This window comes from Pseudomonas oleovorans subsp. oleovorans (assembly GCF_002197815.1).
Taxonomy (GTDB): Bacteria; Pseudomonadota; Gammaproteobacteria; order Pseudomonadales; family Pseudomonadaceae; genus Aquipseudomonas; species Aquipseudomonas oleovorans.
The window spans coordinates 1-57211 of the sequence record NZ_NIUB01000023.1; the positions used below are offsets into that span (position 1 = coordinate 1).

Genomic DNA, 57211 nt, shown 5'->3' on the forward strand with positions numbered 1-57211 from the left:
CGCTTGGACTGGTGTCAATACTGGATACGATCACTCGGCTTAGCCGTATGGCCTGAACCGCCGTATACGGAACCGTACGTACGGTGGTGTGAGAGGACGGCGGGGGCGACCCCGCCTCCTACTCGATCCTGTGGTTCCTGATAGCCCTTGGGCTTGTGTCTGCGCAGGTCGGTTGGCGTAGCTATTGGTCGCGCATTTTTTTGCGCAACTCGCTCACCTGCGACTTACGTCACATAACACCTCGGTTTAGACTGCGCCGTTGCTGTGGAACTGACTCATCCATCAGCTTTTGGGTGGATGTGGGGACATGGGATTCGGGCATCCTCCGTTCGTCATTCGCCCAGAGGCTCGCATGACCGCTTCAGTTGATTGTGTGGAAGTCCTGATTGCCGAGGCGGATCCCTGGACGGCCAACCTGTTGCAGCAGCTGGTACTCGACGTGTGTGGCGATGCCCGTGTACTGCAGGTCAGCGATGGTCAGGCAGCTCTGGCGCGTTGCAAGCGGCGCTTGCCCGATCTGGTGATCGCCGATGGCGAGCTGCCGGGGCTCGACGGCCTGGAGCTGCTGCGCCAGTTGCGCCGTCACCCGCGTACACCGGCGCTGCCGTTCGTGCTCATCAGTGGTCGCCTTGATGCCAGCAGCGTGCGCGCCGCGCGGCCGCTGGCGCCCAGTGCCTATCTGGCCAAGCCCTTCAATGCCGAGAGTCTGCGTCAGCGTCTGCGCACATTGTTGCCCGCGCCTGCGGCCGCGGTGGCGGTGCGTCAGCCGCTGTTGCTCAGCGAGCTGCGTGACTATCTCGATACGGTGCGCGAAGAGGGGCAGGGCGCGCCGCTGCTCAGCGATGTACGCAATGCCGTGAGTCAGGGGCTGCAGGCCGGCGAGCAGGACCTAGGCGAGCTGGAGGCGGTGTTCGGCAGCGACCCGCAGATCACCGCGCTGCTGATTGCCGCAGCCAGCACCGCCGCGCAGCATCAGGGTGTGCCTTGTCATACCCTGACCCAGGCGCTGCAGCGCCTGGGTGTGGCGCGCACGCTGAATCTGGTGCTGGGCCTGGCGCTGCAGCGTAATGCTCAGTTGCGTGACCCACGCCTGGCAGAATTGGCTACGCATACCTGGCAGCAGGCGCGACGCAGCGCCGAGCTGGCGCGTTGGCTGGCGCTCGAACTGAAGCTGGACGCCGAGCTCTGTTACACCGCCGGTCTGCTGCACAATCTGGGCGAACTGGCCCTGCTGCGCAGCCTGCAGGACTGGCTGGAAGCGGGTGGTGAGCTGAGCAATGAGCAGATCGCCGATGCGATGCTGCGCCGCTCGGCGAGCTTCGGTTCGGCCCTACGTATCCGCTGGCGATTGCCGTTCGGCCTGCGAGAACTGATCGCAGCGCTCTATGGTCTGGGCAGCGGCGTGTTCTCGCGCGAGGCGCTGGTGCTCAACCTCACTGGTCTGTTGCTGGCTCTGCCGAACAACGAGCAGCCAGCCAGCCTGGTCGAAGCGCGCTGCGTGCGCATGTTGCGCTTGGACACGGCGCTGCTCAAGCGCCTGCCGGTGGCGCTCTATCAGGCTTCCTGAGTGTCGTGGCGACGCGCGTCGTCGGCCAGTTGCCGCAAGGGCTGCGGGCGGCCAACGAAGTAGCCTTGGGCGTAGTCGATGCCGAGGCGGCGCAGGCAGTCCAGGCTGGCCTGGGTCTCGACGAATTCGGCGACGGTGAGCAGGCCCAATTGCCCGGCAATCTGTCGCATCGAGCCGACCATGGCCTGGTTGATCGGGTCGTTCTCGATGCCACTGATGAAGCTGCCGTCGATCTTGAGAATATCCAGCGGCAAGTGACGCAGATAAGCGTAGGAGGCGAAGCCGCTGCCAAAGTCATCCAGGGCGACTTTCAGCCCCTTGCTGCGTAGCTCCTCGATCCACTGCGCAGAGACGCCTAGCTCACCCAGAGCGACCATTTCGGTCACTTCGATGCAGAATTTTCCGGGCGGTAGGCCGTGCTGCTGCAGCTCATTCTGCAGCAAACGGTGGAAGTCGGAATCGAGCAGAGAGTTGGCGCTGAGGTTGACGTTGACCTGAGCCAGTTGCGCCAGGTGCCGCGGGTTGGCGGCCAGCCAGGCGCACAGATACTGGACGACCCAGCGGTCGATGGCGCCGAGAAAGTCATAACGCGCCGCTGCATCGAGAAATTGTGCCGGGCTGATCCACTCGCCGCTCTGCGGATCGCGGTAGCGCAGCAGCACTTCGTAGTGCAGGCCGGCGGTGGCACTCTGCAGCGCTTGTACGGGTTGGAAGAACAGCTCGAAATGACCGCGTTCGCAGGCCTCGCGCAGGCGGGTAATCCATTGCAGTTGGCGTTGATGTCGCTGAGCAGCGCGCCGTCTTCCGGGTTGAACTGGCACACGCGGTTGCGGCCCTGGTGCTTGGCCAGTTGGCTGGCGCTGCTGGCCCAGGTCAGTGCGGTCTCCCAGTCGCGCACGCCAGAGCCAAGGGCGAGCAGGCCGATGCTGGTGTGGAGACGGAAGGGGCGCCCCTGCCAGGTGAAAACGAACTGCTCGACGGCGCGGCGCAACTGCTCGGCCTGGCTCAGCGCAGCTTCGTCATCGACTTCACGAAGGAGAATGGCGAACTCGTCACCGCCGACGCGGGCCAGCTCGGCATGTCGCGGCAACTGGTGCGCGAGCTGGGTTGCCAATTGCCTGAGCAACTGGTCACCGGCGGAATGACCACAGAGGTCGTTGACCTGCTTGAAGCGATCCAGCCCCAGTAACAGCAGGTGGCTGAAGCGCCGTTTGGCTGCGCCGCTGAGCGTTTCCGAGAGCAGTCTTTCCAGCTCGCGGCGGTTGAGCAGGCCGGTCAGGGCGTCGTGGGCGGCGAGCTGTTGCAGGCGTTCTTCCAGTGCGCGGCGCTCGCTGAGGTCGACCACTATGCCTTCGATGAATTCCTGATGCGGACGCAGGTGCAGCGACAGGTAGACCCAGCGTGGCCGCTGTTCGAGGTCGTACAGCTGGCACTCGCAGCTGACTGCGCCAGCCTGCACGTCGAGTTGCAACAGCAGCCAGCGCCACTGGGTTTCGCCCACCAGACTCTGCAGTGACAGCTGGCTGAGATCGTCCGGCAGGGTCTCGCTACCGAGCAGACGCGCCAGGCTCGGGTTGGCGTCCAGCAGTTGGCCGTCGCGATGGCAGCGGAAGATGCCTTCGCCGCTGTGGCGAAACAGCGCCTGGTATTGCTCCAGATTATCGATGGCCTGCGCCTGGCTGCTCAGCAGCACGCGGCGTACGCGTTCCAGCTGCTTGTCGAGCAGGGCGCCGAACAGCAGCATGCTCAGCGCCGGCAGGTAGGCATACAGCGCATAGAAGCCAGCAGGTAGCGGAATCAGCCCGGCGCGGCTCAGCGGCACCAGCAGCATCAGCACCAGCGCAGCACTCCAGCACAGCAGATAGCCCGGTGCATAAGGGCGGCGCTGATAGACGCCGAGGATCATCAGCAGCAACTGATACAGCCCGGTGGCCAGCGTCAGCAGGTTGAGGGTCTGGTAGGCGTGGGGATGGTCGATGAAGACGCCGCCGATGCAGACCAGCAAGGTGGCACCGAACAGGGCATCGCGCAGCCAGCGCAGACGTCCCAGCTGCAGGCCCAGGGCGCTGGCGATGAACAGCGAGCTGAAGATCATCATCCCGGCGGTGGGTAGATTGATCAGCAATTTGGGCAGCAGCGTCCACTGCGGCCAGAGCAGGCCGGCAATGTTGTACAGGCTGGTGTTGTACAGCGCTACGCACAACGAGGTGAGGCTGAGGTAGGCCAGCTGCGCCTCGCGCAGGGTGCTGAACTTGACCAGATAGAACAGTGCCAGCGCCAGCAGGGCGCCGATCAGCAGGCCGCTCTGTAGCCAGCTGTAGGCGATCAGTTGTTGGCCCTGTTCGGCGCCGACCACCTGCAGCGGCAGGTTGATCGCCGAATGACTCTGCACGCGCAGCAGCAGGCTGTGCGGGCCATCGCCCAAGCGCGGCAGGTTGAGCAGAAACTGTGGATAGGGCTCGCCACGTTCGGCGAATGGACGTTTTGCGCCGCTGTACAGCGGGCCGAGCGACTGCTCGCCATCGAACAGCCAGACCTCCAGATCATCGAGGAAGGTCTGGCCGATGATCAGTTGCAGGCGTTCGGCTGGCGGTGTCTGCAATTGCACGGCGAGCCACCAGGCGCTGCGTGTATAGCCGATGCGGGCGGTACCCTGAACCTGGCGGCCCTCTTGCGCGATGCGCTGCAGTACCTCGCTGGCGCTCAGCTGGCCGCTGGGGTCTTCCAGCAGCAGGCTGTGCTCGATGCTCAGCGGCGTGGCCAGATCGGCAGCGCTGAGCTTGAGTAACGGCAACGCACTGGTCGCCCAGGCCGGCACGACGCAGGCCAGGCAAAGCAGCAAGATCAGTGAGCGAAGCGGTCGAAGCATCCTGGGCGCCTCATGGCTACTACGAGGGCGCCGAAGTCCGGTGGACGCTGTCAGGTCTGAGGAGCGGTCGCGCGCAGAGCCATTCTAGCCGACTACTGGCGCGATGATTGCGCTGCGAGTCTCATCCGTCTGGATCGCGCGACGAATGACGACTTACAGCACGTCACAAGTTTCTTGCGGTCAACGGTTGCGGTTACGCAGGTGTAACGACACTCTCTTTGCCCGAGTGTGACTTTGCTGAGTCGTGGCAGGCGTCAGAGTCCGCAGAATGGTCTGCCCTGCTGCACGAGCATGAATTGGACTATCGAGCTTTCAAACGCTGTGCCGGCCAAGTGCCGAGCCAGTTCCGCGACGGATGCAATTAACGCATGACCCAGTACGATCTGATTCTGGCCGGGGCCGGCCATGCCCACCTTGGCGTGTTGCGCCGCTGGGCGCTGGTGGAGCGTCCGCCAGGCCGCATTGGTTTGCTCAGCCCTGGCCCGGAAGCCTGGTACGCCGGTATGTTGCCGGGGCTGATCAGCGGCCGTTTCAGCCCGGCAGACTGCCGCGTGGAGCTGCAGCCGCTGTGCCGGGCGGCCAAGGTCGAGCTGATCGAGGGCGAGATCGCGTCGCTCGATGCCGATGCGCGCATCCTGCAGCTCGCAGACGGCCGAAGCCTGCAGAGTGAGTGGCTGTCGCTCAACGTCGGTGCCGGTATGGCCATTCCACCGCAGCAGGGCGAAGGGATGCAGGTGTTGGCCGCCAGGCCCATCGAGCGGATGCTCGAAGGCTGGCAGCAATGGCAGGCCGAGCCACGGCGCATGGCGATTCTCGGTGGCGGGGCTGGTGGTGTGGAGCTGGCCCTGGCGCTGGCCGGCAAGGTACCGGCGCTGGCGCTGTTCTGCGGCGGAACCCTGCTCGACGGGCTGGGGCCGGGGCTGCGGCTGCGCGCACTGGGGCATCTGCGTCAGCGCGGCGTGCAGGTGCGCGAGCATTGCCCGATCGGCCGAATCGAGGATGACTGGCTGCTCAGTGGTGACGAGCCGGTATGGCGCGGGCGGCGCCTGCTACTGGCTAGCGGTGCGCGTCCCTGGCCGTGGCTGACGGCGAGCCAACTGGCCAGCGACGCAGCCGGATTCATCGCCATTCGTCCGACCCTGCAGTGCGAGTCCCATGCGCAAATCTTTGCCGTCGGCGATTGCGCCAGCCTCGACGGCATGCGCCGTAGTGGGCGTTTCGCAGTGCGTCAGGCGCCAGTACTCAGCGCCAATCTGCAGGCCGCGCTGCAGGGGCGCCCGCTGCGCCAGTATCGGGCGCAATGGCAGAGCCTGGCCCTGCTCGCCACCGGTGATGGCGGGGCGCTGTTCGGTTGGCACGACTGGAGCGCCGGCGGGCAGTTGTACGGGCATTGCAAGGACTGGCTGGACCGGCGCTTCGTCAAGCGCCATCGCATGGTGGGGTAGCAGGCCTGAAAACCCGGGCTACGGATGCACGGATGCACGGATGCTCGGATGCAGGAGGCCAGAGCCGAGGTGGTTTTTCAACAGCCTGCTAATGCCACTGAGTTAAGTGTCGATACAGCGAGTGTGTAGGTGCTGCGCCCTGTGCGGATTTTCTGCGAAAGGCAGCTATGGAAGCCTTGTTGAGCCTGATGGGGCACTGCCTAAATTCATGGCAGCTTGCTACCAAAGTTTTATGGTGCTGGCGCGTCCAAGCTGCTCGAATCCCGGTCATCGTGCCCGGCCTGCACACGCTTATTTTTCGTCGGGCCTGTCGTACACGTAGCCTGCTGCCCAGGTTGCGTGGGATATTCAAGGAGAGAACCCGCCGTGACCCCGTCCGTCTACAGCGCCTCGCCGCGCGCCAGAACAAGAACTCTGAGGTCGGTCATGCAAGCTGCCTTTGTCCGTTCACCGATCGCTTTCGTATTGCATGCCGTTGGCCTTGCCGGGCTGATGCTCGTCTACCAGCAGATGCAGTTGCCGCTCTACGTGAGCGTGCCGTCCTATCTGTTGCTGGCGTTATGGCCCTGGCTGGGACCATGGCAGCGTCGCGACGACAGTTCGCCCGCCGCGCAGCAAGTCGCCAGCACTGACTTCGTCGAGCTCAGCCGCGGGCTGTCGCGTCACACCTGCCACAACGCGCTGTCCGCAGCCAAGGTGGCCCATGCGGTCAAGCATCTGGCCGCTCGCCTGCAATCGCAGCTGACGGCGGTGCAGCAGGTCAGCCAGGCTGCTGAGGCCATCACCCACACCGAGCAGGACAGCGCCGCTCGTGCCGAGCAGACCCTGGCCGCGGCCCGCCATGTGCGTGATGCCAGCGCCAACGGTCAGGCCGAACTCAATCAGGCCATCGAACGCATGCAGCAGCTCAGCGCCCAGACCCTGGCCAGTCGCGAGCTGATCGATGGTCTCGGTAGCCGTACCGAACAGATCGAGCAGGTCACCCAGGTGATCCAGTCCATCGCCAGTCAGACCAATCTGCTGGCGCTCAACGCGGCCATCGAGGCTGCCCGCGCCGGCGAGATGGGCCGCGGTTTTGCCGTGGTCGCCGACGAGGTGCGCAACCTTGCCGCGCGTACCGCCAGTGCCACCGAGGAAGTCAGCCAGATGGTCGCTGACATCCGCCAGCAGAGCGCGGCGGTGGTCGCTCATATCCAGCGCCAGAGTGTCGAGCTGGAGCAGGCCGCGCAGCAGATCGAGACGGCCGGCAGCCACCTGCACGGCATCGCCGGCCAGGCCGAGGAAGTCGAGCAGCAGGTGGCGCAGATCAGCGCCGGCACGGCGGACAACCACCAGCGCCTGGCCAGCCTCTCGGCTGCCGCCCTGCAATTGCAGGACGATGTGCAAGGTAGCGAAGGGCAGACGCGGCAACTGGCAGACGCAGCCGAACAACTGGTGGGCCAGGCCGAGACGGTTAGCGAGCAGCTCGCCGAAGTGGGTCTGGATGATTACCACCAGCGTGCCTATGACCTGGCCCGTGAAGGTGCCGCCGCCATCGCGGCCCAGTTCGAGCAGGACCTGCAGGCCGGTCGCATCGGCCTCGACGATCTGTTCGACCGTCGCTACCAACCAATCGCCGGCACCCAACCGCAGAAGTACCGCACCCGCTTTGACCAGTACGCCGACCAGGTGTTGCCGGCGTTGCAGGAGCCCTTGCTCAAGCGCCATGAAGGGCTGGTGTTCGCCATTTCCACCACCCCGGAAGGCTACGTGCCGACCCATAACGCTGCGTTCAACCACCCGCCCAGCGGCGACCCGGCCGTCGATGCCACCCGCAGCCGCGGTAAGCGCCTGTTCAATGACCGCACCGGCATTCGTTGCGGCAGCCACAGGCAGGCGCTGCTGCTGCAGACCTACATGCGCGATACCGGCGAGCTGATGCATGACCTGTCGGTGCCAATCATGGTGCAGGGCAAGCATTGGGGTGGTTTGCGCCTGGGCTATCGGCCGGAGCCGTAGGATGCGTTGTGCGCACTGCTGTCTGTCGTGTGGGTAATGGTGCGCACGGCGCACCCTACGGGTCGATTTGGTTTGCATGGGCGGGATTGTTTAGCCAGCGCATAACCAAACGTATGAAAACCCCGATTTAACGCACGTCAAACCCTGTGCGACGCTGCCAAGCCATGATCTCCCTGGCCTGCCAAGTCCATGTTCCGCTGTACCGCGCGCCTGCGCGGAGGCGCTTGTTGGAGCGGTTAAACCCGCTGCTGACGATCATCCTCGCCTTCTGGGCGCTGTGGCATTGCCGCCACGCTCGCCCGCCGGACGCCGTTACCGCCCGCTGAATACCGATGGCTGCGCCATGCCCGCAGCCGCTGCTATCACCTTGTCTGCCTGTGCAACCTGTTCACGAATCGAACGGGCCGTGCGGACACCGAGCGCCCAACTGGCGCAAGCGAGCGCAACATGACGACTTTCGCCCCCGTGCAGGAAGCTCAGGACTTTCTGACGAGTAACCCCGATATCGAGCTGATCGAGCTATTCATTCTCGACGCCAATGGCGTGCCGCGCGGCAAGCTGTTGCACCGTGAGGAGCTGCTGGCGCTGTACCAGAGCGGCCGGCCGCTGCCGAGCACCATGCTCGGCCTGTCCATCCAGGGCGAGGATGTCGAGGACTCCGGCCTGGTCTGGGAGGTGGGCGATATCGACTGCCGCGCCTATCCGCTGCCCGGCAGCCTGGTGCGCCTGCCCTGGCGGCAGATGCCCACCGCCGCCGTGCAGGTGTCGATGCACCCGACCGAAGGCCTGCCGGCCACGCCGGCCGATCCGCGCCAGCTGCTGATCCGCGTGATCGAGCAGCTCGAAGCCGAGGGCTATTACCCGGTGATGGCCTGCGAGCTGGAGTTCTACCTGCTCGACCAGAAACGTGATGCCGAGGGTCGCCCACAGCCAGCGTTGGACGCCGATGGCGGCCGCCCGCGGCAGACCCAGGTCTACGGCCTGCGCGAACTGGAGCAGATCGAACCCTTCCTGCGTGATCTCTACGCCGCCTGCAAGGCGCAGGGCATTCCGGCGCGTACGGCGATTTCCGAGTACGCCCCCGGCCAGGTGGAAATTACTCTGGAGCACGGCCCGGTGCTGGCGGCGATGGATCAGGCGGTGCGCTACAAGCGCTTGGTCAAGGGGGTGGCGCACCGTCACGGCATGCAGGCCTGCTTCATGGCCAAACCGTTCGACCACCTGGCCGGCACCGGCATGCACATGCACGTCAGCTTGGCCGATGCGCAGGGCAACAACCTCTTTGCCAGCGAGGATCCTGCCGGCACGCCGCTGCTGCGCGAGTCAGTGGGCGGCATGCTAGCCAGCCTGCTCGACTCGCTGCTGCTGTTCTGCCCCAACGCCAACTCCTACCGACGTTTCCAGGCCAACAGCTATGCGCCGCTGGCGCCAACCTGGGGTGTGGATAACCGTACCGTCAGCCTGCGCGTGCCGGGCGGGCCCGCCAATACCCGGCATGTCGAGCATCGTATCTGTGGCGCCGATGCCAACCCTTATCTGGCGGCGGCGGCGATCCTCGCCGGGATTCACCGTGGCATTCGTGACCACCTCAATCCCGGTGCGCCGATCGAAGGTAACGGTTATGCCCAGGCCACGGAGTACCTGCCGACCCAGTGGTCGGCGGCGATCCAGGCGCTGGAGCAGTCCGAGTGGGCACGCGAAGCTTTCGGCGCGGAATTTCTCAAGGTGTATGTGGCCGTCAAGCGCGCCGAGTATCGCCAGTTCATGGGCGAGGTTGGCGAGCAGGATTGGCGTTGGTATCTGAGCAACGCTTGAGGGCATGAATTGAAAAGCTCGCGGCTAAAGCGGAGTGCCGCCCAGCCGTTCCTACGAAGCGTGCACCCCCTGTAGGAGCGGCTTCAGCCGCGAATTCTCCGGATTTACTGGTGCGTACTGCCTAGGCGGCCCCGCGACACCCAACGGCGGTGCCGCCGCTACAAGGATTCTGCAATGAACACGATCAAGCAACCCGTCAAACCCGCCGCCGAGCGCGCGCCGTCCTACTACTCGGCCTCGCTCAACTTCGAGAGCGACTACCCGACGCTGCAAGGCAGCGTGACCGTGGACGTGGCCATCATCGGCGGCGGTTTCACCGGCATCGCCACGGCGGTGGAGCTGGCCGAGCGCGGCCTCAAGGTCGCCGTGGTGGAAACCAACAAGGTCGGCTGGGGCGCCAGCGGGCGCAACGGCGGCCAGGTCACTGGCAGCCTCTCCGGCGACGAGGCCATGCGCAAGCAGATGCGCAACACCCTCGGCGACGAGGTGGACGACTTCATTTGGCACCTGCGCTGGCGCGGCCACGAAATCATCAAGAACCGCGTGGCCAAGTACGGCATCGACTGCGACCTCAAGCACGGCCATCTGCATACGGCGATGAAAGCCAGCCACATGGACGAGCTCAGGGCGACCTTTGAGGAAGCGCTGCGCCGTGGCATGGGCGACGACGTGACGCTACTCGACGCCGCTGGTGTGCGTGCGCAACTGGGCAGCGAGCTGTACTGCGGCGCGCTGAAGAACACCCGCAACATGCACCTGCACCCGCTCAACCTGTGCCTCGGTGAGGCCAAGGCCGCCGAGAGCCTGGGCGCGCTGATCTTCGAGCATTCCGAGGTGCTGGATATCGTCCACGGCCCGCGCCCGGCGGTGGTCACCACGGGCGGACGGATCGAGGCCAAACAGGTGCTGCTGGCCGGCGATGTCTACCACAAGCTGGAGCGGCGCAAGCTCAAGGGCATGATCTTCCCGGCCATGGGTGGCATCGTCACCACCGCGCCGCTGGGCGCCGAGCTGATCGATGCGATCAACCCCTTTGATCTCGCGGTATACGACTGCCGCTTTGTGCTCGACTACTACCGCCTCACTGGCGATGGCCGCCTGCTGTTCGGCGGCGGCGCCAACTACTCCGGACGCGACTCACGCGACATCGCCGGCGAGCTGCGCCCGTGCATCGAGCGCACCTTCCCGCAGCTCAAGGGCGTGCAGATCGACTTCCAGTGGAGCTGCGCCATGGGCATCGTGATGAACCGCATCCCGCAACTGGGCAAGCTGTCGAGCAATGTCTGGTACTGCCAGGGCTACTCCGGCCATGGCGTGGCCACCACCCACATCATGGGCGAGATCATGGCCAAGGCGATCACCGGCGACCTGGAGCAGTTCGACACCTTCGCCGCCTGCAAGCACATCAAGGTGCCGCTCGGCGACCAGCTCGGCAACCCGATGCTGGCCGCCGGCATGTGGTACTACCAGATGCTGGAGAGGCTGCGCTGAGTGCAACAAGCCCTCAGCTGTGATGGGTCGTTTTCCTTAGGGCTGGGCGAAAGGTCGTCGAACTGATTGCTCGGGGCCGCGCGCGAGCCCGTTTTCAACGCAGCATCACCAAGCGCAGGCCCTTTTCGTGCACAGCCTAAGGCGCAGCATTGCGACTGCGAGGCGTAGTGGCGTGGGCCGGCCGCTCTTCGCGTTCGCTGATGAACCTCACCGGCTTCGAACCATCGGCATTGAGCTGCAGGATGCGCTTGGGTCGGCCCTGTTCGTCGAAGAACACCTGGCCGAGGCCGGCGCCGTTCCACAGCCGTTCACCGGAGCGGCTGCGGTCGGGGATCAGCGGGGTGACGCGCATGCGCCGGCGTTTGGTCAGCCAGTTGAGCGGCGACCAGGGCGCGTAGAGCCAGCGATTGAGGCGGTCGAACCAGTCCAGCAGCTTGGCCGGAAATTCGTTCTTGATGCCGCTGCTGGTGATCTGCCAGATGGTCGGGCTGGCACGTTTGTGACGGATGCTCACGCGGTAGACGAAGGAGTAGTGCACGTCGCCGGAGAGAATGACGAAGTCCCCTGGGGTGCGCGAATGGCGGAAGATGTTCAGCATCACGCTGGCCGCGCCGCGATGGGCCATCCAGTTTTCCGCATCGACCATCAGCGGGTGGCCGGCATAGGTGAACAGTTTCTGGATGCCCTCGATCAGCTTCACGCCGAACATCGGCGCGGGCGAGACGATGATGCAACTGGGGTGGTCGAGCAGCGCCTGCTGGAAGTCGCACAGCGCCTCCCAGTCCATCAGCCCCGAGGGTTTCGACAGGTGCCCTTCACTGCGCCAGCGACGCGTGCGCGTGTCCAGCACCAGCAGCGCGGGCGTGGTCGGCAGCACGTAATGCCATTGTTCGAAGTGCAGCAACTGGTCGATCAGCGCGTCCTGCGCTGCGGCCCGCAGATGCTCGTTCTGGCGCTGCTGCAGCAGGTCGGCAAAGGCCTGCAGCGGCTCATCGAATACATCGGGATTGTTGCCCCAGCCCTGGCACAGCAGGTAGGCAAGCAGGGCATTGCCGATGATGCGCTTGGAAAAGGGGTGGCCGTAGGCGGTCTGCTCCCAGCGCGCGGAGAGGTTCCAGTCATCGGTGACGTCGTGGTCGTCGAAGATCATCAGCGTCGGCAGGTGAGCGAACACCCGTGCAGCCTGGCCGAGGCTCTGGCGGAAGGCATCGATGCGCTCGCGCTCACGGGCATAACGCTGCTGCTGTTCTGCGCTCAGCGGCGGCGGCTGTTCGCTGATCAGCGTCCAGGGCACTGGCGACCAGACCAGCAGGTACATGGCGATCATCTCGGCGAAGGTCACCAGATGGTTGTCGGCGCTGCTGCTGGTGAAGACGGGTTTTTCCACACCGCCGAAGAACCTGTCGCGCAGGGTCTGGTTGCTCTTCACCGCCGGCAGCAGGTCGGCGCGCTGGTAATAACCCACCGGGTTGGCGTAGAGCGCCTGGCTGTCTTCGACCACGGCGCCTTGGAGAAACTCGTCGAACAGGCCGAGGCGGGCGATCAATTGGTGGATGGCGCAGAGCAGCGGCCCGGCGACGTCATCGACGTAGACCTGATCGCCACTCATCAGTAGCAGCGCCGGGCGTTGCCTGGCGTCGTGAGGCTCGGCCAGCAGGCGGTCGGCGCAGAGCAGGCCATCAGTCGCGGCGTGGTGCGGTTTGCGGCAGGAACCATGGAGCAGGTGATCGACCCGCGCGCGCAGGACGAAATCAGCGTGCTCAACGCCGTCGTAGAGCAGGTGCGGCGCCCAGTCGCGCATGCCTTTCGCACCTGCGCTGTCGATGATCTGCAGGTCGTAGGCGATGCGTTGGTCTTGTGGCAGTGCCTGTTCGAGCGGCAGGTCGATCAGGTGCAGCACGGCGTGCCGGCCCAGCGGCAGTTGCTGGCAGTGTTCGTCCAGCGCATGCGTCTGCTGCGCCTGGCCCTCGGGTTGCAGCCACAGTTGCAGGCTCAGTTCGCGGCTGGCCACCAGCCACAGCACCAGGCGGCCGGGCTCCAGGCGGCGCAGCAGCGGGCCGGCGAGCACATCGGGCAGCGGAGCGGGGGCATTGTCTGGCATCGATACGGTTCTTTTGGCGAAAAACACGACAGGGCTTGGACAGTGGCAGGAGGCCAGCGGTTCAGGTGGCCAGGCGGCGCAGGTGCGCGAAGTCGAGAATCTCGATCTCGCCATAGGTGAGTTGCACCACGCCCTGCGCCTGCAGTTCCTTAAGAATCTGGTTGGTGGTCTGGCGTGACAGCGAGAGCATCAGCGCCAGCTGCTCCTGGGCCAGGTGCAGCACGCGGCGCGGCTCGCTCTCGCCGTAGTTCTCGGCGATCAACAGCAGACGCCGAGCCAGGCGGGGTGCGGCCGGTAGCAGGCTCATGTCTTCCAGGGCGATAAAGGCCAGACGCAGCTTGTGGCTCATTAGCAGGGCGAAGTCGCGCCAGTGCTGCGGCTCGCGTTCGAGCAGGGCGAGCAGTCCGGCCTGCGGCAACAGCAGCAGGGTGCTGGCGCTGTCGGCGAAGGCATCGTGGGTGCGCGGCAGGCCATCGAACAGGGAAATCTCGCCGAACCAGTAGGGCGGCTCGACCAGTGTCAGCAGCGCTTCCTTGCCGGTTTCGCTGACCGCACCGACGCGCATCGCGCCTTCGACCACCGCATACAGCCCGCTGGGTTTGTCGCCACGGCGAAACAGCCGCTGGCCGGCATCCAGACGCTGCACCTGGGCCATGTCCAGCAAGGTATGACGCAGCGCCTGGGGCAGCGCAGCGAACCAGTGACCCTGGCTCAGTTGGCCAAGGTAGTGACGCGGATCGGGCATTACGACTCCTGTAGGGTGTGGCCGCAGCGGCCATTGTCGGCTAGCCGACAGTACGACGGCGTTGGGCGAGGCGATCATGCTCAGGCCCGTTTCACACCTGAGGACGATAACAATGAAAACCCTCGTCGACCACCTGGCGCAGTATGCCGCCTACCACCGCGACCGGCGCAATATCGCCAGCCATTTCATCGGCATCCCGATGATCGTGCTGGCCGTCGCCGTGCTGCTGTCGCGGCCAGGTTTCCATCTCGCTGGCCTGTGGCTGGCGCCTGCCACGCTGGTGGCGCTGGCGTCGGCATGGTTCTATCTGCGTCTGGATACCCGCTTCGGCCTGCTCATGGCCGTACTGCTGGGGCTGTGCCTGTGGGCCGGTGCCAGCCTGGCGGTCGCTTCCACTGCCCTGTGGTTGACGGCAGGCATTGGTCTGTTCGTGGTCGGCTGGGTCATCCAGTTCGTCGGTCATTACTACGAAGGACGCAAGCCGGCCTTCGTCGATGACGTCATGGGGCTGGTGATCGGGCCGCTGTTCGTGGTCGCTGAACTGGCCTTTCTGCTCGGCCTGCGCAAGGAAGTCGAGCATGCCGTGGTGGAGATCGCCGGGCCGACCTGCATCCGCGAGAAGAAGGCGCTGGCCTGAGCCGGTCAGTTAAACGTAGATACGGAGCGCATGTAGGAGCCAGCTTGCTGGCGATCCGGCGGCGTGATGATCATCATCCCTGCTGACGAAAAGCATCGCCAGCAAGCCGGCTCCTACGATTGCTCTGCACGGTCGCGGGGCTAGAACATTTCCATCCACTGTGCCGTCATCGAGCGTGCATGGCGGTCCACGGTGATGGATGCGAAGGGACGGCCGGAAACGCTCTGCAGGGTGTTGCTCTGGCTGTTCATGTCGGCCAGCGCCGCACGCAGGTAACTCCAGCGTGTCTGTAGCTTGCTCACCTGTGGGTCGGATTGGTCCTTGAGTGCCTGCAGTTCACTGTCGATGGCCGGCAGCAGCAGGCGTTCGTCCTGACCGAGGTAGGTGCCGGGCTGCTCGCGGGCGATCTCGAAGGTGCCCAGGTAGGAGCGGCTGAGGTATTGCACGCTGAGGTACTCGACCTTCGCCGCCAGCTCGCTTTGGCCTTCGGCGCCCGGTAGTGCACGGGCCGTGCTGAGGAAGTCGCGCAGGGCGCGGCTGAGGTCTTCGGGAAAGCGCCAGGGTACGTTCTCGTCACCGGGGCCATAGGAAACACCGTTGCGCAATTGGGTAACGAGGGCCTGATGGGCGCTGGTGAGTTCGGCGCTGCCCTGCGGCAGGCTCTGCATGGCGCCGGCCAGAGCGGCCAGGTCGGCTTCCAGGCGCTGCTGATGAGTCTTCTGGAAACCTTCGCCACGTAACAGCATCAGGCTGCTGGTGGCGCGGCTGGCGTATATCTGAATCTGTTCCTGCGGGCTGACGGCCTCGGCGAAGGCCATTGGCGAGAGCCCGACGAAGAGTCCGAGCGACCAGAAAAAAGCATGGCGCAACAGTGCTTTACAGCGCATCCGGGGTGCTCCTTGTTATTGTTTTGAGCAGGTATGCAGTGGGCAGCGTCAATGACGCAGCGCCAAGACTACTGCGTGACGCGCTGCAGAGCATGACCCGAAAGAGTGATTTCGTCGGAAATCGCTACCGTTCATGGGCTTTTCGTCAGATTGTGCGGGCGCTCGATGCTGTTGGTATCAGCGCTGGGTGGGGCTGCAAAGGGTAGATGCGCTGAAGCGGGGGCGGCGTGCACAGCGAGCGATGCGGCTGCCTGCCAGCCGCTGGTAGCCACACGTGAGGGACGCCCGGAGCGTGTTCGGCTCCGGGCAGCGAGCGATCAGCCGGCCGGATTGCTCACCGGCTTGCCGCCCTTGGGCTTGAAGTACAGCGTGGCGCCACGGCCCAGGTTGTTCAGGCTCAGGTGATCCTTGGCTACCTCGGCCTCGATCAGCTCGTCCTGGCCCTCGACCTTCAGCGTAATGCGGGTGATGGCGCCGAGCGGGCGGATGTCGCGCACCTCACCGGCCTTGTGCTCCGGGCTCGGCTCGCTGGCCAGGTCGACCTCGTGCGGGCGGAACAGCACGTGATGATCGTTGCCCACATACAGGCGATTGGCATCACCGAGGAAGTGGTAGACGAAATCGCTGGCCGGGTTTTCGTAAACCTCGGCCGGCGTGCCGATCTGCTCGATCACGCCCTTGTTCATCACCACGATGCGGTCGGCCACTTCCATGGCTTCTTCCTGGTCGTGGGTGACGAACACGCTGGTCAGGTGCACGTCCTCGTGCAGGCGCGCCAGCCAGCGGCGCAGCTCCTTGCGCACCTTGGCATCCAGCGCGCCGAAGGGTTCGTCGAGCAGCAGTACGCGTGGCTCCACGGCCAGGGCGCGGGCCAGGGCGATACGCTGGCGCTGACCGCCGGAGAGCTGCTCCGGGTAGCGATCGCCGAGCCAGTCGAGCTGCACCAGGTTGAGCAACTCGTGCACCTTCTGCTGGATCACCTCTTCGCTCGGGCGCTCGCGCTTGGGCTTCATGCGCAGGCCGAAGGCGACGTTATCGAACACCGTCATGTGGCGGAACAGCGCGTAGTGCTGGAACACGAAGCCGACGTTGCGATCACGCACGTCATGGTTGGAGACGTCTTCGCCGTGGAACTCGATGGTGCCGCTGTCCGGGGTTTCCAGGCCGGCGATGATGCGCAGCAGGGTGGTCTTGCCGCAGCCGGACGGGCCGAGCAGGGCGACCAGTTCGCCGCTCTGGATGTTCAGGTTGATCTCGTTCAGCGCCTTGAACGCATTGAAGTTCTTGCTGACGTTACGGATTTCGATACTCATGTTTTATTCCTCGCCCGCACTGGCTTTGCGGCGGTTGATACGGGATTCGCTCCACTGCTTGAGCAGCAGGATGAACAGCGCCAGAAGCAGCAGCAGGCTGGCAACGCTGAAGGCGGCGACGTGATTGTATTCGTTGTAGAGAATCTCGACATGCAGCGGCAGCGTATTGGTGTAGCCGCGGATGTGCCCGGAGACCACCGACACCGCGCCGAACTCGCCCATCGCCCGTGCGGTACAAAGCACCACGCCGTAGATCAGGCCCCATTTGATATTGGGCAGGGTGACGTGCCAGAACATCTGCCAGCCGTTGGCACCGAGCAGGCGCGCGGCCTCTTCCTCCTGCGTGCCCTGTTCTTGCATCAGCGGGATCAGCTCGCGGGCGACGAAGGGCACGGTGACGAAGATGGTCGCCAGGACGATGCCGGGCAGGGCGAAGATGATCTGGATGTCGTGCTCGCGCAACCAGGGGCCGAAGAAGCCCTGGGCACCGAACAGCAGCACGTAGATCAGACCGGCGATCACCGGCGACACCGAGAACGGCAGGTCGATCAGGGTCACCAGAATGCTCTTGCCGCGGAACTCGTACTTGCTCACGCACCAGGCGGCGGCCACGCCGAACACCAGGTTGAGCGGCACGGCGATACCCACGGCGAGCAGGGTCAGCTTCAGCGCGCTGATGGCGTCGGGCTCGAGGATCGAAGCGACGAATACGCCGACGCCCTGTTTGAGCGCCTCGGTCGCCACCACGAACAGGGGCAGCAGGAGGAAGAAGGCGAACACCAGCCAGGCCGAAATGATCAGCAGGCGGCGGCCCAGGGCGTTACCGCGGCGCGCGGCATTGTTGGTGGCGCTGGCCGTCAGGGTTGCAGATGACATGCCTGGCTCCTCAAGAACGGCTGATGCGGCGCTGCAGCAGGTTGATCAGCAGCAGCAAGATGAACGACACCACCAGCATCAGCACGCCGATGGCGGTGGCGCCGGCGTAGTTGTACTGGTCCAGCTGCACCATGATCAGCAGCGGCAGGATCTCGGTCTTCATCGGCATGTTGCCGGCGATGAAGATCACCGAGCCGTACTCGCCAACGCCGCGGGCGAAGGCCAGGGCGAAGCCGGTCAGCCAGGCCGGCAGCAGCGCCGGCAGCAGCACGTGGCGCGCCACCTGCAGCGGCTTGGCACCGAGGCAGGCGGCGGCTTCCTCGACCTCGCGCGGGATGTCGGCCAGCACCGGCTGCAGGGTACGCACGACGAAGGGCAGGGTGACGAAGGTCAGCGCCAGGGTGATGCCCAACGGGGTGTAGGCAATCTTGAAACCCAGGGATGTGGCGAACTGGCCGATCAAACCGTTGGGCGCATAGAGCGCGGTCAGGGCGATACCGGCAACGGCTGTGGGCAGGGCGAACGGCAGGTCGATCATCGCTTCGATGATCTTGCGACCGGGAAAGGTGTAGCGCACCAGCACCCAGGCCAGCAGGATACCGATCACGCCGTTGATGATGGCAGCGAGAAAGGCGGTGCCGAAGCTCAGCTTCAGGGCGGCCAGCACGCGCGGTGAGGAAATGATGGCCCAGAACTGATCCCAGGTGAGCTGGGCCGCGTGGACGAACATGGCACCCAGGGGAATAAGCACCAACAGGCTGAGGTACACCAGGGTGTAACCCAGCGTCAGCCCGAAGCCGGGTATGACGGGGGACGTGCGGCGAGACATGCAAGCTCCTTGGTAGGGCGGGTGGAACCCGCCACTGGCTGCGACGATCTTGCGGCTGCACCCGCCCTATATGGGCGGACGCGCCGTGGCAATCACTGGGCTTGGTAGATCTGGTCGAACACGCCGCCGTCGTTGAAGAACTTCGGCTGAGCGGTTTTCCAGCCATCGAAGTCAGCGTCGATGGTTACCAGCTTGAGCTGCGGGAACTGCTTGGCGAACTCGGCCGCCACCGCCTGGTTGCGTGGGCGGTAGAAGTGCTTGGCGGCGATGCGCTGGCCTTCCTCGCTGTACAGGTAGTTGAGGTAGGCCTCGGCGACTTTGCGGGTGCCTTTCTTGTCGACGTTCTGATCGACCATGCTTACCGGCGGTTCGGCGAGGATCGACAGCGACGGCGCGACGATCTCGAAGTTTTCCCCGCCTTCTTCCTTGAGCGCCAGGAAGGCTTCGTTTTCCCAGGCCAGCAGCACGTCGCCGATACCGTTGTTGACGAAGGTGATGGTCGAGCCGCGGGCGCCGGTATCGAGCACCGGGACGTTCTTGTAGAGCTTCTCGGTGAAGGCCTTGGCCTCGGCTTCGCTGCCGTACTTCTGCTCGGCGTAGGCCCAGGCGGCGAGGAAGTTCCAGCGTGCGCCACCGGAGGTTTTCGGGTTCGGGGTGATCACTTCCACGCCCGGTTTGACCAGGTCATCCCAATCCTTCAGGCCTTTCGGGTTGCCCTTGCGCACCAGGAATACGATGGTCGAGGTGTAGGGCGTGCTGGCGTCCGGCAGACGCTCCTGCCAGTTTTCCGGGATCAGCTTGCCGAGCTTGTACAGCTCGTCGATGTCGCCGGCCAGGGCCAGGGTCACCACGTCGGCGCGCAGGCCGTCGATCACTGCGCGGGCCTGTTTGCCCGAGCCACCGTGGGATTGCTGGATGGTCACCGCTTCGTTGCCCTGGGCCTGCCAGTGCGTGTTGAAGGCGGCGTTGAATTCGGTGTAGAGCTCACGGGTCGGGTCGTAGGACACGTTGAGCAGGGTTTGCGCGGCGGCCACCGGGCCGGCGACCCCTGTAATAACTAGTGCGCTGGCCAGCGCGGCCAGGGCAAAACGGCGAATGGACATGGTGCAGCTCCTAACTGTGAAATTCTTGTGTTGGCGTATGGGGTGTCAGGCGGGGCGATTTTTCTCGAGCCCTCTGGTGGTCCAGTCGGGCCGCATCATGTGTCAGCTGTTCTTGGTACTCGGTTGTTGCAGGCGGATCTTTTCCTTGCGCTCGATCTGCACGACCTGGCCGTTGTGCACGGTGATTTCCACCGAGCCAAACTTCAGGCCGTGCAGGGCGGTCTGGATCTCGCGCAGGATGCTGGCTTCATCCTGGCCTTCGAGGTTTCTCAGCGTCGCGGTCATTTCCAGGCTCCTTGTGAATAGGTCGCCAAGGCGGCGGTATGGAGTACCGACGCTGGCGTGGAGCGGATAGTAGAGAGATGGAAATATCCCTAAAAATATTGTTTAAGAACATTTATATGCTTTTTAGAAATATAAGAAGTGGTCGCCGGAAGCACATTTATGGAATAAGCAAATAAATTCTTATTCTTTTTGTAATCAGTTCATGCTGCCTAGACTGACGCCATTCGATTCAGGGAGGCGCCGTTGTGGCCAGCGAAGCAATCCGTTATCTGATCCTGCCGGGCTGGCAGGGCTCGTCCGCAGAACACTGGCAAAGCCATTGGCAGCGCAGCCTGCCCAACAGCGCGCGGGTCGAGCAGCAGGACTGGCTCAACCCGCAACGCGCGGATTGGGTGGCCGCGCTGAACCAGGCGATTGCCGACGATCCACGCCCGCTTATCCTCATCGCCCACAGCCTGGGTTGCGTGACGGTGGCGCACTGGGCGGCGCAGGCGCCGCTCGAACTGCTGCGCCGTGTACGTGGCGCACTGCTGGTGGCGCCGGCTGATGTGGAACGCCCGGGTTGCCCCGAGCCGCTGCGCAATTTCGCACCGATGCCGCGCGATCTGCTGCCCTTTCCCAGCCTGCTGGTGGGTTCCGACAACGACGCAGCGGCCAGCGCCCTGCGCGCGATGGAGCTGGCGCGGGCCTGGGGTAGCGAGGCGGCGATTCTGAGTGGTGCCGGGCATATCAACGTGAAGTCCGGGCACCGTTACTGGGAGCAGGGCTTCGGCTATCTGTATCGCCTGCAGAGCCGCATTGAGCAGCAGGCGCGGCTGCGCGCCTGATTTTGCACAACTAGGTAGGAGCCAGCTTGCTGGCGATGCTTTTCGTCAGCGGACGCCGGATCGCCGGCAAGCCGGCTCCTACGGTTATGCCATTGCGCTTTCTTCCAGGGTGTCACTCGTGCCGAACACGTCATCTCCACTGACCTTCACCGACGCCGACAAAAGTCCACTGAGCATCCGCGCCAAGGCGCTGGTATTCGTCGATGCGCGTTCGCGCCAGTTGCGCGAGCGTGCCGAAGCCTTGGCGGGCAATGGCCAGCCGTTGCTGATCCTCGGTGAAACCGGCACCGGCAAGGAATTGCTGGCGCGCTATATCCATCGCCACAGTGAGCGCGGCGGCCTGTTCGTGGCAGTGAGCTGCGCGGCGCTCAGCCCACAATGGGGCGAGGCCGAGCTGTTCGGCCATGTTGCAGGCGCCCATGTCGGCGCCGCCAGCAGCCGCGCCGGATGGTTCGGTTCGGCCAATGGCGGCACGCTCTACCTGGATGAGATCGCCGACCTCTCGCGGCCTCTGCAGAGCAAGCTGCTGGCCGCGCTGGAAACCCGCGAGGTGTATCGCGTCGGCGCCAGTCAGGCGCTGCCGGTGGATGTGCGTCTGCTGGCGGCGAGCAGCATCGACCTGGCCCGCGCCGTGGCGGCCGGCACTTTCGACGAGCGCCTGTATGCCTATCTGTACGATGGCCAGTTGCTGTTCCCGGCGCTGCGTCAGCGCGTCGGCGATATTCTGCCGCTGGCCGAATACTTCCTCGGCAAACATGCCTTGCGCCTGGGCCTGACCATTCCGTCGATCAGCCCGGCGGCGCAGGCCGTGCTGGAGGCGCACCGCTGGCCGGGCAATACCCGCGAGCTGGAGAACGTCATCCACTTCGCCCTGCTGCTGGCCGGTAACGCCGAAATTGGGCCGGAGCATCTGGAGCTTCCGGGCGTCTCCTAACCGCCCCGGATTGCATCGGGCTACGAACCTGCGGTATCTGGCTACGAACCTGCGGTATCTGCGTGTGATCGGTGCACGCCCTACGGCGCGAGCAGCGACACCGACTTGATCTGCGCCCACAGCGCCTGGCCGGCGTGAATGCCTAACTGATCGAAGGAGTAACGGGTGATTCGCGCCAGCAGGCGCTGATCGCCGATGCGCAGGGTCAACAGCATCTGCGCGTCCAGCGCCTGCCAGCCATCGACCCGCACCGGCAGCAGGTTGAGCAGGCTGCTGCCTTCGGCACGTTGCAGGCTGAGGCTGACGTCGCGCGCCTTGATCTTCACCCGCACCGGATGGCCGTCGGGCAACGCCGCGTGAGGCAGGCGCAGGCGCGCTTTGCTGCCGGGCAGCTGAAGCTCCAGCAGATCGTAGGCGGTATCGTGACCGCAGACCTGGCCGTCGATCACCGCTTCGGCATCGTCCTCGCTGGCGAAGGGCAGGTCGGGCCGCAGCAGGATGTCCTTGAGCGGGCCGCTGGCGCGTACCTGGCCTTCGTCGAGCAGCACCAGGTGATCGGCCAGGCGCGCCACTTCATCCGGCGCATGGCTGACGTAGAGCACGGGGATGTCCAGCTCCTCGTGCAGGCGCTGCAGGTAGGGCAGCACTTCCTGCTTGCGCTTGAGATCGAGCGAGGCCAGCGGCTCGTCCATCAGCAGCAGGCGCGGGCTGGTCACCAGTGCACGGGCGATGCCGACGCGCTGGCGTTCGCCGCCGGATAGCGCCGAGGGCATGCGCTCGAGCAAATGACCGATACCCAGAAGTTCCAATGCCTGATCCAGCGCCACCCTGCGCTGCGCGGCCGGGATGCGTTTCTGCCCGTATTCCAGATTGCCGCGCACGCTCAGGTGCGGGAACAGGTTGGCGTCCTGGAACACGTAGCCGATGGCGCGCTTGTGCGCCGGCAGAAAAAAACCACACGCACTGTCCTGCCAGCGCTCGCCAGCCACCTGCAGATAGCCCTGCTGCGGGCGATCCAGCCCGGCGAAGCAGCGCAGGCAACTGGTCTTGCCCGAGCCGGAATGGCCGAACAGCGCAGTGACGCCACGCCCGGGCAGGTCGAGGTCGACATCCAGGGTGAAGCCCGGATGCCTGACCAGAAAGCGCGCGCGAATGCGTCCATCGTCTTGGACGGCGGGTGGCGAGGCCTTGCCGAAACCGAACATCACAGCGCCCTCATCCGCGCATTGCGCCCGCCGTACAACGCCAGCAGAACGATGAAGGAGAACGCCACCATGCCGCCGGCCAGCCAGTGCGCCTGGGCGTAGTTCATGGTTTCCACGTGGTTGTAGATCTGCACCGACACCACCTGGGTCTTGCCGGGGATATTGCCGCCGATCATCAGCACCACGCCGAACTCACCGATGGTATGGGCGAAGCTGAGAATGGCGGCGGTGATGAAGCCGGGGCGGGCCAGCGGCAGCACCACGCTGAAGAAGCTGTCCCAGGGATTGGCGCGCAGGGTCGCGGCGGCCTCCAGCGGGCCGCGACCAATGGCCTCGAAGGCGTTCTGCAGCGGCTGCACGACGAAGGGCAGGGAGTAGAAGATCGAACCGATCACCAGACCGGTAAAGGTGAAAGTGAAGGTGCCGAGACCGAGGCTCTGCGTCAGCTGACCGAAGAAACCATTGGGCCCCATACTCACCAGCAGGTAGAAACCGATCACCGTCGGTGGCAGCACCAGCGGCAGCGCCACCACCGCGCCGACCGGGCGCTTGAGCCAGGAGTCGGTGCGCGCCAGCCACAGGGCAATCGGCGTGCCGATAATCAGCAGCAGCACGGTGGTCAGTGAGGCCAACTCCAGGGTCAGGAGGATGGCGTCGAGGTCACTCTTCGACAGCGGCATGCAGGAATTCCGGAAGTGGAAAGCGTGGCCCGAATGCGATCCGGGCCACGGCTATTACAGCTTATAACCGAACGACTTGATCACCTTGGCCGCTTCCGGGCCTTTCAGATACTCAACCAGTGCCGCCGCTGCCGGGTTGTTCGCGCCCTGCTTGAGAATCACCGCGTCCTGTTTGATCGGGTCGTACATATCGTCCGGGACGATCCAGGCCGAGCCGCTACTGACCTGGCCGTCCTTATACACCTGCGATAGCGCGACGAAACCCAGCTCGGCATTACCGGTGGAGACGAACTGATGCGCCTGGGTGATGTTCTGGCCCTCGACCAGCTTGGCTTTCACCGCCTCGCTCAGGCCCAGCTTGTCCAGCACCTGCATCGCGGCCAGCCCATAGGGGGCGGCCTTGGGGTTGGCGATCGACAGGTGCCTGAACTGGCCGGCCTTCAGCGCCGCGTCCGTGCCGTCGAGGTAGCTGGCATCGGCTGACCACAGCACCAGGCTGCCGATGGCATAGGTGAAGCGCGAGCCGGGCACGCTCGCGCCCTCGCGCTCCAGCCTGGCCGGCGTTAAGTCGTCGGCGCTGAGGAATACATCGAAGGGCGCGCCGTTATTGATTTGCGCATAGAACTGCCCGGTGGCGCCGAATGAGGCGACCAGCTTGTGCCCGGTGGCTTTCTCGAACGCGGGCGCGATGGCCTGCATCGGTGCGGTGAAGTTGGCGGCTACGGCGACCTTGACCTCATCGGCCGCCACGCCGCCGGTGAACAGCAGGGCGAGGCCGAGCAGGCTGCGTTGCACTGTCTTGATCATGGGAATGTCGCGTACCTGCATCTCGTTGCTCCGGTCTGTGGGGCCGTTGATGAATCACGCAGCCATACTACTTCGTTATATTTGTTTGTATATAGCGACAGGCGCGATGTACGCCGGTGACTGGCCAAGCCATCATGGCGGGACTCAGGCCGGGGGTAGATGGCGTTGTGCGTGCTGCATCAGGCCAAACCTGACCTATAAGTCAATCCGGCTGAGATCGGCTGCGTCGCCAAACACTGGCCAGCCAGGGTTGCTGGTCGCGTGGCAGGCCGGCGGGGCGGTAGTAGTGCTCCAGCTCGACGAAACCGGCCGCCGTGAGCCGCGTGCGCCAGCGTTCCAGGTCGTGGTAGCTGCCGTAGCGCGGGCCGTTCCAGCCTTCCTGATTCTCGCCGCGTGGGTTGGAGCTGAACAACACGCCGCCCGGTTTGAGCGCCGTGTGCAGTTGGCCGAGTACGCGCGGCAGTTCCTGATCCGGCACATGGAACAGGCTGGCGTTGGCGAAGATGCCGTCGAAATGCCCGGCCGGCAGCTCCAGTTCGAGGAAGCTCTGCTGCCACACCTCGCAGCCGCTGTCGGCACGCGCCATGGCGACGAACTCGGCGCAGCCATCCAGGCCGATGGCTTCGTGGCCGAGGCCGCTGAAGGTGCGTAGGTCGCGCCCCGGCCCGCAGCCGAAATCGAGGATGCGCCAGGGCTTCTCGCCCTCGATATGGCGCAGCAGCGCGGCGATGTTCTGGCTCACGTCATGGTCGCGCGTGCCCTCGCGAAAGTCCTCGGCGCTGCTTTGGTAGTGGGCCAGGGTGAGAGCGCTGATCTGCGCGAGTTCATCGGGGCTCAGGGGCATGGTGAGGTTCCGGTAAAAGAGCGCATTAAAACCCTTTGGCGGGGCACACGGCCAGGCCCTTGTTTGGTGGTCAATGAACCTGCGTGCCGCTTGCACAGCCCCATTTCCTGAGGGGTGTAGACCGGCTGTCTGCAGCCGGGCGCCCACAATCAAGGAGATAACGCGATGGTTACGCACTACAAAGTCTCTGGCCATCTCGCTTGTGGCTCTCATGGTGAAAAGCTGCCCGCCACCACCGAGCTGGACAAGGTCAAATACCGCAATTGCCGCAAGACCGAAGTGTTCACCGAAGCTTGACGTAACTCACGCAATGCCGCGCGCCGTGCCGTCCGCCGCGAGAAGGCCGCGCGCGCCGTCAACGACTGGCGCACTTCCTGGGAGGCTCGATTGGCTGCCTTGCCAGGCCCGCAGTGTCTGCCGCGTGGTTTCGGCGACCAGGCATTCGTCTAGTGGATATTGGCGGGAGGAATGACCTCCCGTATCCGCCCGCGCTGTCAACACCTGTAGGAGCCGCGCCCCGCGGCGAATGGAGCCGGCAGCTCACTATTGCGATACGGCCACATCCGTCTTCGCACCGGCGCGGCGCTCCTACAGTGACCGAACCAGCAGTGGCCGAACCAGGCGCGGCACCCGGCGTTGTCCAGTAAGGCGCTGGTGTGTGTCTGACGCCTGCGCGCTGACCAGGGCGCGATCTGCGCAACAGCCTGTTCCCGGGTTTGCCCCGTGGCGGAGCATTCCCGTAGATTGGCCGGCTTACCTCGTCCGGCACTGGCCGGTTCTGCCTCGAGATTTTCGCCGTGTCCGCTGCTGTTCCCGCTTCCGTCTATCGCCTGCCCGGTTTCCTGGCGTTTCTCATCGCTCGCATCGTCGTGGTCTTCGCCGTACAGATCCAGGCCGTTGTGGTGGCCTGGCAGGTCTATGACCTGACCCGCGACCCGCTGTCGCTGGCCTATGTTGGCCTGGCCCAGTTCATCCCCATGCTGGTGCTGCTGATGCCGGCCGGCGACCTGATCGACCGCTACGACCGCAAGCTGATCCTGATGCTCAGCTGGCTGGTCGAGGGGGTGTGCGCGGCAGCGCTGCTGTGGCTGTCGCTGAGCGAGGCGGCGGTCAGTTGGTACTACGCGGTGCTGGTGCTCTACGGCTGTGGCCGCGCCTTCACCGGGCCGGCGTTGTCCAGTCTGCTGCCGCAGATCGTGCCGCGTGAGCGCCTGGCCGCGGCCATCGCCGCCAACAGCATGATCATGCGCGGCGCGACCATTTCCGGCCCGGTGATCGGCGGTGGCCTGTATGCCATTGGCGGTGGCGGGCTGATCTACTCGGTGTGCCTGGCCTGCTTCCTCGCCGGCTGCGTGTTGCTGCTGCGGGTGCCGGTACGCTATGCCGAGAAAATGCAGGCACTGGAAGCCACTGCCTGGGCGCGCTTCACCGCCGGTATCCACTTTATCCGTACGCGCCCGATCATCCTCGGCACCATCTCGCTGGATCTGTTCGCCGTGCTGCTCGGCGGCGTGATCGCACTGCTGCCCATCTATGCCCAGGAAGTGCTGGAAGTCGGCCCGACCGGCCTCGGCCTGCTGCGCAGCGCCATGGCTATCGGCGAGGTATCGGTGGGGCTGTACCTGAGCATGAAACCCTTCAACCGCAATGTCGGCCTGGTGATGTTCGGCGCGGTGGCGTTATTCGGCGTGGCCAATCTGGTGTTCGCCTTGTCCAGTCTGTTCTGGCTGTCGTTCGCCGCGCTGGTGGTGGCCGGTGGTGCGGACATGGTGAGCATGTACATCCGCTCATCCCTGGTGCAGTTCTCCACCCCGGACGCCATGCGTGGCCGGGTCAATGCGGTGAATATGCTGTTTATCGGATCTTCCAACGAACTGGGCGAATTCCGCGCCGGCACCAGCGCCGCCTGGTTCGGCGTGGTGCCGGCAGCGCTGATCGGCTGCGCCTGCACCCTGATGGTGACGGGCGGCTGGATGCTCGGTTTCAAGAGTCTGCGCCAGGTGAATCGCTTCGAGGATGCTTCGCCGGCGAAGATGGGCTGAAGTAGGGCGGCCTCGCTCGCGAAGCGAGCAGCCCGCCAGAGACTGCGGATGTGTGCCGATCAACGACCGTAGGATGGGTAGAGCAACGCGAAATCCATCACCGCAATTGCTCTGGGTATTGCTTTGCACTAACCAGCCTAGTTGCTGTTCCGACACGTGGCATGGTGGACAAGCGCCGCATTGTCCACCCTACGCGGCGGGTATTTCTACGTAGGTTTTCATCCACTGTGGGGCGAGGTTGTCCGGGCTACTTGCTATTCCATCAACGCGAGGCTGTCCACGCTTCGCGAGCAAAATGCCCTCTCGGTTGTTTGCTCGCGCCAGAGTCGGCTATCCAGGCCTTCCCAAACCCACCCACAAATTCTGTTAACAGCGCTGTGGATAACCTTTGCAAAAGCCCTCTGCGCCTAGCATTCAAGCGGGTCTCGGCAGGCCGCTCAGTTTTTGCCCAATGACGCTTTGCTGGCGTTATCGTCGGGCGGAATATCGCTTTTAATCAATCACTTGGCTCATGTTTTCAACAGCGGGGCAGGGTGCGGGCATGTTGCCGGGTGTCGTGCACAGAATCTGGGGAAAGCGCTGTGGATAAGATGCGGGAAAACGCGTCCAGGCCAGGTGAGGCAAGGGCTGCGCTTGGCTGGTGGTTTTTCGTACGCTGTCGCAAGGCTGTCATGTTTCACGGTTATAGTGCCCGGTCGATTTATCCGCTGATGGAGCCCTCCGATGTCCGATTCGTCTGAACGCCCTGTTCCGGTCAGTCTGCTGCAGGCGTTCTGGTTCTGGCTGAAGCTGGGGTTGATCAGTTTCGGTGGGCCGGCGGGGCAGATTTCGATCATGCACCAGGAGTTGGTGGAGAAGCGCCGCTGGTTGTCCGAGCGGCGTTTTCTGCATGCGCTGAACTACTGCATGTTGCTGCCCGGGCCGGAGGCGCAGCAGCTGGCCACTTATATTGGCTGGCTGATGCACCGCACCTGGGGCGGGGTGATCGCCGGGGCGCTGTTCGTGCTGCCGTCGCTGTTGATCCTGATCGTGCTGTCCTGGGTCTATCTGGTGTTCGGCGATGTGCCGTTGGTGGCGGGGATTTTCTATGGCATCAAGCCGGCGGTGACGGCCATCGTGGTGCAGGCGGCCTGGCGCATTGGCGGGCGGGTGTTGAAGAACGCCTGGCTGTGGGCCATCGCGGCGGCGGCATTCGTGGCCATTTTCGCGCTGCAGCTACCGTTCCCGCTGATCGTGCTGGGCGCCGCGCTGGTGGGGTACATCGGCGGGCGACTGGCGCCGCAGCACTTCGCGGTCGGCGCCGGGCATGGCGAGGCGGGCGGGGCGCATGCGCCGGCGCTGATCGATGACGAAACGCGTCTGGCGCATACCTATTTCCGTTCCAGCCGCCTGGCGTTGATTCTGCTGGCCGGCGTGGTGCTCTGGCTGCTGCCCATGGGCCTGTTGACCCTGGCGTTCGGCTGGCAGGGCACGTTGACGCAGATGAGCTGGTTCTTCACCAAGGCGGCGTTGCTCACCTTCGGCGGTGCCTACGCGGTGCTGCCTTACGTGTACCAGGGCGCCATCGACCACTACGGCTGGCTGACGCCCCGGCAGATGATCGATGGCCTGGCCCTCGGCGAGACCACACCGGGGCCGTTGATCATGGTGGTGGCTTTTGTCGCGTTCGTCGGCGCTTACGGCCAGCCGGTGTTCGGTGGCGATTCGGCCTTCGCCAGCGGTGCGCTGGCGGCGGTGCTGGTTACCTGGTTCACCTTCCTGCCCTCGTTTCTGTTCATCCTCGCCGGCGGGCCTCTGGTGGAGTCGACCCACGGCCAGTTGAAGTTCACCGCGCCACTGACCGGCATCACCGCCGCCGTGGTCGGGGTGATCCTCAACCTGGCGCTGTTCTTCGGTTATCACGTGCTCTGGCCGCAGGGTTTCGCCGGGGCGTTCGATTGGGTATCGGCATTGATTACCCTCGGGGCGGGTGTGGCGTTGCTGGGCTTCAAGCGTGGGGTGATCGAGACGTTGGTGGCCTGTGCAGCGGTCGGATTGGGGCTGCAGCTTTTTTCTTGAGCGAGGGTCGGCAGCGCACGGTTTCAAGCGCTGAAGTCGCTGTAAAAGCCTCGCTGCGCGCCCTGTTTTTTGTCCATACTACCTTCAAAGACGCCTCGCGCCATCTGTATAGCCTCGTGATGAAACCACGCGCCTGGCGGATATCCCTGGCAGTGAGCGGATAGAGCGGCGGGCTCGTCCGGCGGAAGATCGATCCAACGCAAGCAATCGTTGGAGTCGCCGCCATGCAAGGTCGTTACATTCAAGTTCCCGCGAAGGATGGCCAGTTCGCCGCCTACCTGGCCGTTTCGGTCGACGGCAAAGGACCGGGTGTCGTGCTCTGCCAGGAGATCTTCGGGGTCAACGAGGCCATGCGCGCCCTGGCCGATCACTTGGCCGAGGAAGGCTACACCGTGCTGGTGCCGGATCTGTACTGGCGCCAGCAGGCGGGCGTCGAATTGGGCTACACCCCGGAAGATTTCGACAAGGCCCTGGCGCTGTACCAGGCCTTCGACGAGAACCTTGGCGTGGCCGATATAGACGCCAGCCTGAGCTTTCTCAAGACCCTGCCTGAATGCAGCACGGCCGGGCTCGGTGTGGTCGGCTACTGCCTCGGTGGCAAGCTCGCCTACCTGGCTGGCTGTCGCCTGCCGCAGGTGGCCTGCGCCGTGGGCTACTACGGGGTCGGCATCGAGAATGCCCTGCACGAGCTGGTAGGGCTGCAGGGCCGCCTGGTGCTGCACCTCGCCGAGCTCGATGGCTTCTGCCCGGCGCCGGCCCGCGAGGCCATCGTCGCGGCGCTGGCGCAGCGCCCAGGCACCGAAGCCTACGTCTATCCGGGTGTCGATCACGCCTTCGCTCGCCCGGCCGGGCACCACTACCACAAGCCTTCGGCGCTGCTTGCTCACGAGCGCAGCATCGCCGCGTTGCGCCGCACCATCGGTCCGGATTACAACCTGTCCGACCTGTGGGAGGAGCATATCCGCCACGAGTTCGACACCCGTGACGTACCGGCGACCATGGCCACCATGGTGCCCGAGCCCTACGTCAACCATATCCCCACCATGACCGGCGGCGTGGGTTACCGCGAGCTGGCGCGTTTCTACCGCTACCACTTCGTCCACGGCAACCCCAAGGACATGGCGCTGACGCCGATCTCGCGCACCATCGGCGCCTCGCAGATCGTCGACGAATTCATCATGAGCTTCACCCATGACCAGGAGATCGACTGGCTGCTGCCCGGCGTCGCGCCCACCGGTCGCTTCGTCGAGATCCCCATGCTCGGGGTGGTCAAGTTCCGTGGGCCGAAGCTGTACCACGAGCATATCTACTGGGATCAGGCCAGCGTGCTGGTGCAGATCGGCCTGCTTGATCCCAAGGGCCTGCCGGTGGCCGGTGCCGAAACCGCGCACAAGTTGCTCGACGAGAGCCTGCCGTCCAACACCCTGATGCCGAGCTGGCCGACCAGCGCCGGCAAGCCGATCGAGGGCTGAGCCATGAACCTGCACAGTCTCGACGGCAAGGTCGCCGTGATCAGCGGCGGCGCCACCCTGATCGGCCGCGCGGTGGCCGAGGCGCTGCTCGCCGCCGGTGCCCGCGTGGCCATTCTCGACATCGACCCGCAGGGCGCCGCCGTGGCGGATGAGATGGGCAGCGGTGCGTTGTTCATCGCTCTGGATCTGACCGATGACCGCGCCGTGACGGCAGCCCTGGAAACCATCCACGGGCAGTTCGGCACGGTCGATCTGCTGGTCAACCTGGCCTGCACCTATCTCGACGAAGGTATTGCCTCGTCACGTGGCGACTGGCTGCGGGCTCTGGACATCAATCTGGTGTCGGCGGTGATGCTGACCCAGGCGCTGTGCGCCGATCTGCAGGCGCAGCGCGGCGCGGTGGTCAACTTCACCTCGATTTCGGCGCAGTGTGCGCAGACCGGTCGCTGGATCTACCCGGTGTCCAAGGCCGCCATGCTGCAACTGACACGCAGCATGGCGATGGATCTGGCGCCGCTGGGCATCCGCGTCAACTCGGTGTCGCCGGGCTGGACCTGGTCGCGGGTGATCGCCGAGGTCAGTGGCGGCGACCGCGCCCATGCCGACCGTGTCGCCGCCGACTTCCACCTGCTCGGACGCCTGGGCGAGCCGGCGGAGGTGGCCCAGGTAGTCGCCTTCCTTTGCTCGCCGGCGGCCAGCTTCGTCACCGGCGCCGACTACGCGGTGGACGGTGGTTACTCGGTGATGGGCCCGGAGCGCAACCAGCCGGCCATCCCGCGTCTCGCCGAACGGGAGTGAGCCTCATGAGCAATCCCTTCTGGCGCCTTTTCAACGGTTTCACCCCAACCCGTCACTCGACTCCCCGGAGGGCTTCCATGCGTCGAATCGCCATCGTCGGGGCCGGCCAGGCCGGCCTGCAACTGGGCATCGGCCTGCTCGCCCAGGGCTACCACGTCACCCTCACCACCAACCGCACCGGAGAGCAGGTGCGCAGCGGCAAGGTGATGTCCAGCCAATGTATGTTCAACAACGCCCTGCAGACCGAGCGCGACCTCGGCCTGAACTTCTGGGAGGAGCAATGCCCAGCGGTGGAAGGCATCGGCCTGAGCGTGCCCAACCCCGAGCGCCCGGGCGAGAAGCTGATCGACTGGAGCGCGCGCCTGGATCGGTATGCCCAGGCCGTCGACCAGCGCCTGAAGATGCCGGCCTGGATGGACGAGTTCGAGCGCCGTGGCGGCGAGCTGATCATCCAGGACGTCGGCCTGCCCGAGCTGGAGCAACTGACCCAGAGCCATGACCTGACCCTACTGGCCGCCGGCAAGGGCGAGGTGGTCAACCTGTTCGCCCGCGACACCGAGCGCACCGTGTTCCAGCAGCCGCAACGCGCACTGGCGCTGACCTACGTGAAGGGCATGACGCCCAAGTCGCCCTATTCGCGGGTGGCCTTCAACCTCATTCCCGGCGTCGGCGAGTACTTCGTGTTCCCCGCTCTCACCCTCAATGGGCCGTGCGAGATCATGGTCTTCGAGGGGGTGCCCGGTGGTCCGATGGACTGCTGGCAGGACGTCACCTCGCCCGAGCAGCATCTGCAACGCAGCCTGGAGATCGTCCAGCGCTACGCCCCCTGGGAAGCCGAGCGCTGCCGCAACCTGGAACTGACCGACGCCGGTGGCGTGCTCGCCGGGCGCTTCACCCCGATGGTGCGCAAGCCGGTGCTGCGCCTGCCGTCCGGGCGCACGGTGTTTGGCATGGCCGATGCCCTGGTGGTTAACGACCCGATCACCGGGCAGGGCTCCAACAACGCCGCCAAGTGCAGCAAGGTCTACCTCGACGCCATCCTCGCCCAGGGCAGCGCCGCTTTCACCCCGGAGTGGATGCAGCAGACCTTCGAGCGCTACTGGGACTACGCCGGTCAGGTGGTCAAGTGGACCAACAGCCTGCTCACCCCACCGCCGCCGCACATCCTCGAATTGCTTGGCGCCGCCGGCCAGTCGCAGGCCATCGCCGCGCAGATCGCCAATGCCTTCGACGACCCGCGCCGCTTCGCGCCCTGGTGGTTCGACGCCGCGCAGTGCCAGGACTTCATCCAGGGCCATATGAGCCGCGCGGCCTGACCGGGAGACAGCCATGACCGATTCCACGCTTATCGCAGTCGACGGCGTCGAGCCGCGCAGCCTGCGCAACCTGCTCGGCCAGTTCGCCACCGGGGTGACGGTGATCACCACTCGCACCGCCGACGGACGCCGGGTGGGCATGACCGCCAACTCCTTCTCCTCGGTGTCCCTCGACCCGCCACTGGTGCTCTGGAGCCTGGCACGCAGCGCGCCGAGCCTGCCGGATTTCCTCGCCGCCAGCCACTTCGCCATCAACGTGCTGGGCAGCGACCAGCATGGCCTGTCCGGGCACTTCGCCCGCCCGGCGGCGGACAAGTTCGCCGGTATCGAATACGCCGAAGGGCCTGCTGGCGTGCCCTTGTTGGACGGTGCCATCGCCACCCTGGTGTGCCGTAACGGCACCCAGTACGAGGGCGGTGACCATCTGATCTTCCTTGGTGAGATCGAGCACTACCGACACAGCGGCGGAGAACCGCTGGTCTTCCATGCCGGGCAGTACCGGGTCGCCGTCGCGCACCCGGCCCTCGCCCTCTGAGCTGCCGCCAATACGACAATGATTGGAGCCTTGCATGTCTCAGATCCGCTACCTGCCGCTGGCATTGGCAATCGCTGCCAGCGGGGCCCAGGCCTACGACCTGCCGGTCGTCAACCTCGGGCTGACTAGCTTTCTCGATGGTGGTTTGCCGGCCGGTCCCGGCTGGTACCTGCAGCAGTATTTCCAGAACTACAGTGCCGACCGTCTGCGCGATGAAAACGGCGACCGTATCGGCCTGCCGAAGACCGAACTCGATTACCAGGTGGCGGTGACGCAGGTGAGCTACCTGTCCAACCTGCGCCTGGGCAACGCCAGTCTCGGCCTCAATGCCCACTTACCGATCGTCACCAAGATGGATGTGGATGACGGCCTGAACAATGCGGCACTGAAGGCACAGGATGGCGTGGGCGACGTGCTGATCGGGCCATTCATCCAGTTCGACCCGATCATGGGCCCGGATGGCCCGCGCTTCGTGCACCGCATTGAGCTGCAGGTGAACCTGCCGACCGGCGAGTACAGCGACAAGCGTGACATCAATCCGGGCAACAACGCGGTGTCGTTCAACCCCTACTGGGCGGCGACCTACTGGTTCAACCCCAAGTGGTCAGCCTCGGTGCGCGCGCACTACCTGTACAACTTCCGCAACGACGACCCGGGCTATGCCTTCGGCGATGTTTCGGACATCCAGGCCGGCCAGGCGCTGCACGCCAACTTCGCCACCGAGTACGCAGTCACCCCGCAATTGCGCCTGGGCATCAACGGCTACTGGCTCAAGCAGATCAGCGACACCAAGGTCGACGGCCACGAGGTTTCCGGCCGCCGCGAGAAGGTCTGGGCCATCGGCCCCGGGGCGATGTACAGCTTCTCCCAGGACGACCATCTGGTGGTCAACGCCTACTTCGAGCAGGACGTGGAGAACCGCCCGGACGGCAGCCGACTGCAAGTGCGCTACATCCATCACTTCTGACTGAGTTTGCATCGCTTGCCTGCCGGCCCCCTCCGGCAGGCCTTTTTCTGGCGCGCCGTGCTGGCGCCTGTAACTTCCCGCTACCGGCCCCGACTTGGGCGTGCCGAGGTTGGCCGGTGGCCCGAGCCGGAGAGCCTCGATGGACGACCATCCGCTGATTTGCCGCACCGATCTGCAGGGGCGGATCACCTTCTGCACACCGGCATTCGCCGAATACCACGGCTACCGGGTCGATGAGTTGCTCAAGCAGCCCTTCGCCCAGCTACGTCACCCGAACATGCCTTCGGCCCTGTTCGCTCACCTCTGGCGCACCCTCGGTCAGCAACGCACCTGGCTCGGCCCGCTGTGCAACCGCCATCGTGACGGGCAGGCGCTGTGGCTGGAGCTGTACATCAAGCCGGTGCATGGCGAGCAGGGTGTCAGCGGCTATGGTGCGCTGTACCAACCGCTCGATGAGGCTACGCGGCTGCACGCCGAACGGGCATTCGCCCGGGTGCGCCGTGGTCGGGCGCCAGGTCGCGCCCTACGTGGCGGGCTGCAGGGCGCCTGGCCCTGGCTGGCGGCTGGTGCCGCGTTGCTGGCAGGCGCGCCGCTGTTGTCCATGGGCTGGGCCGAGCAGAGCCTGGCGTTGGGCTGCGTATTGGGCGCGGGGCTGGCCTCGCAGCGGCGCCAGGCGCGGCGTGTGCGGCACCTGCTGGAGAGTGGAGGAGCCTTGTGCAGCGACCCCTGGCTGGCCGGTTTTCTCGATGATGAGCCCTTGGCCGGGCGCCTGGCCCTGGCCTTGCGCAGCGAGGCGCGGCGCTTGCAGACGGCGCTGATGCGCATTGGCGCCGCGGGTGCCCAGCTCGAACAGCGTGCCGCCGAGGTCGCCAGCCTGATCCGTCACGAGGCGGCGCGCCTCGATGTTCAGCGCGACAGCAACCACCAGGTGGCCACCGCCCTGCACGAACTGGCGGCTACCATCCAGCAGGTGACCGGCAACGTGCATGGCGCCAGCCAGGGCACCGCCGATGCCAGTGCGCAGACGAGCCACAGCCGCCAGCTCGCCCTCTGTGCCCAGGCAGCCCTGGGCCAGCTCGACACGGCCGTGACCGATGCCGCCACGGCGGCCCGGCAGGTGGGCGCGGCGGTCGGCGATATCGCCGGTTTCACCCACCTGATTGCCGATATCGCCGAGCAGACCAACCTGCTCGCGCTCAATGCCGCCATCGAGGCGGCACGCGCCGGCGAGGCCGGGCGCGGCTTCGGCGTGGTCGCCGACGAGGTGCGCCAACTGGCGTCACGCACCCAGGTGGCGACGGGGCAGATTCGCCCACTGCTGGCGCGCCTGCAACAGGCGGCCGAGCGCAATGGTGAGCAGGCCGGGCGCTGCCAGGTGCTGGCCCAGGACACCGACGGTCAGTTGCGCGAGATGTTGCATGGTCTGGAAGACGTCGATACGCGTCTGCAAGGGGTCAATGCCCTGGGGCAGCAGATCGCCGTGGCCATGCAGGAGCAGGAACAGGTCATTGGCCTGCTCGACGAGCAGGTACAGGGCGCCGTCGCCGACGTCGCGCAGAGTGCGGACAAGGCTCGCGAAGTCGAGCGACTGGGCGCCAGCCTGCACGAGCAGGCCGCAGCGTTGATCCAGCTGGCGCGCTATTTCGATCGCTGAGGCAGGGGAAGGCCGAGGTGCCCTGAAGTTCACCTCGGCATTGAGGTTGCGCATGGTCGGTGGAGCGGATTTATCCGTGATAGCTGGTGGCAGTGAGCCAGAAAGCATCGCGGCTGAAGCCGCTCCTACGAGTTGTGTGCTTTGCACCTTGGGTGGCTGGGAGGCACGGTCGGTAGGAGCGGATTTATCCGCGATAGGGCTCCTGATCAGCGCCGGGCGCCGGCGCTTTGCAGGAACTTCTCGCTGTACAGGCGGGTGTCGCCCAGCCCCGCCTCGTCGAGCCAGCTACGCACCGCCTCGACCATTGGTGGCGGTCCGCACAGGTACATGTCGAAGGGTTGTGCGCTCAGCTCGCTGCGGTCGAAGTGCTCGGGGATGTAGCCGCGCAGGCCGCTCCAGGCAGGCGAAGGCTGGCTGACCACGGGCATGAAGTCGAAATCGGCGATGCGCTCGCGGTAGCTCTCCAGGCGCTCACGCTCGCAGAGGTCGGCGTCCTGGTTCACGCCGTAGAACAGCCGCACGGGCTGGCCACAGCCGCCGCGTTCGGCCATCTCGTCGAGCATGCCGAGGAACGCCGACAGGCCTGTGCCGCCGGCCACCAGCATCAGCGGCCGCTCGATCTGGCGCAGGTAGAAGCTGCCCAGCGGCAGCTCCAGCTCCAGGCGCTGACCGGGCTGGCAGCGCTCGCGCAAGTAGTTGCTCATCACTCCGTCGGGCAGCAGGCGAATGAGGAACTGCAGGTGGTTCTGCGCATTGGGGCGATTGGCGAAGGAGTAAGCGCGCCATTCCTCGGTATCAGGAATGTTCAGGCGCGCATACTGGCCGGGCAGAAAACGCAGGGGGCCGCCGTCCGTAGAGGCATCGAGATGCAGGATGGCGGTGGTCGGCGAGACGTGTTCGACGGCTCTGACCACGGCCCCGACCCGCTCCAGCGAATTGGCGTGGCACAGGCTGGAGTCGAGGTCGAAGTAGAAGGCGGCATCCGATTGCACGCGGGTCTGGCAGGCGAGCATCTTGCGCTGCGCCAGGTCACGTTCGCAGAGGGCTTCCTCGTCGACGTAGTCCTGCTGGTAACGGCCCGCTTCGCAGCGGCCCTGGCAGGTGCCACAGACGCCTTCACGGCAGTCCAGTGGCAGGCTGATCCCCTGGCGCAGCGCGGCGTCGAGCAGCAGCTCACCGGGTTTGACCCCGATGAACAGTGTCTTGCCGTCGGCGAAGCTGAGCGCGACGTTATGGCTCATGGCATGGCTCCTAGAGATGGTAGAAGTCGAGCACGGAATTGATGGTGTCGTTGAGCAGTACCACGTGCTTGCGGCTGATGCGGAAGTCGCCTTCGTCCTGCTCGCGCAGGTGGTAGGTGGCCTGGCCGTAGAACTGCTCGGAGACGCCGTGGCGGCTGTACAGCGTGTGCCAGCCGACCTTCGCTTCCAGTTGGCCATCGTCGAGCCGGCGCAGGCGCAGGTTGCTGATCTGGTGCAGGGTGCGCGGCAGCGGGGTGGAGGCCGCCGACTTGCCGGTGCGCAGGCGGAACACACGATCTTCCAGGCCTGAGCGGTCGGCGTAGTAGATGTACGACAGGCCCTGTTGCGGGTTCTGCACGTACTCGTGCTCGCTGACCCACTGTGGCAGATGGAACACGCTGTCCTCATCGAACAGGGCGACGTAGGCGTCCCAGTCCTGGGCATCACAGAGGGCGGCTTTGCGGTAGAGGAATTGCTCCACCGCGTAGTGCAGGTTCGGGTTCATGCGGACACCTCGGCAGGTTGCAGGGCTTTGTGCGCCAGGCCGTCGAGCAGGCGTTTCTGCCAGGCGCTGTGCTGGTTGACGTACAGCCCTTCGTGGGTGAATTCGGTGCCGGTGAGCACTGGCTGAATTCCTAAGGCTTCACTGTTCGGGGTCGGCCCTTCGACCCAGCGGTGATGGCCGCGGGAGATGTCGCTCCAGCGCTCCAGACGCCCCTGAAAGCCGCGCTGCTGCTCACGGAATTCCACCAGGTCATCGGGTGTACCCAGACCCGAGACGTTGAAGAAGTCCTCGAACTGGCGGATGCGGCTGGTGCGGTCGGCGGCGGACTCGCCCTTCACGCCGATGCACTGGCTGATGATCTCGGTCTTGTTCCAGGCCAGCGGGCGCACGATGCGCAATTGCGAGCTGATCTGATCCATGAAGAACAGGCTTGGGTAGATGTTCAGGTTGCGCAGGCGATGCATCATCCATTCGGCGCGGGCCTGGCCGTGTTCCGCCACCAGGCGTGGCATGACGCTGGCGTAACCCGGGCGCACGGTAGGGTTGGGCATGTCGCTGAACAACACGCTGTGGCCGTTATTGAAGGAGAACCAGCCGTCATCGGTATCCGCGTCGCCGGCGCCCAGCTTGCTGTAGTCCAGGGTGCTGCTGGCGCCGCCTTTCTCGGCGTTGACCTGCTGGCGATGCTGCACGGTGGACACGTAGTTGTAGTGCACGGTGCTGACGTGATAACCGTCCAGGCCGTTCTCGTTCTGCAGCTTCCAGTTGCCGTCGTAAGTGTAGGTGGACTTGCCGGGCAGCACTTCCAGCTCGCCGGTGGGCGACTGCGCCACCATCATGTCGAAGAACATCTTGGCGTCGCCCAGGTAGTCTTCCAGCGAGTCGCTGCCCAGGGTGTCCAGGCTGACGAAGACGAAGCCCTTGTAGCTCTCGATGCGGGCCTTCTTCAGGCCGCGGGTGGCCTTGTCGAAGCCTTCCGGGTATTCGCCCGGCGCCTTGACCTTCACCAGGCGCCCGTCGCTCTTGTAGCACCAGGCATGGAAGGGGCAGGTGAAGGTCGACTGGTTACCCTTGCTGACGCGGGTAAGGGTAGCGCCGCGGTGCTGGCAGGCATTGATCAGCGCGTGCAGCTCGCCATTGCCGTCACGGGTGATGATCAGCGGCTGGCGACCGGCGCGCAGGGTGATGAAATCGTTCGGTTGAGCGATCTCGCTTTCGTGGCATGCATAGATCCAGACCTTTTCGAAGATCAGTTCCATCTCCAGGTCGAACAGTTCGGGTTCGGTGAACAGGTCGCGTGCGACCCGGTAGACGCCCTCGGCAGGGCGGAAATCGAGGCAGCCACGAATGTAGTCCTGCCATTGTGAAACACTGCGCATGCTCATCAGGGGTGTCCTCTGCAAGGGAAACTCACCCCGATTGAAGCCCCTGGCCGAGGCGCCCACTATCCGCTGAGTCGGGCAGTGCTATCCGTTTTTTCCGTATCGCCGGTGATAGTTGCCGGTAACGGGGAAAAGCTGCAGGAAGTGGATAGTGACGGTTGTGGCCTATCACCAGACTGGCGCTTGAACGCCTTGTCCGAGGAGCCTTGTCATGACCACTATGGCTGCTGCCCTGCACGCCAGTCATTGCGACCCCGACGCTGCGCAGTCCTGGATGGCGGCGATCTGCGGGCCTCATCAACTGGAGGTGCGGCGCCCGGCGCGGCTGTGCTTCGAGCATGACGGCCTGCGTTTGTCAGGCCTGGGTACGGTGCTGGGGCGCGTGGCCTACGGCACCGACGTGACCATCGCGGTGGGGGCACTCAGTCGCCTGGATGGCTACAGCATCAGCCTGCCGATCAGTGGCCGACAACTGCTGCATGGGCCGCAGGGCAGCTTGCGTTCAGACCGTCGCCAGGGCCTGATCGTCTCGCCGAGCGAGCCTCAGATACTGGAACTGACCGGCAACTGCCGCAAATGGCAGGTGGTGATCCGCCGCGAGGCTGTGCAGCAAGTAGCCGAGCAGTGGTTGCAGCGGCCGCTGCCGGGCCCGGTCGCGTTCGCACCACGCATGGATTTGAGCGATCCCCGGGTCGCTGCCTGGTGGCAGTTGGTGGCACAGCTCTGCCGCGATTTCGCCGCCGGGCGCCTGCTGTTCGCCGAGGGGGCGTTGGCCCGTGAGCTGGAGACACTGCTGATCCGTGGTCTGTTGCTGGCGCAGCCCAGCGACCTGACGCCGTTACTCACCGCGCAGGCATCACCTGACCTTCCTGCCTACTTGCAGCGCACTTGCCGCTTCATCGCCGAGCATGCGCGAGAAGAGATCGGCCTGCGCGATCTGGAGGCTGCCGCCGGGGTGGCGCGTCAGCGCCTCTATGATGCCTTTCATCGATACCTGAGCTGCACGCCCATGGGCTACCTGCGCCAGCAACGTCTGCTGGCCGTGCGTGCTGCGTTGCTGGCACCCCAGCCTGCTGCCAGCGTATCGGCAGTCGCGATGGAGTGGGGGTTCTCCCACCTGGGACGCTTCGCTGCCGACTACCGCAAGGCTTTCGGTGAGGCGCCCTCGCAGACGCTGGAGAACGCTCGTCAGCCGCGTTAGCCGGGGTGGCGCACCGTGGTGACCTGGGGCCCGATGGGTAGGAGCGGATTTATCCGCGAAAGAGTGAGCAGCGATGCCGCAAACACCGCGAATGAATTCGCCCCTGCATGAGGCCGTATCGACGGCCTCAGTGCTCATCAGCCATTGCGGTAACGCAGGGTGGCGGAGGGCAGTTCGCCGTAACGCCGCTTGTATTCCTGAGCGAAGCGGCCGAGATGGGCGAAGCCCCATTTGAAGGCGACTTCGGTGACCGACCCTTGCGGCTCCTGGGTCAGCTCCTGGTGCACCCGTTCCAGGCGCAGGTCACGCAGATAGACCATCGGGCTGGTATTGCGGAAGTTGCGAAAGCCGGCGTAGAGCGTGCGTACGCTGACGCCAGCCTGCTCGGCCAGGCACTCGATGCTCAGTGGCTCGTGCAGGTGGTTGCGGATGTACTCCTCGGTGCGTTTGACGAAGTAGGGCGAAACGCTCTTCTCGTTGCACTCGCGCAGTTGCTGCTGGACATCGTGCTGCACGCCATAGAGCAGGGCGTTGAGCAGCGTCGACTCGAACTGGCGCAGCACCAGCGGCTGGTGGATGGGGTGGTTGTCGTCGGCCATGGCCTCCAGCAGAACCCCAAGGAGTTGCAGGAAATAGGCGCCACCGGTGCTGCCCAGATCCAGGCGTGGGTCGAAGGATGGCAGGTGCTCGGGGTTCTGCGCCAGGTGCTGGCGGCAATGGTGGGCCATGTCGTCGCTGTCGATGCGAATCGCCAGTTGCGCCGCGCCGCCTTGCCAGCGCATCTGTGCGGGCAGTTGCGGGGACAACAGCGAGGCAACCTGTGGCGTCGAGTCGAACTGATGGTTACCGCAACGCACCTGAGCGTTACCGGAAACCGGGATCTGGATCAGGTAGAAACGCTCCAGGCGGCCCGGGTCGATGATCACGTCGGTGGAATATTCCAACCGATTGAGCGACAGCCGGCCCCGGCTGAGATGGTGCATGCACGCGCTGACACTGCCTCCCGACTGGCTTGGCTTCAAGTCGTGAGGTTTGAATATGCGCCCGACGTTTTCGCGTACCTGTTCGGTATCGCTCAAGAGGAACAGCTGGTTCTCGGGCGAAAAAATGCGGGTACTTTGGAAGCGCTCGCCTCCTTCGGGCACGCTCGGACTCGGACTCATCACGGTCTCCTGCACAATTACAAGGCATCTGTGCACCGACGGTCTTCCAGAACGCTGCAGTATTCGGATGACCGCTGCAGGTCGTGGATAGCCGTGGTGTTTTGTCGGGGGAAACAAGGCGCTGTTTCCCCCATGGCTGTGTACTCAGCAAGCCGTGGGCCAAGTGCATGAGCTTTGAGGCGGGAAAATCTTTTTATTTCTTAAAAGAATAAATAAATCATTATTTATTCTTTTTGTTTCTCTTTGTTCCTGAGCATAGTGAGCACCACGCAAGCTACTGCCAAGGAGCACGATCATGACCATCCGCCTGGGCGACATCGCCCCCGACTTCGAGCAGGACTCCAGCGAAGGCCGCATTCGTTTCCACGAATGGCTGGGCGACAGCTGGGGCATCCTCTTCTCCCACCCGGCTGACTTCACCCCGGTGTGCACCACTGAACTGGGCTTCACCGCCAAGCTCAAGGACGAATTCGCCAAGCGCGGCGTCAAGGCCATCGCCCTGTCCGTCGACCCGGTGGATTCGCACCTGAAGTGGATCGACGACATCAACGAGACGCAGAACACCGCAGTCAACTTCCCGATCATCGCCGATGCCGACCGCAAGGTGTCCGACCTCTACGACCTGATCCACCCGAACGCCAACGACACCCTGACCGTGCGTTCGCTGTTCGTCATCGACCCGAACAAGAAGGTGCGCCTGACCATCACCTATCCGGCCAGTACCGGGCGCAACTTCAACGAAATCCTGCGCGTCGTCGATTCGCTGCAACTGACCGACAATTACAAGGTCGCCACACCGGCCAACTGGCAGGACGGTGAAGAAGTGGTGATCGTGCCGTCGCTGAAGGACGAAGCCGAAATCGCCCAGAGCTTCCCGAAAGGCTATCGCGCCGTCAAACCATACCTGCGCCTGACCCCGCAACCCAATCGCTAAGGATCGAACATGCATGTCGTGTTGCTATCCGGCAGCCCCGCGGCGCGTTCGCGCACCGAAGTGTTGCTGGACTACGTGCGTCAACGCCTCGAGGCGCAGCACGTGGAAGTGAGTCTGCTGCGGGTGCGGGATTTTCCGGCTGAGGATCTGCTGCATGCGCGCTTCGACAGCCCGGCTGTCCAGCAGCTGCAGGCCGTGGTGGCCAGCGCCGATGGTCTGGTGGTCGGTACGCCGGTGTACAAGGCGTCGTTCACGGGTGCCTTGAAGGTGCTGCTGGATCTGCTGCCCGAGCGCGCTCTGGCGCACAAGGTGGTACTGCCCCTGGCCAGTGGCGGCAGCCCGGCGCACCTGCTGGCGGTGGATTACGCGCTCAAGCCGGTGCTGGCCGCGCTGAAGGCGCAGGAAATGCTCTCCGGCGTGTTCGCCGTGGACAAGCAGATTGCCTACCCGGAAGGGGACAGGCCCGCGCAGATCGACGACGAGTTGCGCGACCGCCTCGACGAGGCACTGGAACAACTGGGCGCAGCCCTGGCGCGACGGCCGAGGCCGATTGATCCGAACGTATTGAACGACCGGCTGGTGAACGCCCGCTGGAGCATCTGATCCACCCGTAATGCCCCGCCTTACTCGCCCGCCAACGGGCAAGCAGGTAGCCAACCAAGACATCACCGCAAAGGGAGAGCGCCATGCGCACCATTACTTTGCGTCGAAGCCTGGTCGCCCTGTTTGCTGCGGCCATTTCCTTCGGCGCCATCACTCATGCACAAGCCGAGACACTGCGTATCGGCTATCAGAAATACGGCACCCTGGTTCTGCTCAAGGCCAAGGGCACCCTGGAAAAACGCCTGGCCGAGCAGGGCGTTGAGGTCAAGTGGACGGAGTTCCCGGGCGGCCCGCAACTGCTCGAAGGTCTCAACGTTGGCTCCGTGGATTTTGGCGTCACCGGTGAAACCCCGCCGGTATTCGCTCAGGCGGCTGGCGCTGACCTGCTTTATGTCGCCAATGAGCCGCCGGCACCGACCGGTGAGGCGATCCTCGTTGCGAAAGACTCGCCGATCAAATCGGTGGCCGAGCTCAAGGGCAAGAAGGTCGCTCTGAACAAGGGCTCCAACGTGCATTACCTGCTGGTGCGTGCACTGGAAGACGCCGGCCTCAAGTACGGCGACATCACCCCGGTCTACCTGCCGCCGGCCGATGCCCGCGCCGCATTCGAGCGTGGCAGCGTCGATGCCTGGGTGATCTGGGATCCGTTCCAGTCCGCCGCCGAGAAGCAATTGCAGGCCCGAACCCTGCGTGATGGCAGTGGCCTGGTCGACAACCACCAGTTCTATCTGGCGACCCGTACCTATGCCGAGCAGCACCCGCAGGTGATCGGTGCGCTGGTCGAGGAAATCCGCGGTGTCGGCGAGTGGGTCAAGGGCAACCTCGACGAAGCCACCAGCCAGGTCGCGCCGCTGATCGGTCTGTCCCCGGATATCACCCGCCAGGCCGTGGAGCGCCAGGGTTATGGCGCGCAGTTCATCACCCCGGATGTGGTCGAGGCGCAGCAGAAGATCGCCGACACCTTCACCGAGCTGAAGCTTATTCCCAAACAACTGACCATCAAGGACGTGATCTGGAATCCCCCCACTAAGGTGGCCCAGGCCCAGTAATCCCTCGGCCCGGATACGTCCGGGCCATGCCGACGATTTCGTAAAAGGAGACAACTCCATGAGCCTCAACATCTTCTGGTTCCTGCCTACCCATGGTGATGGCAAGTACCTGGGCACCTCCGAAGGCGCGCGCGCCGTCGACCACGGCTACCTGGCCCAGGTCGCTCAGGCGGCTGATCGTCTTGGTTTCGGTGGCGTGCTGATCCCCACCGGGCGTTCCTGCGAGGACTCCTGGCTGGTGGCAGCCTCGCTGATCCCAGTCACGCAGAACCTGAAGTTCCTCGTCGCCCTGCGCCCTGGGATCATTTCGCCGACCGTGGCTGCGCGCCAGGCGGCGACCCTGGATCGCCTGTCGAACGGCCGTGCGCTGTTCAACCTGGTGACCGGTGGTGACCCGGACGAGCTGGCCGGCGATGGCCTGCACCTGTCGCATGCCGAACGCTATGAGGCTTCCGTCGAATTCACCCGTATCTGGCGCCGCGTTCTGGAAGGCGAAACCGTCGACTACGACGGTAAGCACATCCAGGTGAAGGGCGCCAAGCTGCTCTATCCGCCGATCCAGCAGCCGCGTCCGCCACTGTATTTCGGTGGTTCATCCGACGCGGCGCAGGATCTGGCCGCCGAGCAGGTCGAGCTGTACCTGACCTGGGGCGAGCCGCCGGCCGCTGTGGCCGAGAAGATCGCTCAGGTGCGTGAGAAGGCGGCCAAGCAGGGCCGCGAAGTGCGCTTCGGCATTCGCCTGCACGTGATCGTGCGCGAGACCAATGAGGAAGCCTGGGCGGCGGCGGATCGCCTGATCAGCCACCTGGATCAGGACACCATCGACCGCGCCCAGGCGTCGCTGGCGCGCTTCGACTCAGTCGGCCAGCAGCGCATGGCCGCCCTGCACGGCGGCAAGACCGACAACCTGGAAGTGTCGCCGAACCTCTGGGCCGGTGTCGGCCTGGTGCGCGGCGGCGCTGGCACCGCGCTGGTCGGCGATGGCCCGACCGTGGCGGCGCGGGTCAAGGAATACGCCGACCTCGGCATCGATACCTTCATCTTCTCCGGCTACCCGCATCTGGAGGAGTCGTACCGGGTCGCCGAACTGCTGTTCCCGCACCTGGATGTGGCCCAGCCGCAGCGTCCGGAAAGTCGCGGCTATGTCAGCCCGTTCGGCGAAATGATCTCCAGTGACATCCTGCCGAAGGCGGCTTCGGCGAGTTGAGGGTGGCGCAGACATAGGGTTTCCCGGCTTGCATCCGGGCTACGGACTGAAAAGCGCCCTCTCCCCAGCCCTCTCCCATGAATGGGAGAGGGGGCTGATCGGCGCCGCTGGGTTGCCCTGTGGTATGGCTCGGCTCCCCTCTCCCGCTTGCGGGAGAGGGGTTGGGGGAGAGGGCAGATGTAGCCCGGATGCAATCCGGGGACAGAGACACAGAATTCTTCGAGGCAACCATGAGCAACACGACCCTTCACAAACTGGCCCTGCGCGCTGCGCCCTGGGCCTTGCCGCTGGGGCTGCTGGCCGCCTGGCAACTGGCGGTGGCCAGTGGCTGGCTGTCCAGCCGCATCCTGCCGGCGCCCAGCGCCGTGCTCGCCGCCGGCTGGGAGCTGCTGGCCTCCGGCGAAATCTGGCAGCACCTGGCGATCAGTGGCCAGCGCGCCGGGATCGGCTTCGCCATCGGCGGCGGTATCGGCCTGCTGCTGGGCTTTATCACCGGCCTGTCGAAATGGGGCGAGCGCTTTCTCGACAGCTCGGTGCAGATGATCCGCAACGTGCCGCACCTGGCGCTGATCCCGCTGGTGATCCTCTGGTTCGGCATCGACGAGGCGGCCAAGGTGTTCTTGGTCGCGCTCGGCACGCTGTTCCCGATCTACCTCAACACCTACCACGGCATCCGTAACGTCGACCCGGCGCTGGTGGAGATGGCGCGCAGCTATGGCCTGTCCGGCTTCTCGCTGTTCCGCCAGGTGATCCTGCCGGGTGCGTTGCCGTCGATCCTGGTTGGCGTGCGCTTCGCTCTGGGCTTCATGTGGCTGACGTTGATCGTGGCGGAGACCATCTCGGCCAGCAGCGGCATCGGCTACCTGGCGATGAACGCCCGTGAATTCCTGCAGACCGACGTGGTGGTGCTGGCGATCCTGCTCTACGCGGTGCTCGGCAAGCTGGCCGACGTCGCCGCCCGTGGTCTTGAGCGCGTCTGGCTGCGCTGGCATCCGGCCTACCAGGCCAAGGCGGGTGGGCAATGACGGCGCTGCATAACATTCGTCAGGGCATTCCCCTGGCGATCGAGAAGATCGAGAAATCCTTCGGCGAGCGTCAGGTGCTCAAGGGCATCGACCTGCATATCCCGGCCGGGCAGTTCGTCGCCGTGGTTGGCCGTAGCGGCTGTGGCAAGAGCACCTTGCTGCGCCTGCTGGCCGGTCTGGATCAGCCCAGCGGTGGCCAGTTGCTGGCCGGCAATGGCTCGCTCAACGCGGTGCGTGAAGACATTCGCCTGATGTTCCAGGATTCGCGTCTGCTGCCCTGGAAGCGGGTGATCGACAACGTCGGTCTGGGGCTTTCCGGCAACTGGCGCAAGCAGGCGGAAGAAGCGCTGGCGGCGGTCGGTCTGGCGGATCGCGCCAATGAGTGGCCGGCAGCCCTATCCGGCGGGCAGAAGCAGCGCGTGGCCCTGGCCCGTGCATTGATCCATCGCCCGCGCCTGCTGCTGCTCGACGAGCCGCTGGGTGCACTGGATGCCTTGACCCGTATCGAGATGCAGCAACTGATCGAACGCCTGTGGCAGCAGCATGGCTTCACCGTACTGCTGGTCACCCACGACGTTGCCGAAGCGGTGGCCGTGGCGGATCGGGTGATCCTGATCGAAGACGGTCAGATCGGCCTCGACCTCGATGTGCAACTGGTGCGCCCGCGTCCGCATGGCTCGCCGCTGCTGGCGGCACTGGAAGCGCGCGTGCTTGATCGTGTGCTGGCGCAGCCGGAATTGCCGACGCCGCCCGAACCCGTATCACCCCTGCCCACGCAACTGCGCTGGGCGCTTTGACGCCGTAGCCCGGAGGCAATCCGGGAGCGGCTCGAGAATTCCCCGGATTGCATCCGGGCTACATGTAAAACGACCTGAGGAGAAACACCATGACCATCAAAGCCATCAACGTGCGTAACCAGTTCAAGGGCAACATCAAGGAAATCGTCATCGGCGACGTACTGTCGGAAATCGACGTGCAGACCGCTGCCGGCATCGTCACCTCGGTGATCACCACCCGTTCCGTGCGCGAACTGGAATTGCAGGTGGGCAGTGAAGTGATCGCCTTCGTGAAATCCACCGAAGTGTCCATCGCCAAGCTCTGATCGCTCTTGCGCCACCCTGGCCGCTCCTCGGGGCGGCCGGGGCGAGGCGCCACCGTCACTTCCCCGCGTTCCTCCTTGTTCGCCACTTCCGGCTCCTTCCCGTATGCTTCCCCGTCTTTCCCTGGCCGCATCTGTGCGGCGGGTTCGTCTGATAGCGTGGTTGATTTTTATCTGGTTATAAGCAGATAAGAAAATAGTATTTTTCGGATATATACCGTTGCGCCACAATCGCGCCATCAAAACGCCTGCTTGCAGGCTCTGCCAACGATAAGGAAGCCGCTCATGCTGAAGAAGATCCTCCTGGCCAGTGTGGCCAGTGCCACCCTGCTTACCGGCTCGCTGAGCCATGCTGCTGCCGACACGCCGTTCCACAACGCCTCCTACGACATCGCCCGCGAGCTGTTCGGCGAGATCAACCCGTTGTTCGTCGAGCACTGGAAGCAGCAGAGCGGCAAGGAAGTGAAGATCATCCAGTCCTTCGCCGGCACCTCGCGCCAGGCGCAGGACATCATTCAGGGCAAGAAGGTCGACGTGGTCACCTTCAACCAGGTCACCGACGTGGACATCCTGGCCAAGCGCGGTCTGCTGCGTGAAGACTGGGCCGAGCAGTTCCCCAACAACGCCTCGCCGTACTACAGCACCACCGCGTTCCTGGTGCGCGAAGGCAACCCGAAGAACATCAAGAGCTGGGATGACCTGATTCGCGATGATGTGAAACTGGTATTCCCCAACCCCAAGACCTCCGGCAACGCCCGCTACAGCTACCTGGGCGCCTGGCTGTTCGCCAACGAGAAATTCAATGGCGACGAGGAGAAGGTAAAGGCCTTCGTCGGCAAGCTGCTGAAGAACGTCGAGAACTTCCCCACTGGCGGCCGTGGCGCCACCGTAGCCTTCGCCCAGAACGGCCAGGGCGACGTGCTGCTGACCTTCGAGTCGGAAGTGATCAACATCGCCAAGGGTGACGAGTTCAAGTCCGCCAACCTGGAAATCGTGGTACCGGAAGTCAGCGTGCTGGCCGAATTCCCGGTCGCTATCGTCGACAAGGTGGCTGACGAGCGCGGTACCCGCGAGCAGGCCAAGGCCTTCCTCGACTTCCAGTACAGCAAGGACATTCAGCAGCTGCTGACCCGCTACAACTACCGCGTACACCACCCGGAAGTGGTCGAGGCGACCAAGGCCCAGTTCGCCCCGGTACGCCTGATCAACCCGACCGAGGTGCTGGGCAGCTGGGACGAGATCACTGCCAAGCACTTCGACAACGGTGGTATTCTTGACCAGCTTCTCGCGACCGGGCGCTGAGCGCGCCGGTCTGGCGTAGCAGGCTGTTGAACAACGTAGGCGAGGCAGGCAAGACAATACCGATGGCGGCCCCGCAAAAACGGCCGAAAAAAGCACTGGGCCCGCACTCGGGTTTACGTGCTGTAAATGAGCATTTTGACTGGACTCGCACGCGAGGCCGTTTTTAACGCAGTATTGCCAACGTAGGTAGTTTTTCAACGGCCTGTTAGGGCGGGTGTAACCCGCCTGCCATGAGTGGCGGGTTGCACCCGCCCTACGCGAGCATCGTAATGGTCCGTTGGCCGCTTTATTGGCGGCCAACTGCATTTGTAGAGCCGAGCTTTTCGTGAGTAAACCGACGCTGTTCTTCCTGCAGACTCCGCTGCTGCCTGGCTTCGGCCTGAGCTTCGGCGTCAGCGTGCTGTACCTGTCGCTGGTGATCCTGCTGCCATTGTCGGCGCTGCTGCTGTACGTCAGTGACATGAGCTGGGCGCAATATTGGTTCGCCATCAGCGATCCGCGCGTGGTGCAGACCTACAAGGTGACCATCTCGGCGGCCTTCTACTCGACCCTGGCGGTACTGGTGATCGGCCTGCTGCTGGCCTGGATCATCACCCGTTACGATTTTCCCGGCCGGCGCATCGTCGATGCGCTGGTCGATCTGCCCTTTGCCCTGCCCACCTCGGTCGCCGGCCTGACCCTCGCCGCGCTGCTCGTGCCCAATGGCTGGATCGGCCAATGGCTGGGCTTCAAGGTGGCCTACGCCTACCCCGGTATCGTGGTGGCGATGGTGTTCACCAGCATTCCTTTCGTGGTGCGCACGGTGCAGCCGGTGCTGCAGGATCTCGGTTCGGAATACGAAGAGGCCGCGCGCACATTGGGCGCCAGCCGCATGCAGACCTTTCGCAAGGTGATCCTGCCGACCCTGACCCCGGCGCTGGTCACCGGCGGCTCGCAGGCCTTCGTGCGCAGCCTCGGTGAGTTCGGCGCGGTGATCATGATCGCCGGCAACATTCCCTACCAGACGGAAGTCAGCTCGTTGATGATCTTCGTCCGTCTGCAGGAGTTCAACTACCCGGCGGCGGCGGCCATCGCTTCGGTGATCCTGCTCGCGTCGCTGACGCTTCTGTTCCTCCTGCAGCTCGTGCAGGGGCGTCTGTTCGCATGGCAACGGCAAGGTCGATGAAAAAACCTCAGGATTGGCGCCAGTGGGCGCTGGTAGTGCTCGGCCTGATGGTCGTCACGTTGATGTTGCTGGTGCCGCTGGCGCTGATCTTCACCAAGGCGCTGGCCGGCGGGCTGGATCTGCTGTGGAGCAACCTCGGCGAGGACTACATGCTCCACGCCATCGGGTTGACCCTGCTGGTGGCCGCAATCACCGTGCCGCTGAACCTGTGCTTCGGCATCTGCCTGGCCTGGTGCGTGACGCACTACGATTTTCGCGGGCGCAAGCTGCTGACCACCCTGATCGACATTCCCTATGCGGTGTCGCCGGTGGTGGCCGGTCTCTGCTACCTGGTGGTCTACGGTCTGGAAAGCTTTATCGGCCGCTGGTTCTACGATCAGGGCCTGCAGCTGATGTTCGCCTGGCCGGGCATTGTCATGGTCACGGTGTTCGTCACCGCGCCCTATGTGGCGCGCATCCTGATTCCGGTGATGCAGGCCCAGGGGCAGGACGAGGAAGCCGCCGCCATGTGTCTGGGGGCCAGCGGCTGGCAGATCTTCCGGCGTATCAGCCTGCCGAAGATCAAGTGGGCGTTGCTATATGGCGTGGTGGTGACCAACGCCCGTGCGGTCGGTGAGTTTGGTGCGGTGTCGGTGGTGTCCGGTACCATCATCAACCAGACCCTGACGTTGCCGCTGCTGGTCGACCAGCTCAACAACGACTACAAGCCGGCAGCGGCCTTTACCGCCGCCGGGTTGCTGGCGTGCATGGCGCTGCTCACGCTGTTCCTCAAGACCTTCATGGAGTGGCGTCAGCGCCAGCTGATGCAGCGCGCCGAGGCGTAAGCCGAGCGCAGCCCCGTGTGAGCGCACTGCACGGGTTCATCTGGTGTCGGTAGCGGGTGCAAATCGGGCAGATAAGGTCGCTAGGGCGGCTTTGCGCAGCTCTCGTCCCTTTACTGGTGCTGCGCCGCGGGCGCCGCTTCTGCGCAGCGCAGCGTCTGACAGGCATCAGGCCGTGGGCTGGTTTTTTCCGGCCTCGTCGGGCGAGCTGATGTCGGCGCATATAGCGCCTACTGGCTGTGGCCGACCGAAATGGTAGCCCTGGCCATAGTTGCACCCCAGCCCGCGCAGGAAGTCGGCCTGCTCGGGTTGCTCGATACCTTCGGCCAGCACCTTGAGGCCCAGGCTCTTGCCCAGCGCGATCACCGCGCGGGCGATGGCGGCGTCCTCGGGATCATCGGGCAGGCCGCGCACGAAACTCTGATCGAGCTTGAGCTTGTCTACCGGCAGGCGTTTCAACCGCGCCAGGGAGCTGTAGCCGGTGCCGAAGTCGTCAATGGCCAGGCGCACGCCCAGGGCGCGCAGGCTGATGAGCAGTTTCTGCGCTGCATCCGGGTCTCCCATGATGGCGCTCTCGGTGACTTCCAGCTCCAGCTGCTCGGGCGGCAGGCCTGTTTCTGCCAGTACCTGCGCCACTTTTATATCGAGTTCACCGCGGCTGAACAGACGGCTGGAGACGTTCACCGCGACGAAACTCAGTCCACAACCTTCGGCGTTCCAGTGCACCATCTGGCGACAGGCCTGCTCCAGCACCCAGGCGTCGATGGCGCCGATCATGCCGTTATCTTCGGCAATCGGGATAAATTCGCCAGGAGCAATCAGCCCACGTTGCGGGTGCTGCCAGCGTACCAGTGCCTCCATGCCCACCTGGCTACCGTCACCCAGGTCATGCAGCGGTTGGTAGTAAACGCGCAGTTCCTCGTTGTCGAGGGCGTGGCGCAGGCTGCTGGCCAGCTCCACGCGCTGGCGGGCGTAATCGGTCAGTTCCTGAATATAGAAGGCGTAGCCTTCGCGGCCGCTGCTCTTGGCCTTGAACAGCGCCGAATCGGCATTGCGCAGGATTTGCTCGACGCTATCCCCATCGTCGGGGAACAGGCTGATGCCGATGCTGGCGCCGATGTAGAGTTCATGACCGTCGAGGCGAAAGGGTGCATCCAGGCTGCGCAGCAGACGCTGCGCCAGTTCGGCAGCCTGGGCGGCTTCCGTGCAGTTTTCGCTGAGCAGGCCGAATTCGTCACCGCCCAGCCGGGCCAGGGTGCAGCCGGCAGGCAGATCGTCCTGCAGGCGCTCGCCAACGCCTTTGAGCAGCAGATCGCCGACGTTGTGACCGAGGCTTTCGTTGATGTGCTTGAAGTGGTCGAGGTCGATCAGCAGCACTGCGCCGCGCAGTTCCTCGATCTTGCTGCGCTCCAGTGCATGGGCGACGCGCTCGGTGAACAGCAGGCGATTGGGCAGGTTGCTCAGCGGATCGTGGTGGGCCAGGTAATCCAGCTCACGCTGCGAACGCTTGAGCGCCGTGATGTCGGAGAACACCGCCACGTAATGGCTGACGCGCCCCTGCGCGTCGTGGATGACGCGGATGCATTGCCACTGTGGGTAGATTTCGCCGCTCTTGCGTCGGTTCCACACCTCGCCACTCCAGGCGCCGCGGTTCTGCAGGGCGTGCCACAGGCTCTGGTAGAAGGCGGTGTCATGACGGCCGGATTTGAGCAGGCCGGGGTGCTGACCGAGGATTTCCTCGCTGCTGTAACCGGTGATGCGGCTGAAGGCCGGGTTGACGTGAACGATGCGTTGTTCGGCATCGGTAACCAGTACCCCTTCCTGGCTGGCATCGAACACCGCTGCGGCCTGGCGCATGCTGTCGTCGATGGCGCGTTGCTGGGTGATGTCGCTGGCGATGCCGATGAAGCGCTGTGGTTGGCCGTTTTCGTCACGCAGCAGGCGACCGCGCGAGTGAATCCAGCGATAGCTGCCATCGGCATGGCGCAGGCGATAGATGTTGTCGTAGTGCTGTTCGTTGAACTCGGTGTTGAGCGTATGCAGCGCGCGCTCCATGTCATCCGGATGCAGGCGCGCGGCCCAGTCTTCGCGGGTATCGCCCAGGGTTTGCGGAGTGAGGCCGAGGAGCCTGGCGTAGCTCTCGGAGAAGAATACCTTGCGTCTGGACACGTCCCAATCCCACAGGCCATCGCGCGTGGCATCCAACGCCAGGCGCAGACGCTCCTCGTTACTGGCCAGTTCCAGGCGTGCGCGGCGGTACTGCAGGGCATAGCGGTGCAGCACCAAGTAGAGCAGCGAACTGGTGAGCGCGACGAACAACAGGCCCTTGAGGGATTGCGCGTGCTCCTGCTGCGTCACGGACAGGCCCAGGGCGGTCAACAGATGGTCGCTGAAAAGAATCCACAGAGCGGCGAGCAGGAGGTAGCCCAGGGTCAGACGCAAGGCGGCGATGTCGATACGCATGGGCAAGCGGCAGTGCTCCCTGTAAATGCTGGCCAGTATATATGCTTCACTGCTGAAACATTCTCATCTAAAAGACCACCTGGTTTTCTGGCATGGGTCAGGGATAATGTGATCAGGTTCGTCCTTGCAGGACAAGCCGCGTTCCCCCCTTTCAAGAGACAACAGCGCCCATGTGGTACAACGGTTTACTCGACCTGTCGGTCTGGCAATTGGTGGCAGTCACTCTGCTGATGACGCATGTCACCATCGTCAGCGTCACCGTCTACCTGCACCGCTACTCCGCGCACCGTGCGCTGGAGCTGCATCCTGCACTCAAGCATTTCTTCCGCTTCTGGCTGTGGTTGACCACCGGCCAGAACACCCGTGAGTGGACGGCCATCCACCGCAAACATCACGCCAAGTGCGAAACCGTCGATGACCCGCACAGCCCGGTCATCAAGGGGTTGGGCACTGTGCTGCGCAAGGGCGCCGAACTCTATCAGGAAGAGGCAAAGAACCAGGAAACCCTGCGTATCTACGGCAAGAACTGCCCGGATGACTGGATCGAGCGCAATGTCTACAGCCGCTACCCGATTGGTGGTGTGACGTTGATGGCGATCATCGATCTGGCCCTGTTCGGTGTGCTCGGTATGACCGTCTGGGCGATCCAGATGATGTGGATTCCGGTATGGGCCGCGGGCGTCATCAACGGTCTTGGCCATGCTGTCGGCTACCGCAACTTCGAATGCCGCGACGCTGCCACCAATCTGGTGCCCTGGGGCATCCTGATCGGCGGTGAAGAACTGCACAACAACCACCACACCTACCCCAACAGCGCCAAGCTGTCGGTGAAGAAGTGGGAGTTCGACATGGGCTGGGCCTGGATCAAGCTGTTCAGCTTCCTCGGCCTGGCTCAGGTGCAGCGTGTAGCGCCCATCGCCCATCGCGTCGAAGGCAAGCGCAATCTGGACATGGACACCGCCATGGCCATCCTCAACAACCGCTTTCAGATCATGGCGCAGTACCGCAAGCTGGTGATCGCGCCGCTGGTCAAGCAGGAAATGGCCAAGGCGGACGAGTCCGTGCGTCACCTGTTCCGTCGCGCCAAGCGCCTGCTCTCGCGTGAGCCGAGCCTGCTGGAAGAGCAGCATCACGCGCACATCGCCGATATGCTGGCGCAAAGTCAGGCTCTCAAGGTGATCTACGAGAAGCGTCTGGCGCTGCAGCAGATCTGGGTCAAGACCAGCAGCAACGGCCACGACATGCTCGAAGCCATAAAGCAGTGGGTACACGAGGCCGAGGCCAGCGGTATCCAGTCGCTGCGTGAGTTTGCCGAGCAGCTCAAGACCTACTCGCTGCGACCGTCCAGCGCGACTGCCTGATCGCCGCTCGTTACAAGCAAAGGCCCGCCGAACTGGCGGGCCTTTGTGTATGTCCAACAGCTCGCACTATGTTCATTTCAATGCGAGGCGAAGGACGGATGGCCGCTGTAATGGACGATCAAGGCAACGCTGTTTCCGAGTTGGAAGAACTGACCTTGGCTCTACTGCACAGTCGGGCCGAAGTGGAGCGCCTGGGCGAGCGTGAGCAACTGTTCAGCAGCCTGCTTGGTAGCGTCAATGCCGTGCTCTGGGCCTTCGACTGGAACGAGCAGCGGATGATCTATGTCAGCCCTGCCTATGAGCGTATCTTCGGTCGTTCCGCCGCGCTGCTTTTGGCCGATTATGGCGAATGGCGCAACAGCATCTATCCGGACGATATCGACTACGCTGCCGAAAGCCTGGCCAAGGTGCTGGAAGCCGGTGCGGTGGAGTCTCGCGAGTACCGCATCATTCGCGCTGATGGCCAATTGCGCTGGCTCAGCGACAAGTGTTTCGTCAGCCCCCGCATGGGAAGCGCCGAGCAGGGCTGCGTGATTGTTGGTATTGCCGAAGACATCACCGAGAAGAAGCGTTTGGAAGGTGAGCTGCATCGCCTGGCCACCACCGATGTGCTGACTCAGAGCAGCAATCGCCGGCATTTCTTCGAATGTGCCCGCAGTGAGTTCGAACAGGCGCGCCAGTTCGGCAGCTCGCTGGCTTTCCTGCTGCTCGATCTCGACGATTTCAAGAAAATCAATGATCAGTACGGCCATCAGGTCGGTGATCAGGTGTTGCAGCGCCTGGCTCAGTGCGGCAGCCATGCACTGCGCCGTGGCGACCTGTTCGGGCGTATTGGCGGTGAGGAGTTTGCGGCGCTGTTTCCTGGCTGTGAGCAGGATGTAGCCCTGCAGATTGCAGAGCGGCTGCAGCGTGAGGTGCAGCGCCTCGGCTTCCAGCATGAAGGTCAGCACTTCGGCATTACAGTCAGTCAGGGGCTGACCGTGATGCGTGCGACGGACGCCAGCCTCGATGGGCTCTATGCGCGCGCCGATGCCGCCATGTACACGGCCAAGCGCCAAGGCAAGAACCAGATCGTCCTGGGCTGAGGTTCTGGCGGTTTTCCGCCTGGGAACAGGTTCTCATAAGCGGAAATTTGCCTATCTTGATTGTCATTACATGGTCACTGTGCTGCAGGAAAAATGTAACCTATTGTTCTAGAGGCCTCGCGGGCTTGCTATAAGGAACTGGCGCGTTATCTGCATAGGCTCCGGCAGATGCCGGCCAGGATGTCGGCGCACAATAACAACGACGAGAGAGCATTCACCATGCACCACTCTGCCCGCTTTATTTCGGCCGCTGCGCTGCGTTCGCCGTTGTTCTGTTCTTCCTGAGTTTTTCATACGCCCATTCGAGCCTGGCTTTGCCGTGCCCTGGCTCGTGGGTGTGTGTGCCCTATTCGTTCCGGCCTGCCTCTTCGTGCCGAAGTCTGCGCCGGACGATGCGTCACCTTAAACACACTGGAGAGAAACATAATGAGAAAGACCTCCCTGGCACTGGCCGTAGCCGCCAGCACCCTGGGCCTGAGCCAAGTAGCCGTAGCCGATTTCATCGGTGACAGCAAAGCCAGCCTGACCATGCGCAACTTCTACTTCGACCAGAACACCGTGAACACCACCAACAACAATGGTGAGGCCAGCGAGTGGGGCCAGGGCTTTATTCTCAACTATCAGTCCGGTTTCACCGAGGGTACCGTTGGCTTCGGCGTTGATGCCGTCGGCATGCTGGGCGTGCGTCTGGATGGTGGTGGTCGAAACGTATCCCCCCAAAAAGCAGGTCAGGATCGTATTCCGGGTGCTCTGTTCCCGCTGGAAAGCGATGGCAGCGCCGTTGATGAGTTCAGCAAAGGCGGCCTGACCGGCAAGGTTCGTTTCTCCAAAACCGAGGCCCGCATCGGTACCCTGATGCCGAAACTGCCGATCCTCACTTCCAACGACGGTCGCCTGCTGCCGCAGATGTTCGAAGGTGGCATGATCACCTCCAACGAAATCGACAACCTGACCCTGACCGCTGGTCAGATCGAGCACGCCGTAGGCCGTGCTTCGAGCAACAGCACCGGTCTGGCCGTGGATGGCGGTAGCCAAGCCTCCAACAAATTCTATTTCGGCGGTGGCGACTGGAAGATCAACAGCGATCTGACTGCCCAGTACTACTACGCCAACCTCGAAGACTATTACAAGCAGCACTTCGCCGGTCTGGGGCATAACCTGGCGCTGGGCGAGGGCAGCCTGAAGACTGATCTGCGTTATTTCCGCACGACTTCCGATGGCAAGAACGGCAATGCTGCCGGTCGCACCGCTGGTTACTCTGCCAATAGAACCTTCGGTGACGGCACTGGTGAGATCGATAACAACACTTGGAGCGCTGCCTTCACCTACACACTGCAAAGCCACGCGATCATGCTGGGTTATCAGCGTGTTTCCGAGAATAGCAACTTCGTCCAGCTGAACCAGGGTGGCATTGAAGGTTCCGCAGGCGCCAGCGTCTATCTGTTGACTGACCGTCTGGCCAACAGCTTCACCCGCGCCGGTGAGCGTACTACCTTCGGTCAATA

The 57211-nt window shown here is 64.2% G+C and carries 48 protein-coding genes and 2 pseudogenes (1 of these 50 cut by a window edge); 31 read left to right on the top strand and 19 right to left on the bottom strand.

The genetic code is table 11. The annotated features are described in order from the left end of the window. The first annotated feature begins 352 nt into the window (after window positions 1-352). On the top strand, window positions 353-1567 hold the full coding sequence (locus tag PSOLE_RS14520) for an HDOD domain-containing protein (RefSeq protein WP_074859514.1): 1215 nt from the start codon (window positions 353-355) through the stop codon (window positions 1565-1567). Here the strand turns inward: PSOLE_RS14520 and PSOLE_RS24715 are convergent. Both PSOLE_RS24715 and PSOLE_RS14525 read right to left on the bottom strand, forming a co-directional pair. Next, window positions 1555-2388 (bottom strand): EAL domain-containing protein, encoded by an 834-nt coding sequence (locus tag PSOLE_RS24715; RefSeq protein ID WP_244597229.1) that lies wholly within the window; start codon window positions 2386-2388, stop codon window positions 1555-1557. The genes PSOLE_RS14520 and PSOLE_RS24715 overlap by 13 nt on opposite strands. Window positions 2389-2444: 56 nt before the next feature. Then, window positions 2445-4436 (bottom strand): annotated as a pseudogene (locus PSOLE_RS14525) (sensor domain-containing diguanylate cyclase); the annotation flags it as partial. Window positions 4437-4804: 368 nt separating this feature from the next. On the opposite strand from PSOLE_RS14525, the gene PSOLE_RS14530 reads away from it, so the two are divergent. The 4 genes from PSOLE_RS14530 to PSOLE_RS14545 all read left to right on the top strand — a co-directional run bounded on the left by PSOLE_RS14530 (window position 4805) and on the right by PSOLE_RS14545 (window position 11185). Continuing rightward, on the top strand, window positions 4805-5881 hold the full coding sequence (locus PSOLE_RS14530) for an FAD-dependent oxidoreductase (RefSeq protein WP_003464565.1): 1077 nt from the start codon (window positions 4805-4807) through the stop codon (window positions 5879-5881). Window positions 5882-6307: 426 nt separating this feature from the next. Beyond that, the gene (locus PSOLE_RS14535) at window positions 6308-7879 is read left to right on the top strand and encodes a methyl-accepting chemotaxis protein (protein ID WP_074859511.1); all 1572 of its coding nucleotides are present in this window, start codon (window positions 6308-6310) and stop codon (window positions 7877-7879) included. 447 nt (window positions 7880-8326) lie between these two features. Then, window positions 8327-9694 (top strand): glutamine synthetase family protein, encoded by a 1368-nt coding sequence (locus PSOLE_RS14540; RefSeq protein ID WP_074859509.1) that lies wholly within the window; start codon window positions 8327-8329, stop codon window positions 9692-9694. A 174-nt stretch (window positions 9695-9868) separates the two neighbouring features. Then, window positions 9869-11185: an NAD(P)/FAD-dependent oxidoreductase gene (locus tag PSOLE_RS14545; RefSeq protein ID WP_074859506.1), complete on the top strand. Its 1317-nt coding sequence runs from the start codon at window positions 9869-9871 to the stop codon at window positions 11183-11185. A 136-nt stretch (window positions 11186-11321) separates the two neighbouring features. Here the strand turns inward: PSOLE_RS14545 and PSOLE_RS14550 are convergent, their stop codons facing one another. Both PSOLE_RS14550 and PSOLE_RS14555 read right to left on the bottom strand, forming a co-directional pair. After that, a complete protein-coding gene (locus PSOLE_RS14550) occupies window positions 11322-13286 on the bottom strand; it encodes a metallophosphoesterase family protein (RefSeq protein ID WP_074859503.1) in 1965 nt (654 codons plus the stop codon). A 61-nt stretch (window positions 13287-13347) separates the two neighbouring features. Further along, on the bottom strand, window positions 13348-14031 hold the full coding sequence (locus PSOLE_RS14555) for a Crp/Fnr family transcriptional regulator (protein WP_074859501.1): 684 nt from the start codon (window positions 14029-14031) through the stop codon (window positions 13348-13350). A 112-nt stretch (window positions 14032-14143) separates the two neighbouring features. On the opposite strand from PSOLE_RS14555, the gene PSOLE_RS14560 reads away from it, so the two are divergent. Next, window positions 14144-14668 carry an Mpo1 family 2-hydroxy fatty acid dioxygenase gene (locus PSOLE_RS14560; protein ID WP_017676040.1) on the top strand — a complete coding sequence of 175 codons (525 nt, stop codon included), beginning with the start codon at window positions 14144-14146 and terminating at the stop codon, window positions 14666-14668. Window positions 14669-14808: 140 nt separating this feature from the next. Here the strand turns inward: PSOLE_RS14560 and PSOLE_RS14565 are convergent, their stop codons facing one another. The 6 genes from PSOLE_RS14565 to oscA form a co-directional block, all read right to left on the bottom strand. Then, the gene (locus tag PSOLE_RS14565; protein WP_074859498.1) at window positions 14809-15555 is read right to left on the bottom strand and encodes a hypothetical protein; all 747 of its coding nucleotides are present in this window, start codon (window positions 15553-15555) and stop codon (window positions 14809-14811) included. 317 nt (window positions 15556-15872) lie between these two features. Then, window positions 15873-16868, bottom strand: a complete 996-nt coding sequence (locus PSOLE_RS14570; protein WP_074859495.1) for a sulfate/molybdate ABC transporter ATP-binding protein — start codon at window positions 16866-16868, stop codon at window positions 15873-15875. A gap of 3 nt (window positions 16869-16871) precedes the next feature. Then, a complete protein-coding gene (gene cysW / locus PSOLE_RS14575; RefSeq protein ID WP_074859492.1) occupies window positions 16872-17744 on the bottom strand; it encodes a sulfate ABC transporter permease subunit CysW in 873 nt (290 codons plus the stop codon). 10 nt (window positions 17745-17754) lie between these two features. Beyond that, window positions 17755-18573 (bottom strand): sulfate ABC transporter permease subunit CysT, encoded by an 819-nt coding sequence (gene cysT / locus PSOLE_RS14580; protein WP_074859489.1) that lies wholly within the window; start codon window positions 18571-18573, stop codon window positions 17755-17757. Window positions 18574-18665: 92 nt separating this feature from the next. Beyond that, entirely contained in the window at window positions 18666-19676 is a 1011-nt protein-coding gene (locus PSOLE_RS14585; protein ID WP_074859486.1) for a sulfate ABC transporter substrate-binding protein, read from the bottom strand. Between the two features lie 102 nt (window positions 19677-19778). Then, the gene (gene oscA, locus PSOLE_RS14590; RefSeq protein ID WP_003464528.1) at window positions 19779-19961 is read right to left on the bottom strand and encodes a sulfur starvation response protein OscA; all 183 of its coding nucleotides are present in this window, start codon (window positions 19959-19961) and stop codon (window positions 19779-19781) included. A 245-nt stretch (window positions 19962-20206) separates the two neighbouring features. Between oscA and PSOLE_RS14595 the strand changes: the two genes are divergently transcribed. Together PSOLE_RS14595 and PSOLE_RS14600 are read left to right on the top strand one after the other, a co-directional pair. Further along, entirely contained in the window at window positions 20207-20788 is a 582-nt protein-coding gene (locus tag PSOLE_RS14595) for an RBBP9/YdeN family alpha/beta hydrolase (RefSeq protein ID WP_074859483.1), read from the top strand. A 118-nt stretch (window positions 20789-20906) separates the two neighbouring features. Then, entirely contained in the window at window positions 20907-21722 is an 816-nt protein-coding gene (locus tag PSOLE_RS14600) for a sigma 54-interacting transcriptional regulator (RefSeq protein ID WP_244597228.1), read from the top strand. Window positions 21723-21802: 80 nt separating this feature from the next. Here PSOLE_RS14600 and modC read toward each other — a convergent pair whose 3' ends face one another. From modC to PSOLE_RS14620, 4 genes are all read right to left on the bottom strand, one after another. Next, the gene (gene modC / locus PSOLE_RS14605; RefSeq protein ID WP_074859477.1) at window positions 21803-22927 is read right to left on the bottom strand and encodes a molybdenum ABC transporter ATP-binding protein; all 1125 of its coding nucleotides are present in this window, start codon (window positions 22925-22927) and stop codon (window positions 21803-21805) included. Then, window positions 22927-23607 carry a molybdate ABC transporter permease subunit gene (gene modB / locus PSOLE_RS14610; protein WP_074859475.1) on the bottom strand — a complete coding sequence of 227 codons (681 nt, stop codon included), beginning with the start codon at window positions 23605-23607 and terminating at the stop codon, window positions 22927-22929. Before modB ends, modC begins: the two co-directional genes overlap by 1 nt. 54 nt (window positions 23608-23661) lie before the next feature. Continuing rightward, window positions 23662-24435, bottom strand: coding sequence for a molybdate ABC transporter substrate-binding protein (modA, locus tag PSOLE_RS14615; RefSeq protein ID WP_244597227.1), 774 nt, complete (start codon window positions 24433-24435; stop codon window positions 23662-23664). Between the two features lie 181 nt (window positions 24436-24616). After that, window positions 24617-25258 carry a class I SAM-dependent methyltransferase gene (locus PSOLE_RS14620; protein WP_074859473.1) on the bottom strand — a complete coding sequence of 214 codons (642 nt, stop codon included), beginning with the start codon at window positions 25256-25258 and terminating at the stop codon, window positions 24617-24619. Window positions 25259-25423: 165 nt separating this feature from the next. Here PSOLE_RS14620 and PSOLE_RS14625 point away from each other — a divergent pair. The 9 genes and pseudogenes from PSOLE_RS14625 (at window position 25424) to PSOLE_RS14665 (ending at window position 36100) form a co-directional block, all read left to right on the top strand. Beyond that, window positions 25424-25708: pseudogene (locus PSOLE_RS14625) on the top strand (hypothetical protein). A gap of 347 nt (window positions 25709-26055) precedes the next feature. Continuing rightward, on the top strand, window positions 26056-27300 hold the full coding sequence (locus tag PSOLE_RS14630; protein WP_074859470.1) for an MFS transporter: 1245 nt from the start codon (window positions 26056-26058) through the stop codon (window positions 27298-27300). A 723-nt stretch (window positions 27301-28023) separates the two neighbouring features. Beyond that, window positions 28024-29358, top strand: coding sequence for a chromate efflux transporter (gene chrA / locus PSOLE_RS14635; protein ID WP_074859468.1), 1335 nt, complete (start codon window positions 28024-28026; stop codon window positions 29356-29358). Between the two features lie 224 nt (window positions 29359-29582). Then, window positions 29583-30830, top strand: a complete 1248-nt coding sequence (locus PSOLE_RS14640) for a dienelactone hydrolase family protein (RefSeq protein WP_074859465.1) — start codon at window positions 29583-29585, stop codon at window positions 30828-30830. A gap of 3 nt (window positions 30831-30833) precedes the next feature. Next, window positions 30834-31628: an SDR family oxidoreductase gene (locus tag PSOLE_RS14645; protein ID WP_074859462.1), complete on the top strand. Its 795-nt coding sequence runs from the start codon at window positions 30834-30836 to the stop codon at window positions 31626-31628. A 77-nt stretch (window positions 31629-31705) separates the two neighbouring features. Continuing rightward, window positions 31706-32944: a styrene monooxygenase/indole monooxygenase family protein gene (locus PSOLE_RS14650; RefSeq protein ID WP_074859459.1), complete on the top strand. Its 1239-nt coding sequence runs from the start codon at window positions 31706-31708 to the stop codon at window positions 32942-32944. A gap of 13 nt (window positions 32945-32957) precedes the next feature. Further along, complete coding sequence (locus PSOLE_RS14655; protein WP_074859456.1) at window positions 32958-33479, top strand: flavin reductase family protein; 522 nt, start codon at window positions 32958-32960, stop codon at window positions 33477-33479. Window positions 33480-33513: 34 nt separating this feature from the next. After that, window positions 33514-34446 carry a SphA family protein gene (locus PSOLE_RS14660; protein ID WP_074859453.1) on the top strand — a complete coding sequence of 311 codons (933 nt, stop codon included), beginning with the start codon at window positions 33514-33516 and terminating at the stop codon, window positions 34444-34446. Window positions 34447-34585: 139 nt separating this feature from the next. Then, on the top strand, window positions 34586-36100 hold the full coding sequence (locus PSOLE_RS14665) for a methyl-accepting chemotaxis protein (protein ID WP_074859450.1): 1515 nt from the start codon (window positions 34586-34588) through the stop codon (window positions 36098-36100). A gap of 206 nt (window positions 36101-36306) precedes the next feature. Here the strand turns inward: PSOLE_RS14665 and antC are convergent, their stop codons facing one another. The 3 genes from antC to antA are packed head-to-tail and all read right to left on the bottom strand — an operon-like array spanning window position 36307 to window position 39231. After that, window positions 36307-37341, bottom strand: a complete 1035-nt coding sequence (gene antC, locus PSOLE_RS14670) for an anthranilate 1,2-dioxygenase electron transfer component AntC (protein WP_074859447.1) — start codon at window positions 37339-37341, stop codon at window positions 36307-36309. 10 nt (window positions 37342-37351) lie between these two features. Beyond that, complete coding sequence (gene antB, locus PSOLE_RS14675) at window positions 37352-37846, bottom strand: anthranilate 1,2-dioxygenase small subunit (RefSeq protein WP_074859444.1); 495 nt, start codon at window positions 37844-37846, stop codon at window positions 37352-37354. Next, window positions 37843-39231, bottom strand: coding sequence for an anthranilate 1,2-dioxygenase large subunit (gene antA, locus PSOLE_RS14680; RefSeq protein ID WP_074859443.1), 1389 nt, complete (start codon window positions 39229-39231; stop codon window positions 37843-37845). Before antA ends, antB begins: the two co-directional genes overlap by 4 nt. A gap of 208 nt (window positions 39232-39439) precedes the next feature. Between antA and PSOLE_RS14685 the strand changes: the two genes are divergently transcribed. Then, window positions 39440-40429, top strand: coding sequence for an AraC family transcriptional regulator (locus PSOLE_RS14685; RefSeq protein WP_074859440.1), 990 nt, complete (start codon window positions 39440-39442; stop codon window positions 40427-40429). Between the two features lie 137 nt (window positions 40430-40566). On the opposite strand, the gene PSOLE_RS14690 is transcribed toward PSOLE_RS14685, so the two are convergent. Continuing rightward, the gene (locus PSOLE_RS14690) at window positions 40567-41592 is read right to left on the bottom strand and encodes an AraC family transcriptional regulator (protein WP_074859437.1); all 1026 of its coding nucleotides are present in this window, start codon (window positions 41590-41592) and stop codon (window positions 40567-40569) included. Window positions 41593-41887: 295 nt separating this feature from the next. Between PSOLE_RS14690 and PSOLE_RS14695 the strand changes: the two genes are divergently transcribed. The 10 genes from PSOLE_RS14695 to cysW (PSOLE_RS14740) all read left to right on the top strand — a co-directional run bounded on the left by PSOLE_RS14695 (window position 41888) and on the right by cysW (PSOLE_RS14740) (window position 50800). Further along, entirely contained in the window at window positions 41888-42526 is a 639-nt protein-coding gene (locus tag PSOLE_RS14695) for a peroxiredoxin (protein ID WP_074859434.1), read from the top strand. Between the two features lie 9 nt (window positions 42527-42535). After that, window positions 42536-43129 (top strand): NADPH-dependent FMN reductase, encoded by a 594-nt coding sequence (gene ssuE, locus PSOLE_RS14700; protein ID WP_074859430.1) that lies wholly within the window; start codon window positions 42536-42538, stop codon window positions 43127-43129. Between the two features lie 83 nt (window positions 43130-43212). Continuing rightward, the gene (locus PSOLE_RS14705; RefSeq protein WP_074859425.1) at window positions 43213-44178 is read left to right on the top strand and encodes a sulfonate ABC transporter substrate-binding protein; all 966 of its coding nucleotides are present in this window, start codon (window positions 43213-43215) and stop codon (window positions 44176-44178) included. 58 nt (window positions 44179-44236) lie between these two features. After that, window positions 44237-45385, top strand: a complete 1149-nt coding sequence (ssuD, locus tag PSOLE_RS14710; protein ID WP_074859422.1) for an FMNH2-dependent alkanesulfonate monooxygenase — start codon at window positions 44237-44239, stop codon at window positions 45383-45385. Between the two features lie 230 nt (window positions 45386-45615). Then, complete coding sequence (ssuC, locus tag PSOLE_RS14715) at window positions 45616-46410, top strand: aliphatic sulfonate ABC transporter permease SsuC (protein WP_055985291.1); 795 nt, start codon at window positions 45616-45618, stop codon at window positions 46408-46410. After that, a complete protein-coding gene (gene ssuB, locus PSOLE_RS14720) occupies window positions 46407-47207 on the top strand; it encodes an aliphatic sulfonates ABC transporter ATP-binding protein (RefSeq protein WP_074860032.1) in 801 nt (266 codons plus the stop codon). The genes ssuC and ssuB overlap by 4 nt, the downstream gene beginning before the upstream one ends. 89 nt (window positions 47208-47296) lie before the next feature. After that, entirely contained in the window at window positions 47297-47512 is a 216-nt protein-coding gene (locus PSOLE_RS14725) for a TOBE domain-containing protein (protein WP_003464423.1), read from the top strand. 282 nt (window positions 47513-47794) lie between these two features. Next, entirely contained in the window at window positions 47795-48811 is a 1017-nt protein-coding gene (cysP, locus tag PSOLE_RS14730) for a thiosulfate ABC transporter substrate-binding protein CysP (RefSeq protein WP_074860030.1), read from the top strand. Between the two features lie 325 nt (window positions 48812-49136). Next, window positions 49137-49976 (top strand): sulfate ABC transporter permease subunit CysT, encoded by an 840-nt coding sequence (cysT, locus tag PSOLE_RS14735; protein ID WP_074860027.1) that lies wholly within the window; start codon window positions 49137-49139, stop codon window positions 49974-49976. Beyond that, entirely contained in the window at window positions 49973-50800 is an 828-nt protein-coding gene (cysW, locus tag PSOLE_RS14740) for a sulfate ABC transporter permease subunit CysW (RefSeq protein ID WP_074860025.1), read from the top strand. The genes cysT (PSOLE_RS14735) and cysW (PSOLE_RS14740) overlap by 4 nt, the downstream gene beginning before the upstream one ends. 165 nt (window positions 50801-50965) lie before the next feature. On the opposite strand, the gene PSOLE_RS14745 is transcribed toward cysW (PSOLE_RS14740), so the two are convergent. Next, window positions 50966-53260: a putative bifunctional diguanylate cyclase/phosphodiesterase gene (locus tag PSOLE_RS14745; protein ID WP_074860023.1), complete on the bottom strand. Its 2295-nt coding sequence runs from the start codon at window positions 53258-53260 to the stop codon at window positions 50966-50968. Between the two features lie 170 nt (window positions 53261-53430). On the opposite strand from PSOLE_RS14745, the gene desA reads away from it, so the two are divergent. The 3 genes from desA to PSOLE_RS14760 all read left to right on the top strand — a co-directional run. Next, on the top strand, window positions 53431-54621 hold the full coding sequence (desA, locus tag PSOLE_RS14750) for a delta-9 fatty acid desaturase DesA (protein WP_074860021.1): 1191 nt from the start codon (window positions 53431-53433) through the stop codon (window positions 54619-54621). Window positions 54622-54731: 110 nt separating this feature from the next. Further along, complete coding sequence (locus tag PSOLE_RS14755; RefSeq protein WP_074860019.1) at window positions 54732-55706, top strand: GGDEF domain-containing protein; 975 nt, start codon at window positions 54732-54734, stop codon at window positions 55704-55706. A gap of 426 nt (window positions 55707-56132) precedes the next feature. Continuing rightward, window positions 56133-57211, top strand: partial view of an OprD family porin gene (locus PSOLE_RS14760; RefSeq protein ID WP_074860017.1) — the 5' portion only. The gene runs 271 nt beyond the window's last position; the window shows 1079 of its 1350 coding nt (coding positions 1-1079); the start codon lies at window positions 56133-56135; its stop codon lies beyond the right edge, outside the window.

Coding starts and splice junctions, on each gene's coding strand:
- oscA (WP_003464528.1), bottom strand. CDS start 19,961: ATGACCGCGACGCTGAGAAACCTCGAAGGCCAGGATGAAGCCAGCATC.
- desA (WP_074860021.1), top strand. CDS start 53,431: ATGTGGTACAACGGTTTACTCGACCTGTCGGTCTGGCAATTGGTGGCA.
- PSOLE_RS14540 (WP_074859509.1), top strand. CDS start 8,327: ATGACGACTTTCGCCCCCGTGCAGGAAGCTCAGGACTTTCTGACGAGT.
- PSOLE_RS14560 (WP_017676040.1), top strand. CDS start 14,144: ATGAAAACCCTCGTCGACCACCTGGCGCAGTATGCCGCCTACCACCGC.
- PSOLE_RS14530 (WP_003464565.1), top strand. CDS start 4,805: ATGACCCAGTACGATCTGATTCTGGCCGGGGCCGGCCATGCCCACCTT.
- ssuD (WP_074859422.1), top strand. CDS start 44,237: ATGAGCCTCAACATCTTCTGGTTCCTGCCTACCCATGGTGATGGCAAG.
- PSOLE_RS14535 (WP_074859511.1), top strand. CDS start 6,308: ATGCAAGCTGCCTTTGTCCGTTCACCGATCGCTTTCGTATTGCATGCC.
- antB (WP_074859444.1), bottom strand. CDS start 37,846: ATGAACCCGAACCTGCACTACGCGGTGGAGCAATTCCTCTACCGCAAA.
- cysW (WP_074860025.1), top strand. CDS start 49,973: ATGAAAAAACCTCAGGATTGGCGCCAGTGGGCGCTGGTAGTGCTCGGC.
- cysT (WP_074859489.1), bottom strand. CDS start 18,573: ATGTCTCGCCGCACGTCCCCCGTCATACCCGGCTTCGGGCTGACGCTG.
- ssuB (WP_074860032.1), top strand. CDS start 46,407: ATGACGGCGCTGCATAACATTCGTCAGGGCATTCCCCTGGCGATCGAG.
- PSOLE_RS14755 (WP_074860019.1), top strand. CDS start 54,732: ATGGACGATCAAGGCAACGCTGTTTCCGAGTTGGAAGAACTGACCTTG.
- PSOLE_RS14660 (WP_074859453.1), top strand. CDS start 33,514: ATGTCTCAGATCCGCTACCTGCCGCTGGCATTGGCAATCGCTGCCAGC.
- PSOLE_RS14640 (WP_074859465.1), top strand. CDS start 29,583: ATGCAAGGTCGTTACATTCAAGTTCCCGCGAAGGATGGCCAGTTCGCC.
- modB (WP_074859475.1), bottom strand. CDS start 23,607: ATGCCGCTGTCGAAGAGTGACCTCGACGCCATCCTCCTGACCCTGGAG.
- PSOLE_RS14695 (WP_074859434.1), top strand. CDS start 41,888: ATGACCATCCGCCTGGGCGACATCGCCCCCGACTTCGAGCAGGACTCC.
- cysP (WP_074860030.1), top strand. CDS start 47,795: ATGCTGAAGAAGATCCTCCTGGCCAGTGTGGCCAGTGCCACCCTGCTT.
- PSOLE_RS14620 (WP_074859473.1), bottom strand. CDS start 25,258: ATGCCCCTGAGCCCCGATGAACTCGCGCAGATCAGCGCTCTCACCCTG.
- ssuC (WP_055985291.1), top strand. CDS start 45,616: ATGAGCAACACGACCCTTCACAAACTGGCCCTGCGCGCTGCGCCCTGG.
- PSOLE_RS14545 (WP_074859506.1), top strand. CDS start 9,869: ATGAACACGATCAAGCAACCCGTCAAACCCGCCGCCGAGCGCGCGCCG.
- PSOLE_RS14585 (WP_074859486.1), bottom strand. CDS start 19,676: ATGTCCATTCGCCGTTTTGCCCTGGCCGCGCTGGCCAGCGCACTAGTT.
- antC (WP_074859447.1), bottom strand. CDS start 37,341: ATGAGCCATAACGTCGCGCTCAGCTTCGCCGACGGCAAGACACTGTTC.
- PSOLE_RS14685 (WP_074859440.1), top strand. CDS start 39,440: ATGACCACTATGGCTGCTGCCCTGCACGCCAGTCATTGCGACCCCGAC.
- antA (WP_074859443.1), bottom strand. CDS start 39,231: ATGAGCATGCGCAGTGTTTCACAATGGCAGGACTACATTCGTGGCTGC.
- PSOLE_RS14570 (WP_074859495.1), bottom strand. CDS start 16,868: ATGAGTATCGAAATCCGTAACGTCAGCAAGAACTTCAATGCGTTCAAG.
- ssuE (WP_074859430.1), top strand. CDS start 42,536: ATGCATGTCGTGTTGCTATCCGGCAGCCCCGCGGCGCGTTCGCGCACC.
- PSOLE_RS14690 (WP_074859437.1), bottom strand. CDS start 41,592: ATGAGTCCGAGTCCGAGCGTGCCCGAAGGAGGCGAGCGCTTCCAAAGT.
- modC (WP_074859477.1), bottom strand. CDS start 22,927: ATGTTCGGTTTCGGCAAGGCCTCGCCACCCGCCGTCCAAGACGATGGA.
- PSOLE_RS14550 (WP_074859503.1), bottom strand. CDS start 13,286: ATGCCAGACAATGCCCCCGCTCCGCTGCCCGATGTGCTCGCCGGCCCG.
- PSOLE_RS14555 (WP_074859501.1), bottom strand. CDS start 14,031: ATGCCCGATCCGCGTCACTACCTTGGCCAACTGAGCCAGGGTCACTGG.
- chrA (WP_074859468.1), top strand. CDS start 28,024: ATGTCCGATTCGTCTGAACGCCCTGTTCCGGTCAGTCTGCTGCAGGCG.
- PSOLE_RS14520 (WP_074859514.1), top strand. CDS start 353: ATGACCGCTTCAGTTGATTGTGTGGAAGTCCTGATTGCCGAGGCGGAT.
- cysW (WP_074859492.1), bottom strand. CDS start 17,744: ATGTCATCTGCAACCCTGACGGCCAGCGCCACCAACAATGCCGCGCGC.
- PSOLE_RS14705 (WP_074859425.1), top strand. CDS start 43,213: ATGCGCACCATTACTTTGCGTCGAAGCCTGGTCGCCCTGTTTGCTGCG.
- PSOLE_RS14645 (WP_074859462.1), top strand. CDS start 30,834: ATGAACCTGCACAGTCTCGACGGCAAGGTCGCCGTGATCAGCGGCGGC.
- PSOLE_RS14565 (WP_074859498.1), bottom strand. CDS start 15,555: ATGCGCTGTAAAGCACTGTTGCGCCATGCTTTTTTCTGGTCGCTCGGA.
- PSOLE_RS14745 (WP_074860023.1), bottom strand. CDS start 53,260: ATGCGTATCGACATCGCCGCCTTGCGTCTGACCCTGGGCTACCTCCTG.
- modA (WP_244597227.1), bottom strand. CDS start 24,435: ATGCAGGTACGCGACATTCCCATGATCAAGACAGTGCAACGCAGCCTG.
- PSOLE_RS14665 (WP_074859450.1), top strand. CDS start 34,586: ATGGACGACCATCCGCTGATTTGCCGCACCGATCTGCAGGGGCGGATC.
- PSOLE_RS14725 (WP_003464423.1), top strand. CDS start 47,297: ATGACCATCAAAGCCATCAACGTGCGTAACCAGTTCAAGGGCAACATC.
- PSOLE_RS14650 (WP_074859459.1), top strand. CDS start 31,706: ATGCGTCGAATCGCCATCGTCGGGGCCGGCCAGGCCGGCCTGCAACTG.
- PSOLE_RS14655 (WP_074859456.1), top strand. CDS start 32,958: ATGACCGATTCCACGCTTATCGCAGTCGACGGCGTCGAGCCGCGCAGC.